A 47262-nucleotide genomic window follows, 5' to 3' on the forward strand; every position below is an offset into this window, starting at 1 on the left:
TACTTTATATATAAATCCTATGTTTATTTTTATTGTTGTTTTAGATGGTGTTTGAAATAGTGTTTAAAAAAGAGTTTGCTGCTGGTTAGGGTTTTTAGAGAGAATAGGGTGTTTTTAGGGTTTGGAAAGTTTAATATATTTGTATGGATTGTATAAATTTAGTTCTTTTAAAAAAGTTGTTTGGGTGATCGGCTACTTGGTTTATTGATAGAATTTTAAATAAAAAATAGAAATTAATATATAAATTCACGATGAAATTGTTAATTTTATTAATTATTAAGTTTAATTAACATAAACTTTATATATAAAAGTTAATATAATTTAAATAAGATAATTTATATCTTAAACTATTTATTTCATAATTATATTATCTTAAAAATTTTATTTATAAGGTGTATCTTATGAAAAAGCTTATTTCTAAGGGAAAGGTTTTAACCCTATTACTTGGGGTGGGATTTGCTTTAAATGTGAGTAGTGCAGAAAATTCAAATGTTCTTATTCAAGGAGAAGCTGCACAAGATGGCGATACTAAACCAAGAACGCTTGAGGGTTATGTGCACCAAGAAGATGCGTTTTTTAAATATCTTAAAGAACATCATCCTATGTTTAAATATGAAAAAGAAGGTCGTATAGTAGGTAAATATGCTATTAGTGATAGGGAAGAAGAATATGTAGAATTTTCTAATGGTCCTACTTTTGCACAGCAAAACAATCTAGCTCATACTTCAGTGACTTATCGTTTAGGAATGGAATCTTTTTTAGATTTTCCAAATAAATTTGTAGGTCCAAAAAAATGTGGTGAATGTCATCCTGCTCAATATAAAGCTTGGGAAAGATCACGTCATGCAAAAACCGTTCGTTTTCCTGATGAGTTTGAAGAAGTAGGAAATGATTTAAAAAAACCTATGTATAACTCACAATCTACTATTTTACCAGATGGAATTTATCCTGATGATGTCTATGCTGTAATTGGAACACCTAGAACAAAATATGGTTTTATTGATAGATGGTTGGTTCGTGGAACTTATCATGTTGAAGATGGAAATCTTAGTAATATGACAGGAAAAATTGTAGCTGGCGGCAATCAATTCTCAAGGCTTTGGAGTGAGTTTTTAACACCTGAAATGACCAAAAAAATAGCAGAATTTTCTCCAGGTTTCCCTACTACTATGGAACAATTTGGAGGTAATGGCTCTCAAGTTTGGGGAACAAATTCTTATGCAGCACAATATCGTAAAAATATGCTTTTTCAGCCTGCAAGTTCTTATTGCGAAACCTGTCATAGTTTTAAATTTGATTTTAAAAGCAAAGAAGAATTTTATAAAGCTTTAGGAAATACTCAAGAGCTTAGAAAACATACAATTTCAAAAGGTATTTCTTGTGAAGAATGTCATGGTGCAGGTGCTCATCTTTATGGTGCTAGAGGTGCAGGTATGCCATCAAACTGCGAAAGATGTCATCAAAGATTTTCTTATAATGAAGAAGATGCTAAGAAAAATCCTAGAAAACCATTTAATGCCTTCTTCAAATCTAGCTGTCCAGCTTGTGGAACTGAAGGTGCGCAAATGTATAGTTCAGCTCACTATGATAAGGGTATGAGATGTTCTACTTGCCACGATCCTCATGAGGTTACTTTCAATGATTGGAAAGATGGATATACTAAAGTAGGGCTTAAAAAAACTTGTACAGATTGTCATGACACACAAGCTAGCTTCTTTAAACAAGGAGGAATTCATTCAAAAGATAATTGTACAGCTTGTCACATGCCAAATATGATGAGTTGTGAAAACTTTGGAGCAGTTCAAAATCCCGATAAAGGTGGATTTGATAATGTTAGAGCTTCTCACATTTGGAAAATAAAAGTTGATAAAACTGCTAAAACTCTTAATCCGCCAGAAGGTAAAGAAAGATCTCCAAAAACTTCAGGATGGACCATCGCTAGAGATGATGATGGAAGATTTTTCCTTGATTTAATGTGGGCTTGTGGACGTACAAGTTTTAGTGATCCAAATTTAATGGGGCCAGGTGCAAGTGGATGTCACAGTGCGGTTCAGTCAAATTTACCTAAAAAACTTCATTTTACAGATCAAGAGACTATCTACGACATTGTTGTAGGTTGGCAAAAACCTGTAAAAGATGGATATGAAAATATTCTTAAAGGCGTGAAAGAAATTGATAAAGCTATGGCTGAAAATCCTAAACTTTCTGTAGAGAAAAAATCTCGTGTTATTACTTTGGCAAATCAAGCAAGGGCTATTGCAGAAAAATTGCAAAAAGATGGTTCTTGGGGTGTGCATGGTCCCGTTTACTCCAAAAAAATAGTAGATGAGGCTTTGGTTTATATACAAGAAGCTAAAAATATTTTAAAATAAAATTTTCGCCCATTTTTTGGGCGAGTTTAAGGAGTAAATTTTGAAACAAAGTTTAATAAAATTTATATTGCTTGCTGTTTTTTGTTTTTCAACCCCTTTTTTACTTGCCGACGGAAAAATTCAAATAGGTATAGTTGAAGGTGTAACTCCTATCAGCATGAAAGATGCTGAAAAACTTTTAGGGCAAAAAAATGTATATTTTGTGGATGTTAATTCCAAGGAAGAAAGAGAAGTTGCAGGTAATATACCTAATGCTGTTTTAGTTGATGCGCAAAATTGGCAAAATTTATTACCTGATGATTTTAATGCAACTTTAATTTTTTATGGGTCGAATCGTTTTACTTTTGATGCTTCTAATATTGCAAATTTAAGCCAAAAATTAGGCTATACCCATGTTTATGTTATGTTAGATGGTATAGAATCTTGGGTGCTTTCTGGAAGAAAAGTTCAAAAAGAACAAATAGAAAAATGGCAAAACGCTAAAAATTTAGATGATTTTAAAGATAGCATTCATTCAAGAATGTATTTTGGAGATGTTCCAAGTTGTAGGGATTGCCACGGAAAAGGCGAAGATAAAAAATCTATTCGCTACAATAATGCTGCAAATTTAGATCTTATCAATAAAAACTGCGCAAGTTGTCATAAAGATGTAGATAAAGAATTTAAACACAGCATTCATCAAAATATCAGCCAAATACAACTTGATAAAGATGGAAAAAAGAAAAAAATTCCAACTTGTACTACTTGTCATGATATCCACAACAACGATCCGTTAATGAATGCAATGACCTTAAAACAAAGAAGTGATTTTAAATGCGGTGAATGTCATCAAGATAAACAAGATCGCTATCATGATACTTTTCATGGTAAGGCTATGGTATTAAATAGTCCTGGTAGTGCTCCAAAAATCGCAGCCTGTTATGATTGTCACGGCAAACACAATATTTTAAAAGTTGAAGATTTAAACTCAACCCTATCGTCTTTAAATCGTGTTCAAACTTGTGCACAATGTCATCCAAATTCTAATGAAAATTTTGCCAATTTTATTGCACATGCTGATCATAGTGATGGAGAAAACTATCCTTTACTTCACGGTGCTTATATCTTTATGACCGCTTTAGTGATAGGAGTTTTTGTATTCTTTGGTTTGCATACTTTACTTTGGAGTATAAGACTGATTTTAGCAAGACTTTCACATCCTATAGAATGGAAAAAAGCAAAAGAAAATGCACACAATGACAAGATTTTAATCAAACGTTTTTCAACCTTCCATAAAATTCAGCATTTCTTTATGGCGGCAAGTTTCTTAGGGTTAGCTTTCTCAGGTTTGCCACAAAAATTTTATACCGCTCCTTGGGCACAAACCATGATAGATCTTATGGGCGGACCAATCGGTGCAACCATAGTGCATCATATTAGTGCTATTGTTATGTTTATAGTCTTTTTCTCTCATATTGGAGAAATCATACTTGTAAACTGGAAAAGAAGAGATTTAGTGCGTGATCCACAAACAGGAAAACTTGATAAAATGAAAATTTTAAAAGCCCTTTTTGGACCTGATTCTTTAATGCCAAATTGGCAGGACTTTAAAGATATGAAAGCACATTTTAAATGGTTCTTTGGCATGGGTGAAAGACCACAATTTGACCGCTGGACTTATTGGGAAAAATTTGACTATCTAGCAGTATTTTGGGGTATGTTTGTTATAGGACTTTCAGGATTGGTTTTATGGTTCCCTACTTTCTTTAGTGCCTTTTTACCAGGTTGGATGATCAATCTTTGTTCTTTAGTGCACTCTGATGAAGCTTTACTTGCAACAGGATTTATCTTTGCAATCCACTTCTTCAATACTCATTTTAGAGCAGATCGCTTCCCTATGGATATGGTAATTTTCTCAGGAACCCAAAGTGAAGCCGAGATTAAACAAGAAAGAAATGCGTATTATCAACGCCTAAAAGAAAGCGGAAGGCTTGAAAGTTTATATGAGAAAAACTCTAAATTTAATTCTTATAAAGGCATTGCTAAATTAGCAGGTTATTTGATGCTGATTACAGGAATGATCTTTTTATTCTTGATGATTTATGCTTTTATAGTGGATTTATTAAAATAATAATTGCCTAGATTTTCTAGGCAATTTTAAATGAAAGGATTTGATGTTAAAAAAACTGATTTTAGGATTTATAATATTGTTATTTTGTGCTTGTAATGATGAAAAAATAGATGAAAATATTCTTTCTAAAGGAACAAAAACTACAGAACAATACAAACAAGATGCAAACAATCTTGATCTCAACTCTTACAAAGAAATCGCAGAATTTTTTAAAGACAATCAAAATATTGTTTTTTCTGACAAACCTGTGCTAATTATTTTTAGTGCAAATAATTGTGTTTATTGCGATAAATTAAAACACGAAATTCAAAATGACAAAGAAGTTCAAAATATCTTAAAAAACACATATAATTCTTATTATATCAATACAAGTTATCATAAAATTCATAATTACGACAATAAAAAAACAAGCACAGAAGAACTTTCAAGAGAATTTAATATAGACGCTACGCCTACTTTGGTATTTTTCACTCCTAAACATAAAACTTTACTGATTTATCCTGGTTTTATGAGTGCTAAACGCCTTGCTTTGACTATGGAAATTTTAAAAGATGAAAAAAATCAAAAGCTTAATGAAGATGAGCTTTTTAAAACACTTTTTCTAGCATACAAGGAAAAAAATGTTTAAGAAAATCTTTTTTTCCTTTTGGATGAGTCTTATTTTGCTTTTTATCTATGCGCTTTCTTGTGCAGTAGCGACTTTTGTCGAAAATGATTTTGGCACAAATGCTGCTAAAGCCTTAGTTTATAATGCTTTATGGTTTGATATCTTACACCTTTTGCTTTTAATCAATCTTATAGGTATTATTTTTATACACAAACTTTTACAAAGAAAAAAATATGCTTCCTTGCTCTTGCATAGTGCTTTTATAGTAATTTTACTTGGCGCTGCAATCACGCGTTATTTTGGCATAGAAGGAGGTATGCACATTAGAGAAGGACAAAGTTCTGATATCATTGTGACAAGAGATGAATTTATAGCCTTAATGCTTTATAATGATGAAGGTAAGGTTGTAGAATATCAATCCTTTGGAGTAGCTTTTAATCCTTTACTCCATAATAGTTTTGAAAAAAAAGTTTCCATGCAGCAAAATAAAACTATAAATTTAAAACTACTTGATTATGAAAAAGCTCCTAATGCAATGAGCAATCCTATCATCAAAATGCAAATTTCTTTTAATAATGAAAGCAAAGAAATTTTACTCACTCCAAATTACAACAATGAAAATGTTTTACCTTTTAGATTAGGAGGTGAAATTTTTGCACTCAACTGGGGTCCTGAAGAGATTAAACTGCCTTTTTCTTTGGCTTTAAAAGATTTTATCCTTGATCGCTACGCAGGTTCTATGAGTCCTTCTTCTTATGCTTCAGATATCGAAGTGATCGATCAAGATAAAAGTTTTGAGTATAAAATTTTTATGAATAATGTTTTAGATTATGGCGGATATAGATTTTTTCAAAGTTCTTATGATCAAGACGAACAAGGCACCATACTTTCAGTCAATAAAGATCCTGGAAAAATTCCAACCTATATAGGCTATACTTTGCTGACTTTAGGTTTTTTATGGATTTTATTTGCTAAAAACTCAAGATTTCAAAAATTATCAAACTATCTTAAAAATCAAAAAAATCTTTTATTAATTCTTTTTTGTCTTTTTGCTTTTAACATAAAAAGTTTTGCCGATGAAAACACCTTAAAGCTTATACAAAATATCAAAGAAAATTCTGCAAAACATTCTATGCTTTTTGGAAGCTTACTTGTGCAAGACTTTGATGGCAGGATAAAACCTATCGATACTTTAGCGATGAATTACATCCATAAAATTACCAAAAAAAATGATTTTTTAGGTTTAAACTATAATCAAATTTTTCTTGGTATGATGATGTATCCACAACATTTTAGACAAATAAAAATGATTAGCGTAAAAACTGCAAAGCTAAAAGAAATTTTAGGCGTGGATAAAAATGAAAAATATCTTGCTTACGATGATGTTTTTGATGGAGATTTTTACAAACTTTCAAACTATATAGAAGAAGCAAATCGCAAAAAACCTGCTCTAAGAGATCAGTTTGATAAAGATATTTTAGCTCTTGATGAAAAAATCAACACCGCTTTTTATATCTATAGCGGAGAAATTTTTAGAATATTTCCTGATCCAAGCCAAAAAACCTATACTTGGTATTCTCCTGCTACACCTATGCCTTTTGATTTAAAGGATATAGAAAATATACAAAGCTTATTGGCAAAATATTTTTTTGATTTTGAACAAGCTCTTAGTACCAAAGATTTTTCTAAAGCCGATGAAAGTTTAGAAAGACTTAAAAATTTCCAAAATTTTTATGGATCAAATCTTATCCCTACACCTACTCAAATTTCTTTAGAGCTTTTTTTAAATCATTATAATATTTTTGACAATCTCACCCCTATTTATCTTTTACTAGGTAGTATGCTTTTTATCTTATTAGTCTATGAAATTTTAAGCCTTAAAAAAGCTCCAAAAATGCTTAAAAATGCCATTTTTATTCTCATTGCTTTAAGTGTTTTGGCTCATGCTTTAGCTTTAATCTTTCGTTGGTATGTAGGAGATCACGCTCCTTGGAGTAATGCTTATGAAAGTATGGTTTATATAGCTTTTGCTTGTGCTTTTGCGGGACTTGTTTTTTATAAAAGATCTTCTTTAGCACTTTGTACTGCAAGTATTATGGCTGGAATTTCTCTTTTTGTAGCACATCTTGGTTTTATGGATCCACAAATTACAAATCTTGCGCCCGTTTTAAAATCCTATTGGCTTAATATCCATGTTTCTATCATCACTGCAAGCTATGGATTTTTAGGACTTTGCTTTTTGCTTGGAGTATTTAGCTTGATTTTATTTATGTTAAGAAATCCAAAAAAAGCTCAAATAGATCAAAGTATTTTAAACTTACATTGTATCAACGAAATGGCGATGATAATAGGACTTGCTTTACTCACTATAGGAAATTTCTTAGGTGGAGTTTGGGCAAACGAAAGCTGGGGAAGATACTGGGGTTGGGATTCTAAAGAAACTTGGGCTTTAATTTCTATTATTGTTTATACTATGATTTTACATCTTAGATTTATCTCAAAATTTAACAATCCTTACGCCTTTGCAAGTGCGAGTGTTATAGGATTTTATTCTATTTTGATGACTTATTTTGGGGTAAATTTCTATCTTTCAGGATTGCATTCTTATGCAACAGGAGATCCTGTGCCTGTGCCTAAATTTTTATATTTTTTCATTGCTTTTACAGTGATTTTAATTTTAGGAGCATTTTTTAAAAGAAAACTTAAAAGTCCTGCATAAATTTACCCTTGAAATTTCAAGGGTAAATAAGAAGTTAGAATTCTTTTCTTGTATCCATAGAGCCTATGATTTTTCCAGTTTTTGGATCGACCATGATAGCATTTACATCACCCATATAAGGTTCTTTTGTGATTTTATAGCCCATTTTTTCAAGATTGTTTTGCACATCTTTGATGATTCCAAAAGGCTCTGTTCTGATTTCATCAGGTAGCCACTGCATGTGAAATCTTGGAGATTCTACCGCTGTTGATATATCCATTTTATGATCGATCACATTTGAAATCACTTGTAAAACTGTCGTGATGATCCTAGAACCACCTGGACTACCTACTACCATAAATACTTTTCCATCTTTTAGTATGATAGTTGGACTCATAGAGCTTAAAGGTCTTTTTTTAGGTTCTATAGCATTAGCTTCTCCGCCTACAAGTCCGTATAAATTTGGCACGCCTGGTTTGATTGAAAAATCATCCATTTCATCATTGAGTAAAAACCCTGCCCCTTCAACCGTAGCACCTGAACCATAACTCGCATTGATCGTATAGGTAATGCTTACAGCATTGCCTTTGCTATCTAGTACAGAATAATGAGTGGTATTATGTCCTTCGTGAATTTGTCCTAAACCAGGTTTTACTTTTGAGCTTGGTAAAGCCTTATCTTTTGGAATTTTTGCATAAATTTCTTTAGCGTATTCTTTGCTTGTAAGTTTATCAAGTGGGATTTTTACAAAATCAGGATCGCCCATGTATTCTGATCTATCCGCATAAGCTTGACGCATAGCTTCAGCCATTATGTGTAAAGTTTTAGAGCTTGCAAAGCCTAAATTTTCTATATTGGCATTTTCCATGATATTTAAAATTTCGATGATATGAGCACCCCCACTGCTAGGTGGCGACATGGAAATGATATCATAACCCCTATAAGTGCCTTCTACAGGTTTTCTCCAAATAGCTTGGTATTGTGCTAGATCTTCTTTAGTGATAATGCCTTTGTTTTTAGCCATATCCGCTGCTATTAAATCAGCGATTTTTCCCTTATAAAAAGCATCAGGACCTTCCTTTGCGATAAGTTTTAAAGTTTTTGCTAGATCTTTTTGGACAAATAAATCCCCGCTTTTATAAGTGCTACCATCTTTTTTAAGGAAATATTTGCTTGAACTAGGAAATTCTTTAAACATATCTTTAGCTTCTAGCATGGTTTGTTCTTGTCTATCATTGATGAGATAACCTTTTTCAGCTAGTTTTATAGCAGGAGCCATCAAGTCTTTTAGTTTCATAGTGCCGTAGCGATCAAGCATAGCACTCATACCTTTAACCGTTCCTGGTACTCCAGCAGCTAGATAACCTATAGTTGAAGCATCTTTTATAATTTCTCCTTTGCTATCAAGATACATATCTCTGCTTGCTTTTAAAGGTGCCATTTCTCTAAAATCAAGCGTGGTATTTTCTCCATTGGCTAGATGAATGACTGCAAAGCCACCACCACCTATGTTTCCTGCTGCAGGATGCACTACAGCCAAAGCATAACCTACTGCTACAGCTGCATCTATGGCATTTCCGCCTTTGTCAAGAACTTCTTTGCCTATTTTATTGGCTAGTTCATGACTTGATAAAACAAGTCCTGTGCCCGTTCTATCTTGTATAGGTGGATTAGCTGCACCAAAACTTAGCGTGATTGAAATCGCAAATATAGCTAAATAACGCATTTTACTCCTTTTTAATGATATATAGAATTATTGTAACAAAACTAGGGGTATTGATAAATTTAAAAAATGATATATTTTTATAAAAATATTTAAAATTTTAAAATTTTGTATCAAATATTCTCATTTTATATAATTATTTTTTTATAAAATTACAAAAAGTAACTTTTAAATTTTATACCAAACTTGAGATTTTTTTGCTAAAATATTTAAAATTTATTGAAAGTGCAATATGAAATTTGAAGCTATAAATGAAAAAGAATTTTTAAATCCCTACCACCGCAAAAAGCCTATCTTAGAAACAGAACTAAACGAATTTATCAAAACTTTAAAAGACTATAAAATAAATTTAGAAAACAATCTCAAAAACAACGAAGATTCCCTTGTGGCAAACGCTCTTAGCAAATTTTTTGAAAATTTATCTTTTCAATGCGAAGTCAAAAGCATACACAAAGGCAACAGCGGTATAGACTTGGCCTTAAAAAAAGATGGTCTTACCCAAGTCATCATCGAAGCAAAATTGCCTAATTCTAGAGAATTTTTTAGCCCAAGCAAACCTAATTGCAAGGCTTTGCATGAGTGCATTTTATACTATCTTCGCGAAAGAAAAGCGTTAAATTCATCGCTTAAGCACATCATCATCACGGATTTTTATAGCTTTTTTATCTTTAAGGCGGATTTGTTTGAAGAGCTTTTTAACAAAAACAAGTATTTTAAAGAAGCTTTTGAAAATTTTGAAAGCAAAAACTCGCTTTTTAAAGGCAATACCGACGAAATTTATAAAGAATTTGAAAAGATTTTAAATGGCGATAGCACTTTAAAAGGGCTTTTTGTGGATTTAAAACCTATCTTAGAACAAGATAAGTTAAGCTTTAGTAAGCTTAAGCCTTTGTTTAAAATTTTTAGCAAAGATTGTTTGCTAGGTGAGTTTAACCCCAACGATGCAAATTCACTCAACAACGCTTTTTACAAAGAACTTTTATATATCTTAGGGCTTTATGAGAGCAAACAAAACTCAAAACTCATCATCACAAAAAGCGAAGAAAGTAAAGAAGAGCAAGGAACTTTCTACACCGCTATAAACTCTAAGCTCAAAGAAGAAAATTTTGAAACCATCTTAAAACTTTTGATCTTATGGCTTAATCGCATTTTGTTTTTAAAGCTTATAGAGTCAAATTTGGTGCGTTTTAATGATGATAAAAATTTGAAATTTTTAAATTTCAAAAAAATCCCTGATTTTGACAAGCTTAGCGAACTTTTCTTTGAAGTTTTAGCCAAAGAAAAAAGCACGAGAAAGAAAAGCGAATTTGCTTATCTGCCTTATCTAAATTCTTCTTTGTTTGAAAAACAAAGCATAGAAAACACACTTGAAATTTCAAGCTTAAGCAATGATTTAAAGCTTTTTTACTATAAAAACACCGTGCTAAAAGATGATAAATGCAAGGCTAAAAAAGGACAAGTGGGGCTTTTGGAATACTTGTTTGAATTTTTGGATAGCTTTGATTTTGGTAGTGATGATGAGCAAAGCGAAATTTTAAGTCAAAAAGAACTCATAAGCTCAAGCGTTTTAGGAAATGTGTTTGAAAAACTCAATGGCTACAAAGAAGGGAGCTTTTACACGCCAAGCTTTATCACTTCTTATATGTGTAAAGAAAGCATCACAAAAGTTGTGCTTGATAAATTCAACGCTCAATTTGATCTTGATGCTAAAGATATAAGCGAGTTAAGAAGATCTTTAAGAAAAGAAGACAAAAAGGCACAAAAAGAGCTTTTAAACTCTATAAAAATTTGCGATCCTGCGGTGGGAAGCGGGCATTTTTTGGTTTCTGCTTTAAATGTTATGTTAAGCATTTATGATGAGCTAAATCTTTTTGATGAAGAATTTTATCTAGAAGTGCAAAACGATGAAATTCTCATCACGGGTAGAAAAGGCGAGTTTATAGAGTATAAACGCCCAAAAACACCTAAAGATAAAGCCCATCTTATCCAACAAGAACTTTTTCACACTAAAAAAGACATCATAGAAAACAATCTTTTTGGTGTCGATATCAACCCAAACTCATGCGAGATTACGAAGCTAAGGCTTTGGATAGAGCTTTTAAAACATAGTTTTTATCAAAGCTTTGATGATGAGACTTATCACGATCTTAAAACCCTGCCAAACATCGATATAAACATAAAATGCGGAAATTCTTTGGTATCTTACTTTGAAACAGGCAAAAGCCTAAACCACTATCCTAACATCAAAGAACGCATGGGCAAATACAAACGCATAGTAAAAGACTATAAAGAAGGCTTTTACACAGATAAAAGCCGCATCAACCAAGAGATAAAAAATCTCAAAATTTCTTTTAAAAATTTCTGCTTTGCGGATAAATTTAAAAAAGAAATGAAAGGCTTTAACGATAAATGTGAAAAATACTCTAAAAAATACGGAAATTTCTTAGCCGTAGATGATGAAAATTTGAAATTCTTTGTTAGTGCGAATTTGACTCTTTTTGACTTTGATGAAAAAGAAGCCACAAAAGAATTTGCAAATCTTAAAAAAGAATACGACAATATCTTCAACCTAGAAAGCAATCATCCTTTTGAATGGCGTTTTGAATTCCCTGAAATTTTGGACGATGATGGAAATTTCAAAGGCTTTGATCTCATCATCGGCAATCCACCTTATATAAGACAAGAGGAGCTTAAAGAACTCAAGCCCCATTTAGCTAAAAATTATAAGGTTTATAAAGGCACGAGCGATATTTATACTTATTTTTATGAACTAGGATTTAATGTTTTAAAAGATAGGGGAGGGGTATTGAGCTATATCACTTCTAACAAATACACGCGTGCAGGATATGGGGAAGCTTTGCGTGAATTTTTGCTTAAAAATGTTAAGTTTTTAGAATACACTGATTTAAACGGCATAAAAGTTTTTGATAGTGCTACAGTAGATACTTCCATACTTTGTTTTGAAAAATCAAAAAGCAAAGATAATAAATTCAAATACCTTGCCCTAAGCAATGAAATTTTAAAAACTTGTGCTTATGACATTGGCTTATATAAGGACTTTGCAGAATTTTCGCAAAATTCTTTAAGTAAAGAAAGCTTCACTTTTAGTGATGAGAATACTAGTGCCTTAAAGGCTAAGATAGAACGCATAGGAACTCCGCTTAAAGAATGGCATGGGCTTAATATATATCGTGGAATTTTAACAGGCTATAATGAAGCCTTTATCATCACCACTGAAAAAAGAAATGAAATTTTAGCAAATTGCAAAGATGAAGCCGAAAAAGAACGCACCGCCAAACTCATACGCAAAATGCTACGCGGACGCGATATAAAAAGATATAGTTATGAGTGGGCGGGACTTTGGGTGATAAATACTCACAATGGTTACAAAAATCAAAATGGAGAAAAAGTAGAAGCGATAAATATAGAGAATTATCCTAGTTTAAAAAAGCATTTTGATGAATTTTATCCACAACTAGAAAAAAGAGCTGATAAAGGCTTGACTCCTTATAATCTTAGAAATTGTGCGTATATCGAAGAATTTGAAAAAGAAAAGATAGTGTATCCGTGTATAATGGCAAAAGAACCTTGTTTTTCTTATGAAACAAGTTTCGCATTTGCAATGGCACCTGCTAATATAATAACTTCAAATTCAGATATTTTAAAATACATACTTGCATTTTTAAATTCTGATTTTATATATTTAATGTTAAGAAAATTCTATATGGGTGGTGGAATAGAAGGAGAGTTAAAAACAAATAATCTAGAAAAACTTCCTATACCAAAAATAAATTCTAAAAATCAAAAATTAGCCGATGAACTTATAAATTTAGTCGATAAAATTTTAAAAGCCAAAGAGCAAGACAAAAACGCAAATACCCAAGAACTAGAAAACAAAATCAATTCTTTGGTTTATAAACTTTACAATCTCACCGAAGAAGAAATAAAAATCATAGAAGGAAAATAGTGGAAAGAAAAATATATAATATTAAGCGAGGCTGGCTTTTTAAAACTAAAAGAGATTTTGCAAAACGATGGAATATAGAGATAGAAGACAGGTTTTATGAGAGATGTATCACTTTAATAGGTGATATTATAAACCCAAAACAATTATCAGAGCTTGAGCAAAAAATATTTTTAATTGTTGGGGAAATTTATAAAGGCGAAAAGAAGTTTTCAGGTGTTATATCTATTTTTAATCATTTTAATGGTTTACATGATTCTTATTTTGCATTTCATGAAACTGCACTTTATAGTTTATTGATGCAACTTAAAGATGTAAAATTTTTAGAGGCATTAGAAAACATAATTAATTTTTGCAAAAAAGATAAAGATGATGAATTTCTTTTAACTTTTAACGATATTGTCCTAATGTCCAATAAGCCTTTTAGATTATATTATAACGATAAGTATGAATTTCATCCTAGCAATATAGAGATTTTTGATCAAGTTTTAATAAATGATGTATTGGAATTTTTAAAAGATTATCCAAAAGCTAAAAAGCAATTATCAGAAGCCTTAAAAATTTTTATAACAAAAGAAAATTATAGAGATGTTGTAGATAAAACAAGATTGTCATTAGAACTTTTTTTAACACAATTGCTTAATAATGAAAAATCACTTGAAAATCAAAAAGATGAAATTTTACGATATTTTGGGAACTTGCTAGATGAAAATTTTAAAAAAATGTTTTTAGAAATTTTAAATTACTATCAGAGATTAAATAATAATAGAGCTAAGCATTGCAAAAGCAATGGTCAAGAATTCAAAGATTATGAGGTTGAGTTTTTGATTTATTTAGTTGGAAATTTTTTACAACTTTTTATGACGTTTAATAAATTTAAAAAATAATTAAAATTAGTGTTATTATAAAAATTATTTTTGAATATAAAAATTTATAATTATAGTTATAGATATATTTGTAAATATGTTTAATATTTTGTTTTTTATTTGAATATTTAAAAAAATGAAAGCTTATAAAATCTTTTGGTTACGATTTATGCTATAATGGTCAGTTTAGTTCTTTTCTCACCAAAAAACCGTACAATTAAATTTTATAGTGTCAAGTAAAAAATTTAAGGTATTGTGATGAAAAATTATAATAAAGTGCTAAAAACCAAAAAAACAGAAAACTTTAGTAACAGTAAAAATTATGAGGAGCAAGTAGTGAATTGGCAACAATACTTTCCAACTTATCATTTTGATTATAAAAAAATAGAGATATTGCTTTAGAGGAATATAAATTTTGTTGCAAAATTCTTGAAAGTGAAGAAAGAATTTTCGATAATTTAATCAAATATATGCTTACATTTGGGACAATTATTATCTCTCTTTTATCAGGTGCAAGTGAAAAAATAAAAGCAATATTTAAAGATGTAACAGAAAATCCAAACTATATTATATGGTTTATTATTGCTTTGGTATTGCTATTTTTTATCTTTATGACAAAAAATTTTGCAGAAAAGCAAAAGTCTATTATTTTTGCAAAACGAAAAATTATCATACTAAGAAGAATGCTCGGAATGGATTATGGAACTCAAGAATTTTTATTTAAAAAAGGTATGCTTGAAGGTGCCAATATGCCTTTTAGCATTAAACTAAGATTCAATTATTTATATCACATTATTCCTATTCTATGTGTTACAGCATTATTGATTATAATACATATGTTTTTAGGATATTCTTTAATGTATGCCATTGTTTTTAATAGCATAATAATCATAGCATTGTATTTATTTTATATTTATTGTATTTTAGATATAAATGAGACAATACTTTTAGTTATTATTAGAATATTATTTTCAAGATTAGGAATAAATTTTGTGGATAATTTTGAACACGTTTTATATAGAGCTAAATTATCAGCTTATGAATGCAAAAGACAAAAAATTGATTTAGATAACCTTAAAAAAATACTAGTTGCGATTGAAGATCAAAAATTTTATCAGCACAAAGGAGTAGATTTTAAAGCATTATGTAGAGCTTTGTTATCTCGCGGTAGAAAAATACCTTTTTTTAATAAAATATCTTTTATTAAAAATATTCCATTTACCGGTGGTTCTACTATTACTCAGCAACTTTTCAGGACTTTGTTTATTGAAAATATGAATAAAAAAAGATATCGAAGAAAGATAGCTGAAATTCTTTTAAGTTATCTTTGGTTTAATAAAATTTTAAGCAAAGAAGAGCAACTTGAAATTTATCTGAGTGCTGTACGCTTCGATAAAAAAATATTTGGAATAATGCAAGCAATACGACATTTTTACGGTGGTGATAAATATATTAAAAATCTTTCAAAGGCTCAATCCTTTTTTCTTATTGAGCGCGTTTCTGTTACGAGTGGAACAATGCTTCCAAAAGTGATTGATACTATCGTAAGACTAGAAAAAGAAAAAATTTTAAACAAAGAGGATATTGAAGATATTATTAAAATATATACTAAAGCTCAACAAGATAATAAAATTACAGTATTTTTTAAGAATAGAAATATTCTAGAAGAATTATCCAAAAAATATAAACATCAAAACTAGTGTTTTATATAGCATTATTCTTTTGCTTTGTATTTTCTCACTCCAAAAAACCGCACGAAAAAATTCCATAGTGCCAAGTTAAAATGATGTAATAAAAAAAATAAAAGGTTAAAAATGACAAATACACAAATCAATGACAAGATTTTAGAACTAGCTAATTATTTAAAAATAGACAATAAATGTGTTGCCCATAATGCTAGATTACAATCCATACAAATCAATGGTGCTGTTATAAAGAATTTTAGTTTTAAATTATTTAATGAGTATAAATTATCATTTTTCAATTGCAAATTTTTATGTGAAATAAACGAAGCTCCTGGTTTTTTCGAGATAGAAAATCCAGTTTATATCTATGGTTGTACTTTTGAAGAAAATGTTATTTCATATAATATCAAATTTAAAAGCAATGTGGTTATAGCTTATTGTCGTTTTAATAAAAATTTTTATTTTGAGGCAAATACATTTTGTAATTCGTCTAATTTTGAAAGAAATTTTTATAATTATGCTAGTTTCAAAAAAAGCCATTTTGAAAAAAATGTAACTTTTTATAATTCTACTTTTAAAGGTTTAGATTTTTCACAAGCAATTTTCAATGAAAATTTAAATATAGTTAATACAAAATTAAATTTTACTTTTTCTAATTTAGAAGAAAAAATTGAACAAGAATATGAAGAGTTTAATAAAAATAAAAAAGAAGAAGATCAAAAATCCTTAGATAAATTTGCAAATGATTTTAGAGATTCTTTTAGGACTTTTAAAAGTGCTTTGATAAAAGATAACAATGCCTTAGATGCTTCAAATTTTCATAAATACGAGCTTTATTGTAAAGAGATAGAGCTAAAACAAAATTGGGATAAAAAAGGTGAGAATGTAAAAAATACGACAGATTTAGAAAAAAATGTTTCGAGAATTCGGGATTTTATGGATTTTTTACTTTTAGGATTTTATAGAAAGCTTTGTGATCATCATACAGACTTTTTAAAGGTTTTTAATAATCTTATATTATTAATTGCTTTGTATGCTTTGTTTGTTTTTGGTTTTACTTGGCTTCACGATGATAAACTAGAAGATACAAGAGCGATTTTAACTTTATTTGGATTTTTTGATAAATTTAGGCTTTATTTTGATATCATAAGCACTATTTTTGTAGTTTTTGGATGTGGTTTTTTTGTTTGTAAATTAGATTCATATGAAAAGAAAAACAATGTTTCAAAAAAACAAAACATAAATTTTATATATATCATTGGTGATTTTTTGAATTTGATTAAAAGCTTATTGTTCGCATCCTTTATCCCTTGTGTTTTTTATGGGTTATTTTCATTATTTGGATTTTTTTTAAATTTAGGTAAAGACTTTGGATATTCATTACTTATAAATACTTTGTTTGTTAGTTTATATATTTGTTTAGTTTATACCAAATCTTTGTTTTTTGGTAGATATGTGGTGCTTATCTTTTCATATATAGTATTTATTATAATGCTCATAAAACAACCTAATGTAATTCACCCTTTAATAGGAAAAATCGCAAACGAATCTGATAAATTTTTTAATTATCCAAGCTTAATAGTGCTAAACATACTATATACCATACTTTTAGCTTTGGTTCTTTTCTCACTCCAAAAAACCGCACGAAAAAATTCCATAGTGCCAAGCTAAGCCTTAAAGCTTAGCTTGAATTTTATCATCAATCTTTTAAGTAGTATTCTATAGTAGAAACCACTCTTATGGTTTTGATGTAAGGGGTATTTTTATCCCTGTTGCTGATGCTAAATTGCCCTTGAGAAGCCTTTTTTATCTTGCCTAGATGGCTGTTTGAATCTTGTGCGAATTTTATCGCTGCATTTCTAGCATTGAGCGTTGCTTCTTCTATCATTTGAGGTTTTATATCATTTAGCTTGGTGTAAAGGTATTCTATGTCATAATTATCGATTTTCGTTACTATGCCAAATTTTGCAAGACTTGAAATGTTTTCTAGTATGCTTTTTCCAAGCTTTACATTTTGCGTGTAGATGAGTAAATTCGCAGTGCCTATGTATCGGTATGTAGCTTGAGTGTCGTTGCCATAAGGATCGCTTAAACGATCTATGATATTTGGCGAGTTGTAGCTGATCTCATCTTCTTTTACGCCTTGTTCTTTTAAAAATTTGATGATATTTTCTTTATCTTGTTCTAGTTCTTCGTATAAATTTGTAAGATTATTGTTTGATCTTGTGAATTTTATAGGAAGTATCAAAGTATCTGCTTCGACTTCTTTTTGGCTTAAACCCTTTACACTTACACTTCTTTCAAGAGTTTTAAAATCACTTAAAGCCTTGTTAAATCCAAAAGCTAGAATCAAACTTGCTAAAACTATGGCTAAAGCCATAAAGATATTATTTGTTTTCATTTTTTTCCTTTATTTTGATTAGAAAATATATCATATTTGCAACCAATACGCAAGCACACATTACAAAAGCAAGGATTATCGGCGTATTTGCGTTAATAGCCCCAACCACAAAAGAAATAAGCCCTGCAAAACCAAATTGCACCGTTCCAAGCACCGCAGAAGCAGTTCCGCTATGTTCTTTAAACCTTGCCATGGCTAAAGTCGTGGTATTAGGTGCGATGAAACCAAGCATAGCGATACTTGTAAAAATGCTAAGTTCAAAAAGCAAGAAATTTGGATGAAAAAAGGCATTTACAAGTAAAATCACGGTCGATATAAACATTATCATCAAAGCTTTTGCCAAAATTTTTTCGCTTTCGTATTTTAAAACCAATCTCGCATTGATATTTGCACAGATGACAAAACCTAAAGCATTTGCCCCAAAAAGCAAAGCAAATTTTTGCTCACTCAAGCCAAAAAACTGCGTAAAAACAAAGCTTGATCCTGTGATATAAGCAAACATCGCCGCCAAAGCAAAAGAAGCACATAGTATATAAACCAAAAAGCGTTTATCGCTTAAAACAAATTTGTAGCTTTTCATCGCTTCATGATGGGAAAATTTTTTGTTTTTAAGATGAGGTGCGGACTCTTTTAAACCAAAAAGTATCATCAAAAAAAGTAAAATTCCCAAAGCAAACAAAGTCGCAAAAATACTATGCCATGAAAAATACTCTAACAAAAATCCCCCAAAAGTTGGTGAAAGCATAGGAGCAAGAGAACTAAAAACCATCATCAAAGCAAAAATCCCTGCAGCTTCTTTGATCTCAAATAAGTCATTGACAATAGCCCTTGCGATAACCACACCTGCACAACCCCCAAGTGCTTCAAAAAATCTCAAAGCGATAAAAGCATAAATATCATCGATAATCACACAAAACAAACTCGAAACGATGAAGAAAAATATCCCTACCAAAGCTGGAATTTTACGCCCAAAAATATCACTTAAAGGCCCATATATAAGCTGTCCTAAGGCAAAAGCGATAAAAAAACTTGCAATACTAAGTTGGGTTAAAAAAGAATTAGTTTGAAAACTTTGCTCCACATGAGAAAGTGCAGGTAGATACATATCTGTAGAAAGTGGTGCTATGCTTGACATCAAAGCAAGGATAACGATGAGTTTAAATTTAGCAAAGCCGTGAATTTTGGTGTGTTTTTGCATTTGTAATCCTAATTATTCTAAAAGAATGATTTTAACAAGTCAATCTTAGAATAATCTTTGTTTTTCTATGTTAAATTTAGAGAAAAATTCTAAGGAAATTTTATGCAAAATTTAAACCAAAATGAACAAATCAAATGCCCAAGTTGTGGAAGTTTTATCGATATCAGCACTGCTTTATATGCTCAAATTTTAGATAAAGCTAAGCAAGAAATGCTAAAACAAAAAAAAGAATTTGATGATGAGGTAAATGCTAAAAGAGCTGAATATACCAAAGCTTTAAATGATTTAAAAACTCAAAAGATAGAACAAGAAAAACTCATAAACGAGCAAGTAAGCCAAAAGCTTCTTTTAGAAAAGCAAAAATTTGAACAAGAACTTCTCGCGCAAAAGCAAAATTTCCAAAAAGAATTCAGCGAGAAATTTAACAAAGAGCATGAAAATGAAATGAAAATCATGCAAGAAGAACTCGAGAAAAAAAGCAAAGAACTTAGCGAGTTTTTAAGCATAAAGGCTGAAAATGAAAGGCTAAAAAGAGAGCAAAAAGAAAATGAAGAAAGATTGAAATTTCAAGCCAAAGAAGAGGCTTTTAAAGAATTTAAAGAACAAGAAAGCAAAAATTTGGAATTTGAAAGAGAAAAAATGCGTCTTGAATTTCAAAAAAGTACTCAAGAGCAAGATCTTAAATACAAAGAACTAGAAACGAATTTTAAAAGTGTAGCTCAAAAGCTAGAAGACGCACAACGCAGGATAGAACAAGGCTCACAGCAACTCCAAGGCGAAGCAGCCGAACTACTCATAGAAGAATACATACAAAGTGAGTATTTAAGCGATGAAGTAAAAGAAGTGCCAAAAGGCGTAAATGGAGCGGATTGTCTGCATATAGTAAAGGATAATTTTGGAAATATTTGCGGAAGTATTTTATATGAGAGCAAACGCACTAAAGAATTTAATAAAGAATGGCTTGATAAGCTTAAGCTAGACAGCATAGCCGCAAAAAGTGATATAGCGGTTTTGATCACAAAGACTATGCCAAAAGATAAAGAAAAAACGCATTTTAAAGAAGGAATTTTGATCTGTACTTTTAATGAATTCAAAGGTGTTTTAGCAGTGCTTAGAGAAAGCATTATAAACGCTTATAAACTCAAAAATGCCTTGCAAAACAAAGATGAAAAAAATCACATTTTATACGAATACTTAAATTCTAAGGAATTTAACACGCAAATCACTTTTATACTCAAAACTTACCAAAATATGAAAGAAGAGTTAGAAGCTGAAAAAAGGGCTTTGCAAAATATATGGAAAAAAAGAGAAAGAGCTATAGAAAATCTAAGTTTTAATTCCACTGCCATAGTGAGTTCTTTAAATGCGATATTTAGTGATTTACAAGGTGGAAATTTGATAGGCGAAGAAGGGATTAAAAGTCTTGAAAATTTAGCAAAAGATGAGGATTAATTTTGGGCTTAGCCCAAAATTAATCATTCTCCTGGGAAGTGATTTGGATTTTTCCAAGGTCCGTATTTTACTTTTATGTATTCTTTAGGGTCTAAATTTTGTTGCGGTGAGGCAAAATACTCAGGTTTTAATGATGGGGATTTGCTATAAGCTGTATCAAGTCCTGCACGATTTTCTGTAGTGGTTATAGGCATTCTTACAAAACCTGTATTGACATAAGCTGCTATATCTAGTACATCTTCATCGCTTAATATAGGATTATCCGCACTCGCACCAAAAGGCATGGCTGATTTTAAAAATCTTGCTAAAAATGGTATCATAGCCATGTGTCCACCATCAGGATAGATAAGTAAAGATGGATATAAATGTCCGCTACCTTGTTCGTAATTATCATTTTTTACCCCAAGTCCTCTTTCGCCATGGCAAGCAACGCAATTTTCTTCAAAGAGTTTTTTTCCACGCACAGGGTCAGCTGGGCGATTTGGAAAATTCATCTTAGCGAAAAAATCTCCTTCAAGCTTTACGCCGTCTTTGATGCCATAAGCTTCTTTTAGCCATTTAAAATAAGCTAAAATTGCTTTCATTTCTTTAGAATCATTAGGAAATCTATGAGAGTCAGTTCCACCCATTCCGCGAATTCTATCTTCAACAGAGATGATTTTCATCGTTTCTATATCAAGTCTTGGATAATTGTTTAGGACATTTAAAAATGGAATAACATATTTTTTTGTCCCTGGTAAACCATTGCCGTCATTGTCCATGTGACAGGAAATACAGTTTACTTCGTTGCTTGTCTTTTTTAGCTTGCTATAGGGTCCTAGAGTACTTTCTGTCTTGCTTAAAAGCTCTATGCCATAACGGATTAAATCCCCTTGCTTGCCTTTTGGAACATCATTGATGCTTAAATTTTTATTTGGTCATTCTTGCACAGGTCTTTTGGAAAGCTCCTTAAAATACTCTACTCCTTCCTTGTCGCTTAATTCTTCTCCTACTTTGTAATCACTCACGCTTTTAGCACTAAGACTCAAACTAAGACATAAGCCAAGCAATAAAATGTGTTTTTTCATGATTTTCCTCCTTTTTATTTGCAGTTCAAATTGATTTTAATGTATTTTTTCTTAAATATTAAGCATAATAAGAATAATTTAAATAAAATTAAATTTTAAAGTGTTACTAAAAGTAATATATCTTTAAAGTATATAATTAATATTTATTAAAATTTTATGATATTAACTTTATATTAATTATTTAAATAATTTATTTTTTATAGAATTTAGATTTTCTTCTAAATCTTTGAAATTGCTTTCTAAATCTTTTTTTATATCTATAAAGAAAGGATTGCTTAAAGTAGCAATAAGATAATGATTTTCTTTAGAAAAAACATGATTTAAAGTGAAATTTTTATCTTGAAGTTTGATATAAATTTGCTCTTCATTTTCAAAGCTAGGATTTTTGTTTGCACTTAAAATTTCGAGCAAAATTCCGCAAAAAAAGCGTTTATTTTCGTCCAAAAACTGAATATCATAAATTTTAAAATCCTTAAATTCAAAGCAGTTTTGACTTTTAAATTCTTTCAAATCCTTTGTAAGTCCTAATTTTAAAAAGTCTTTTTGGCTTAAACTTTGCTTTTTAAATTTTGCCCCAAAACGACGCAAAAATAAATTTAAAGCATTAATTTGTAATTCTTTTTGTGCGAGTTTTAGTTTTTTAGCTGTAAAACGAAAGAAAAAAACACCTACAAAAACAGCTAAAATTACTGCGATTAAGGCATCTCTTATAAAAACAAAGGCTAAAAAACCTACAAGTAAGGCTTCGATAATGCTTAGGAATTTTAAGATTCCTAAGCGTTTAAGTATATAAAGTCTATTATTTTCTAAGCTTTTTAAATCCATTAAGATTTTGCTTTTTCCATTCTTTTTCTTTGAGTTGGGTCAAGATAGCGTTTGCGAACACGCACATTTACAGGTGTAACTTCTACAAGTTCATCTTCTTCTATCCACTCTAAAGCTCTTTCAAGACTTAATTTTCTAGGTGGCACAAGTTTGATTGCATCATCGCTTCCACTTGCTCTTACATTGGTAAGATTCTTTCCTTTGATAGGATTAACATCTAAATCATTTGGACGAGAGTGCTCACCTATAATCATACCGGTATAAACTTTAGTTTGAGGCTCTATGAAAAGTACTCCACGCTCTTGAAGGTTAAACAAAGAATACCCTAAAGCCACGCCATTTTCCATAGAAATTAACGCTCCATTATTACGCTTTTCAACCGCACCGCTAAAAGGACGGAATTCTAAAAAGCTATGATTCATCACGCCTTCGCCTTTGGTATCAGTTAAAAACTGACTTCTAAAACCTATAAGTCCGCGTGCTGGAATTTCAAACTCAAGCCTTGTTTGTCCATCGCCCGTTGGTGCCATGGTTTTCATTTCAGCTTTTCTTTTGCCAAGTTTTTCTATTACCGCACCGCTAAATTCTTCAGGCACATCGATAACTAAATGTTCAAAAGGTTCTGTTTTAACTCCATCTTCAACTTTTACGATAACTTCAGGTCTTCCCATGCAAAACTCAAAACCTTCACGACGCATATTTTCAGCTAAAATAGTGATTTGAAGTTCGCCCCTACCGCTTACTTTAAATTTACCTTCGCCTGTGCTTTCGTATTTCATAGCAATATTAGTTTTCATTTCAGCTTCTAAGCGTTCAGCGATTTTATTTGAAGTTACATGTTTTCCTTCAGTTCCTGCTAATGGTCCATCATTTACAGAAAATACTATGCTTAAAGTCGGCTCTTCAATGTGTAAAGGATCAAGTGGCATAGGATTGTTTGGATCTACAACGCTATCGCCAACATCTAAAGCTTCAAAACCTGCTATAGCTACAATATCTCCACTTCCTGCTTCTTCAATATCCATTTTTTCTAAGCCCATAAAACCAATGAGTTTTGAAATTCTACCATTTACTTTGGTGCCATCAGCTTTTGCAAGCATTACGCTTTGATTTTTCTTAACAACCCCATTGAAAATTCTAGCAATGCCTATTTTACCTACGAAATTATCATACCCTAAAGTGAAAACTTGAAGTTGTAAAGGATTGTCATTTGTACCACTTGGCGCTGGAACGCGTTCAAGTATGGTTTTAAAAAGTGGTTCCATATTATCACTTTCATCGTTTAGATCAAGCTTAGCATAACCATTTTTTGCTGCAGCATAAACTATAGCAAAGTCAAGTTGCTCATCGTTTGCATCTAGGGCTACAAAAAGATCAAAAATTTCATTGATCACTCTTTCAGGATCAGCAGCTGGTTTGTCGATTTTGTTGATTACAACTATAGGTTTAAGCCCTAAAGATAAAGCTTTTTTAACCACGAATTTAGTTTGCGGCATAACGCCTTCTTGAGCATCCACTAAAAGCAAAACTCCATCAATCATTTTTAAAACGCGTTCTACTTCTCCGCCAAAATCAGCATGCCCTGGAGTATCTATGATGTTGATTTTTGTACCTTTGTAATTGATCGCTGTGTTTTTTGAAAGTATGGTAATACCGCGTTCTTTTTCTATATCGTTGCTATCCATAACGCGTTCTGAAATTTGTTCTCTTTCGCTAAAGGTGCCTGATTGTTTTAACAATTCATCTACCATAGTGGTTTTACCATGGTCAACGTGAGCTATAACTGCTATATTTCTAATGTTTTCCAAATTTTCTTCTCCAAAGCTAAATTTTTAAAAGCTTAGATTATACAAAAATTTAACTTAAACTACAAAGCATCAAAACTTGGAACACTTCTTGCTTTAAAGACTTGTGAAATTAAAATTTTAAAAAGGAAGTTAAAATGTCAAAACCATTAAATGAAGAGATTTTTATTGAATTTAAAAGCGATTTAGCTGAGAGAAAAAATGAAGTTTTACTTCAAGTTTTAGAACTTTTAGAAACTTTTAGATCAGATAAAAATGAAAAAATGGCAAGAATTTCAAGTGAGCTTACAGAAATTTTAGAAAATGAAGAAAATTTAGAAAAAATTTTAAATGCTAAAAATTTAGAAGAGCTTTTAAATATTTTAATTGCTTTAAATGAAGATAAGATGATTAAAGTATATGAAGATTCTTATTTGAAAGAAAAATTTCCTAATGTAATGGTAGATAAATTTTTAAAATAATTTTTTTTGAAGGAAAAGTGATGTCAAATTTAGCTCCGCAAAATGATGTTTTAAATCTTACGCCGAGTAAAACTTCTAATACTAGTAGTTCCTTTAGTAAAACGAGTAAAAATAAAGAACATGAAAGTAGCGATAGTAAAAATTCAACTCAAGATGATACGGAAAGTTTTTTAAATTCTTTGCTTAATTCTATTGATGAAACCAATGAATTTTTACCTGATCATATGAAGATCAGTCAAAAAGAAGTTGTTAGTGAAGCGATGAACAGACTTCAAAAAGGAGCTTTTGATGAGAGTGATAAGATAAGCATTTTCGAATCTGCTTCTTTTATGCAAATTCTTTCTTTGTTGGATAAGCTAAAAACAGATACAGCAGATGTTAAACTAGCAAATCTTTCTACTCAACTTTCAAGTCTTATTAAAACAGAGGCTAATTTTAATGCTTTAAAAGGTGCATCAAATCTTAGTGAGCTTTTGGACATAGCTAAAGATCTGGGCTTAAATGTAAAAAATATTAAAGTAGATCGTCTTCTTGATCTTAAAGCAACTTTTCCAAATTTAGATAAGGCTGATTTTTTTAAGGGTGCTGTGGATAATGTTTTTAAAGAAATCATCAATAATAAAATTTCCAATGTGAGTAAAAATTTAAATCACAATTTAGAAAATACAACTCATACTACAAGCACTCATTCTACGCAAAAAACAAATTCTAAAGATAGCGGTTCTTTGCTTTCTCAAACTTTAAAAAATTTAGATTCCATACTTTCATCCAAAGAAAGCAAACACGAAAAAAACGATAAAGTTAAATCAAAAATAGAAGAAGATACCACAGATACTAAAAATACTTTAAAAAATATCAAAAATGATGAGTTTGCAAAAAATTTAACAGAAGAGTTAAATATAAAAGATAAAAAAAACCAAGATAGTTTAAATAAAGATAACAATCTTAAAGATTTAAATAAAGAAAGCAAAGACTTAAACAAAGATTTTAATAAAGAGTTAAATAAAAATCAAGAAAAAAACAATTTAAATCAAGAAAATATACAAGATCAAAATAAAAATTTAAAGAACAATGATCAAAATTTAAATCTTGATAAAAATTTAAATAAAGAAATTGTCAAAGATACTCAGAATTTAGTTTCCAATTTAACACAAAAAGATTTTAATCTAAATAAAGAGCCTAAAAACAACAACAAAGAAAATAAAGATATAAAACAAAATTTCTTTGATCAAAAATTAAATTTTGAAAATTTAAATAAAACTCAAGTAGTTCAAAACAAAGAGAATAATGCAAATTTTAATAATAATACTACTAATAAAGAAACTTTTACTCAAGAGCAAACAAAAACGCACAGTGAAAATGTAGATAAAAATAGCTTAGATGAGTTAAATTCTTTAGTTAAAGATTTAAATAAAGTAACACAAAACAATGCTCGCAATATCACTCCTAAAGAAACTTTGCAGTATTTTTCACAAGATTTAAAAGAGGCTGTGGATCAATACAAAGCGCCTATTACTAAACTTAGTATCACTCTAAATCCTAATAATCTTGGAGAAGTGGAGGTAACTTTGATACAAAGAGGTAATAACCTTCATATCAATTTCAACTCCAATGCCAATGCAATGAATTTGTTTATCCAAAATCAAGCCGAGTTTAAAAATTCTCTTGTAAATATGGGATTTACTGGACTTGAAATGAATTTTAGTGATCAAGGCAAAAGAGAGCAAAATCAAAATCAAGGAAAAAATCGTAGTGGATATGGTTTTAAAGATGCTTTAGATGGAAAAAATGAAAGTGAAAAAGTCAATCTAGAGCTTGTTTTAGCGAAGTATTTCTAAGTTGGAACACTTATTGCTTAAATAATAAAAAACTAAATAAAAAGGAGTTTATAATGATATCATCATCGGATTGGAATTTAAATACTGCTGCTACAACTTCAGGTACTACTTCTTCAGGAAGTATTAGTGGAACAACTAGAACAGATTCAAGCAGTAGCTCAGGAATAGTGAGCAATCCAAACGCTACCTTAGATAAGGATGCGTTTTTAAAACTTCTTTTGATAGAGCTTCAACATCAAGATCCAACAGATCCTATGGATAGCGATAAAATGCTTACTCAAACTTCGCAGCTTAGCGCACTTGAAATGCAGCAAAATACCAATACAACTATGCAAAAAATGGTTGAAACTATGCAAAAGCTTTCTGATTCTTTTAGTACAAGTATGAGTACTTCAGCTTTAGGGGCTATTGGTAAAATGGCAACTGTTTCAGATAATAAAATCAAACTTACAGGTGCAGATGAGCTTATCGCTCTTAAAATGTATTTGCCTGAAGATTCTGATGAAAACGGTGTTACGCTAGAAATTTATGATAGCAATAATAAACTTGTTTTCAGTGAAAAAAGCGATGCTAAATCTATTTCTCAAGGTTTATTTACTATGGAGTGGCCAGGAAGAAATAACGATGGGGTTTATGCAGGTGATGGTGAGTACACTGTTAAAATGGTTTATAATAATAAAAATGGTGAAAAAATCACTGCAAATTACGGAACTTATCCTATCGAAGGTGTTGTTTTTAAAGATGGTGTTGCCTATGCAAAAATGGCTGGACAAGAAGTTCCTTTTGATGCAATACAAGAAATAACAGATTATAAGCTTGGTTCATCTTCATCTACTGGAGGAAGCGGTTCAAGTGGAGACTCAAGTGGTGGTTCAAGCGATGGAGATTCTTCTGGGTCTGGATCTACAGAAGATGGCGACAAAGAGGAAAAGGCATAAGCCATGATGAATTCATTTTATAATGGGATTTCTGGAGTAAAAAGCAATAGCTTTGGTATTGATATCACTGCTAATAACATAGCAAATGTCAATACCACGGGCTTTAAATACTCTGATGCTCAATTTAAAGATATTTTTTATACTACCATAACAACCCAATCAACCAACCCTGCTCAAGGTGGTTATGGTAGCGGTGCAGCATCTTCTCAAGTTGTTTTCGAACAGGGTTCTCCTGTTGCAAGTGATGGCGAATTTGATGTGGCTTTGCAAGGAAAAGGATTTTTTGGGGTTTTAGGGGCTGATGGCAATGCTTACTATACTAGAAATGGATCATTTAGAAGAGATGCCAATGGATATTTGGTAGATTCTTATGGAAATTTTGTTTTAGGAACAATGAATCCTGCTTTTACTGGTATTAACTATAGCGATAGAGTTGCTGGGCTTATGGGGGATTATCTTAACACAGGAACTCCGGTAAATAATGGTTTTACTGTAAATTCAAATAATTCTTTCAGTATAGGCACAACCGCTTCTCAAGGGGCTATTAAAGTACCTGTGAATATGTATTTACCTCCTCAAGTAACTCAAAATGTAAAATGGAGTGGAAGTTTAAATACTAACACAACAACAGAAGTAGTTAAAGTAGATCTTGATCCTAGTAAATTTAACATTACAAAAACTGAAGATGGAAAATATGTAGTTAGTGGTAGTGTTAGCAAAGAAGATGTGTTTAGTGCTAAAGCGGGTGATAGGATTATTTTAAATTTCACTGATGATAATGGCGTAAAAACAAGCTTTGAAGCGACTTTAGATGAAAATCTAAATTTTAAAAGTAACGAGCTTGATTTAAAAGGATTGGATGAAAATAGCATCAAGCTTGATACAGCTCAAATTTCAACAGAGCAACAAAAAGCCAATAAAGATATTTTAGAATCCCCTATTTATAATGCAGATGGAAGTAAAAGCACTTTAAGGGTTACACTTGAAAGAGTTTTACCGCAAGAAGGCGATAATATACAATATAAAGCTATTGCACAAATTTATGATTCTAATGGCAATGCCGTAGGCAATCCGACTGAAGGAAATATGGTTTTTGATAAAAATGGTGCTTTGCTTCAAAACAATATTACAAGCATTGCAAATCCAAATGGTGGAACAATTAATATTGATTTAGGTTCTCCTTATGATGCTAACAAGCCTGGTTCGGGTTATAGTGGGATTTATATTAAAGAAGGCGTCGAAAAAAATGTAGTTACACAACAAGATGGTGTAGCTGAAGGGTTTTTTGAACAATATAATATATCCGATGATGGAAGTATTGTTGCGCAATTTAGCAATGGTAAAAATGCCATAGTTGGAAAGCTTGCTTTATATAATTTTATCAATGAGCAAGGATTAGTTGCTATGGGAGATAATATTTTTGCAGCAACGGCAAATAGCGGTGATGCAAGTTTTATTATGAAAGATGGTCAAGTTGTTAATACAGCTAAATTTAAAGGCGGATTCTTAGAACAATCAAATGTTGATTTAAGCGCAGAGCTTTCAAACCTTATCGTAACTCAAAAAGCCTTTGATGCAAGCTCAAAAAGTATCACTACAAGTGATCAGATGATACAAAAAGCCATTAATATGAAAAGATAATTCTTAGGAATTATCTTTTTCTAATTTTTCAAAAATAATTTTAATTTCTTCTATGTCGCTTTCGCTATAATTATGGCTTGATTTAATATAACTTACTTGCTGTCCTTTTTCAAGATATAAAACCTTTTCATAGTCTTTTAAATTTATATGATGTTTTAGTTCAAGGTTGGTGTTTGTGTTAGGATAAAATTTTAAAAAATTATCTTCTCCGATATTTTCGGCTTTTATGTATATTTTTACATTGTAAACCATTTCATTTAAGAAATTTAATTTCGCATCAATTTGATATTTTAATTTTATAAATTTTTTATACGAAATGCTAAGATGATTGTATTTTTTTATGATATCGTGATAAAGATTTGAAAATTTCATTTCTATGGCGTTAGGATTTTTAGTCTTTTGAAGTTTGATGATTTTGATTTGATTTTTGATTAGATAATCATAGTAATTTTGCATTTTGCTTATGGTGTCATCAAGCTTACTTTTTATTTTAAGGCTTAGATTTTTAAGATTTTCGCATTCTGTATCTGAGTTGTTTTCAATAGAAACTAGTGGTGAAACTACGATATTGTTTTTAAATTTTATATTGTTTGTTATGATTAGATTTTTTCTTGGATATAAAGTATTATCCGTTAGTAAATTGCAAATATAAATATTTTCTGCTTCTATTTTTCCACCCATGCAGTTTTTAACAAATACATTTTTAGCTATAATTGTCCCATTTTCTAAATTTTTTATATATACAGTGTCAGCTTGCAAAGTTCCTTTGTGTGTTGTAATAAAAATATCTTGTGCAAAAATTTCGCTTTTTGCATGAGTTAAGCCTTTGATACTGATATTTTTTCCATAAAGTTTTGTTGCTCCAACATTCCCATTTACTTTTATATTTGAAGCTTGAACATTTACAATACCTGATTTAATAGCATCATCACTTATATCAAAATTAGTGATTTCTAAGTTTATATTTTCATCGATATTTGTTTTGATTGAACCGGTTGTTTTAAGCCCTATTTGTGATAATTTTAAATTATTTGCGATACAATATCCTGCATGATCTTTGTTTAAAAATCCATAATTGGCGCTAAAATATTTAATTCTATCTTCTAATTCTTCTGTGTAAATGCTTTCATCTTTTATGATAAAAGGATTATCAAGAAAGGCTATTGGATTTAAATGAAGTATCTCTCCTCTTAAATTTCGTCCTTCTTTTCCAAGAATTCTATAAATGTATTCAAAAAGTAGCTCATTTTTTTCAATAGGTTTACAGTAGTTTCCTTCATCATAGTTAATATTTTCGTCAAAACATTCTTCGTTAACATCTCTATGATAAATAATTTCATCACTTTTATGTTCAATCTTATCTACACCTTTGGCAATTTCAAGCTCTATTTCTTTAATAGATGGACTTTTTTGTATTGATAAGATAAAATCATCAATCTTGTCAAATAAATTTTTATCAAGTCTTAAGATTAAAAATTTTTGTTTGATCATTATTTTGTAGATATTTTGTAAAATATCAAATTTTAAATTAGGATAATATTTAAAATTTTCTGTAAGGTTGATACTGGCTTTTAGATGGGTTAGGTTGGAGTTGGATCTAAGTTTGACTGTAAAAGGAAAACTTTGGGTTTTTGGGTAAATTTCTATAAGAAATTTTTGCACTATGGTATTGTAGTTTTTTACAAAAAAATCATCTGCATAAAATAAGTCAAAATCCTTTCTTTCATAAGTTTTTGTTTTTGCTGGTTTTACACTAGAACACAGAAGTTTAAAATCTATAACTCTAAAATCAAGAATTTGTTCTGTGTTTGCTTGTTCATGATTTAAACTTTCAAAAGGATTGAAAGTTTCTAAGGTTTTTACTTGAAAATTCATCTATCCCCCCCCCCATATCATTTTTTTGAGTCGTGAAATGGTGATTTTGTAGTGCATCTTCAAAAATAGCATTGAATTTTTCGAAATTTTGATTCAAATCAAAATAATCCAAATGAACTAAAATTTGCCCACATTTTTCGCACTTTAAGGTATTTTCTTTGCTAACAAGCTCTTGATGTATAGTCTGTGGAACTGCATGGATACGCAAAGAACAATTGCAAATATAATCATGAGTTTTTTCAGCTCTTAGGTCTTGTTTGATTGATTTTAGTTTTATGTATTGTTCCAAGGTATAATGGATTTCTTGAAGGTGTAGGGTTTTTTTTGTAAAATTAGCTATCCATAAATCTTCATTAGCAAAATGATCTAAAATCCAATCTTTGGTTAATATGGAAAGTTCTTGAGACATTTTTACAATATTATCTGAATGCTCTAAAAGCTCTTTAGTTTTTTCTACTAATATTTGATGAGATTTTTTATGTTCTTCAATCAAAGGAAAATCAATGCTTTCCATAAATTTTTCTTCATCTTTAAAATGAATTTTGATGTATTGAAATAGTTTTGCAAGAATTTGTTTTAGATCATCTTTATACTGTGTATTGTTTTCTTGAATTTTGAGAGCTAAATCATTTGCAAGATTGGTAATTTCAAAAATTAGTTCATGTTGTTTGTCCAATTGCATATTTTTAATGCTAAAATCTCTACTCCATTTAACTTTCATATTTTTTCCTTGCGATATAAATTATTTTTATATCGTATTTTTAGAGAATAAAATAATAGTTTTTATAAATAAATTTTAAAAAATGTATAAAATTTTAACCAATTTATTATTTATATATTATTTTTTTAGTTTTATAATTCTCAAGGCTTTTTAAGTATATTGTGATATAATTTTAGAGCCTTTTCTTAGACCTGTGCAATGCTATTTTTAAGCACCGCTTCAGGGTGGGAACACAGCAGAGCACTTGATTTTAGTGTGTGCCGCAGTTATCTGGGGAAGGGTTTTATTCATTTTAAAATTCCCATTTTTCAATTAGGCTAGCTTTTTTATAAATTAAAAATTTATTTAAAAATTATAATTTTAAGATTTATTAAAATATTAGTTAACTAGAATTTCATTACCAATATCAAAGGATAAACAATGGATAGAAAGAAAATTCCCTTGTTGGTGCTGCGTATTTTAATTGCAGCTGTGTTTTGGCCTATACCTACTCCTTGTAGGTTTGGAAAATAATTCTTGGCATTTTCTTGGGCTTTTTATTGCTGTGATTATGGCAGTGATTTTACAAGTAATGCCTTTGGGGGCTGTTTGTATGATAGCTATTGCCATAGTAGCTCTTAGTGGCATTACCACTACCCAATTGAAAATCTAAGTAAAATTTACACCAAAGCTACTTCGAAAACTTCTACGCAACAACTTATTGATGAGACTAAAATTTCCTTTAAATGCTTCAGTACTTGATTTTTTATATCAAAAGAGTATAAGATGAAAAGGTAAATACTGCTATATCAAATTTAAAATCTAAAACGGGTATAAAAGACGCTTTAAGTGGTTTTTCAAATTCTCTTATTTAGCTTATAGTTATTCTATTATTGTGGCTCGTGGAGTTATTAAAACAGGACTTGGAGAGCATTTGGCTTATCATTTTATCAGTATTCTTGGTAAAAAAAACCTTAGGTATTGCTTATTCTATAGCTTTTTGTGAAACTATTTTAGCTCCAGTTACTCCTTCAAATACTGCAAGAGCAGGGGCTATCATAAATTCTATAGTTCAAGTTATTGCAAGAAGTTTTAAATCCACTCCTGAAGATGGAACACAAAATAAAATAGGCACTTATCTTTCTTTGGTAAATTATCAAGAGCCAATCCTATTTCATCAGCTATGTTTATTACAGCTACAGCTCCAAATCCTTTGGTGCTTTATTTTCTCTCTCCGCTAGAAATTAAATCCACGCCTAATGCTTCTACTTTTGCTAAAGATAAATTAAAAGAACTTGTAAAAATGAAAAATAGTGAAAAAATCATGCTCAGTGTTTTTGTCTCGCTTTTACTTTTATGGGCTGGAGCTTTGGGCTTGTTTTTTTGGAATTTCTCTTGATGCGACTAGTGTGGCTTTGCTTGGGTTGTCTTTGGTGTTGATTAGTGGAGTTTTAACTTTTGGGGAAGTTTTGGCCGAAAAAGCTGCTTGGAATACTTTAGTATGGTTTTCAGCTCTTGTAATGATGGCAACTTTACTTGGCAAACTTGGCGTTACACAGTTTTTAGCTGAAGCTTAAGGTGAATTTGCTTCTGCTATGGGACTTGGGGAAATTTCTATTATGATATTTTTAAGCCTTGCTTTTTTATATACACACTATTTCTTTGCTTCCATTACAGCTCATATATCAGCAATGTTTTTTGTTTTTTATAGTGCAGGGCTTGCCTTAGGAGCACCACCACTTCTTTATGCTTTTATTATGATAGCTTCAGGTAATGTTATGATGGCATTAACTCACTATGCAACAGGAACAGCTCCTGTTATTTTTGGAACGGGCTATGTAACTCTTAAAAAATGGTGGAGTATAGGTTTTGTGATTTCCATAGTTGATATAGTAGTGATGATAGCTGTTGGGCTTTTTTGGTGGAAAATTTTAGGATTTTATTAATAATTTCTAGGAATTAATTCCTAGAAATTATTCTATAAAACCGCTTGCTATGACTTTATCATGATCATAAAAGACTGCCATTTGTCCGCTAGCAAGTCCATAAACAGGATCTTTTAGAGTGATTTTTGCGCTTTTATCTTCATAAATTTCTACCTTACAAGGTGTAGATTTTGAACGATAGCGGATTTTTACTTCGCAATCAAGCTCTTTAGCGTCTATAAAAAGATTGATATTTTTTAGCTTAAATTCACTGATTTTAAGTTCTTCTTTGGTTCCTACGATGATTTGATTTTGCTTAGGATTGATTTTTAAAACAAAATGTGGTTCATGTGCCCCACGCACTTCAAAGCCCCTTCTTTTGCCTATGGTATAGTGCATATAGCCCTCATGTTTGCCTACCACTTTTCCGCTACTATCTAATACTTCTCCAGGAATTTTTGTATCCATAAACTGATCTAAAACTTGCACATAAGTATCTTCAACAAAGCAAATTTCAGAACTTTCCTTTTGAGTGGCAAAAGATTTTAAAACCTCTATAGTGGAAGCAAATTTTTTCACATCTTCTTTTTTCATTTCGCCTAGCGGAAAAATAAGATATTTTAAAGCTTCTTTATCTGCGCTAGCTAAAAAATAGCTTTGATCCTTGCTTTCATCTACCGCGGTTTTTATTAAGTTGTTTTCAAGTCTTGCATAATGCCCTGTGGCAAGTTTTTCACAACCTAAACTTTTAGCAAATTCTAAAAGTTTTCCAAGTTTGATAAAGCGGTTACATAAAGCGCAAGGATTTGGTGTTTTACCCTCTTTATAAGTATCCACAAAAGGCATGTAAACTTTGTTTTTAAAATCTTTTTGTAAGTCTAAAATATGATAAGGAATTTGCAAAAAGTTTGCAACTTTTTCTACTTTTTTGATATTTTCTTCGTGGTAATTTGGCTTGCCATGAAGCTTCATATAACAACCTATAACTTCATGACCTAAATTTTTAAGTTTATAAGCAGTGACTGTACTATCAACTCCACCGCTCATAGCGACTAGAATTTTCATTAAATTTCCTTTAAAGTATTAATTATAAAATCTAAGTCGTCAGTGATTTTATACTTTAACTCATCTCCTTTAGAAATCACTTCAAGTTTGAGTAAAGAATTTCTGACGAACTCATCAAAACCTCGCCAAAATTCACTCCCAAACAAAATAATAGGAACATCTTTTTTAAATTCTAATTGTTTTAATGTAAGAATTTCACACAATTCATCAAGTGTTCCAAAGCCGCCTGGGAAGATCACAAAAGCTAGACTCTTTTCAATAAGAGCCATTTTGCGTATGGCTAAGCTCTCAAAAGTAATATTATATTCTACAAAATCATTAAGTTTTTGCTCGTGAGGTAAAAATATATTAAACCCTACAGAACTCATTGAATTTGTATTATTTTTTTGTGAAAAAGCACCTTCGTTGGCTGCACGCATAATACCACCACCTCCACCACTTATCACACAAAAACCATTTTGAGCACATTTTTGTGCCAAAATTTTAGCCTGCTGATAATAAAAATTATCTTCTTTAAGTCTTGCTGAACCAAAAAAAGTAATAGCCTTTTCTAGATCGGGTATATTTTCAAATTTTTCAACATCTTTTATGATTTTTGTATCCATCAAATACCTTTTTTGGCAAAACTATAAAAAATCATTATAGCTAATTTTTTTAAATTTATAGAGTAATTTTATCTTAATTGCTCTAATCTTTCTTTTTTAGATCCGATTTCTGTGATTTGAACACCAAAATTACCATCGACAATTACTACTTCGCCATAAGCAATTCTTTTATCTCCGATTAAAATTTCAAGCGGATCGTTTGCAAGTTGATTAAGCTCCACAACTGAACCTATATCCATAGTTAAAACATCTTTTAAAAGCATTTTTTTATTGCCTATACGCACACGCACAGGCAAACGAACATCCATGATAAGATTGATATTTTTAAGTTCTTCGCTAAGCATTATCGCTTTTTCTTCAGCGTTGTGATTAGAATCAGTGCTTGTATTTCCTGTTTCAGCAGGTTTTCCACTTAGAATGTTGTGAAGTGTTTGATCCATGGCTAAAGAAACTTGTTCTTCTAAATCGCCTATTTTTACATCATATAAAAATAATTTTTTAAAATCTTTAAAATCTACGCTTTCAGGCACAAATTCACAAGATTCTATACTAAAATCCATTTTTGGAATGTCTTTTTGAGCTCCTAAAGTTGTAGAAAATGCTGAAATGATATTTTGGATGGCTTCTTTAGCTGCATCCATTTCATCAGGACCTAGTTTATCGTTTTTGGTGATCTCTTCTTCACCCATCATCCATTCACCAATAGCACTCATTAAAACAGCACCGGCTAAAATTCCTATTTTTCCACCATTTGCTATATCAAATATAGCATACACTAAAGGTGCTTTTAAAGTATCGCTTGCATTGACATCAAATTCTTTGTATTCGCTAAATTCAGCACTTTTTCCTGTTAAACCTTCAATGGTGCTGATGCATTCATTTGTAAACATTTTTAAAAAATCATTGATCATATTTCTTCATCCTCCTCTTCAGGCTCATCATAAACACTAGCTTTAGCTTTACGTTCTTCTTCGTATTTTTCCAAAATTTCTTTGATTTCATCTTTATCTGTGCGTATGAGTTCTAAAATTTTAATAGATTTTCTAAAACGATGCAATCCAATTTGCGCTAAGAAAACATCTTTTTTATCGATGCTTACTATAGCTTTATCATCTGCTTCTCTATCAAGTCTTAAGATATCGCCTTGTTTAAGTTCTAGAAATTCATGAACATTAATTAAGGTTTTTCCTAAAATTGCCTCATATACCACTTCAGCACGACCGATTAAAGTTTTAAGTTCTTTGTTGCGTGATTTTTTGGCTGAGGTTTCACCCATCATAATGTCGCGGTTTGCCAAACGGCTTAATATACTTTCTAAATGCACTACAGGATAGCAGATATTTACCATACCGCTTGAATTTCCTATGATGATTTCCATTACTACCATGATAACAATCTCATTTTGAGATACGATTTGCACAACATTTGGACTTGATTCTTTAGCTTCTATACTAGGATAAATTTCAGTTACAGTAGCCCAACTTTCTTTAAGTCTTTGCATAATGATACGCAAAATAGAATCAAGCAAATTAAGCTCAATATCCGTAAGCTCACGCGAAGCTTCATAGCTATCGCCTTGACCACCTAAAAGCCTGTCTATCATAGGAAAAGCTATGCTTGGATTGATTTCTAAAACACAGTTTCCATCTAAAGGTTTGATAGAAAAAACGTTAAAACTTGTTGGGCTTGGCAAAGACATTAAAAACTCTCCATAAGTCATCTGATCGACTGAATGAAGTTTAGTTTCAACAATACTTCTCATCATTGATGAAATTTGAGAGGCTAAATTTCTTGCCAATTTATCATGTATGCCTTTAATCGTCCTAAGTTGTTCTTTTGAAACTCTGTTTGGACGCTTAAAATCGTATACAACGATATTTCTTTCATCTTTTTCATCTTTTGAATTTGAGGCTATGGGTGTGTCGGTGTTATCATCGACAACTTCAAGTAGAGCATCAATTTCTTCTTGGGAAAGTATCTCAGCCATTACACTAGCCTTTCTCTAAGTTTTTTAAGAAGTTTTTTGTGAATTTGTGAAATTCTGCTTTCACTGATTTGTAAAATTTCACTGATTTCTTTTAGGCTTAATTCTTCATAATAATAAAGCTGAATAATTAACTGATCGCGCTCTTTAAGATCATCTAGCACTTCGTGAATTTTTTCTAAAAGTTCTTCTTTTTCAATTTTTTCTAAAGTATTGTCTTCGTTATAAAGTTCGATTTGCTCATCGATGGGCAGGGTATAGCTAATAGCATGAGCTGTTCTTACCTCTTTGATTTTTTCTACATCTAAATCAAGTTTTTTGGCTAGATACTCATCATCAGGTTCACATTCATTCTCAAGGAAATATTCATCCATGATTGCATCAATATCTTTAATAATTTTGCGATTATTGCGACTCATTACATCAAGACTTCTAAGATAATCAAGCATAGAGCCATTAACTCTTTTTCTTGCAAAACCCCAGAAGTTATTATTTTGTTCTTTATCGTAACGGCGTGAAAGCTTTATCATTTCTTCAACGCCTATGCTAATAAGATCATTAACATCTATGCTTGAAGGCAAGCGTTCTTTTAGTCTAAAAGCCATAGCACGTAGAGCTGGCATGTAAGAAAGTACAAGCTCATCTTGCTCTTTCTTTAGCATTTGTGCATAAGCTTTAGGCGGCTCTTTTAGCATTTCTTCGTCTTTCTTTGGATTCATTTTTCTTTAGCTCTTCTCTTTCTTCATTGAGCTTTTCTAAAATTATATCCATTTTCTTTTCACGAATAACTAAATCGTTGATAATATTATTGCTAGTTTTTTCATAATCGTGTTTATTAAAGATTCTGCCACTAATTTTCTTTACATCTATAAAATTCATAATAGCAATATGAACAAAAACATAAAACATAAAAGTAATAAAACAAGTAAAAATCAGTATATCAAAGGCTTCATCTATACTAATAATGCTAAATGCAAGTCCTATAAAAAATCCACAAACAGTGAAAAATGCTACGTAATTTTCTGGCCTCATAATCTCTTCTCTTTATTGCTAAAATCTTTCAATAATTTTTCTAAAAAAACTTGAAAAACTACGATTTGAAACATTATCAAGCACTTTCCGTTCCAATCTATATAAAAGCTTGGAGGCTAGGGCTTTAAGCTCATCACTTGAGGCTGTGTTTTCATCGCTAAATAAAGTTCTTTTTTTAATACTACCACTTACATCTTTAGAAGCGCTTAAATGACCTAAGAATTCTAAATTTAAAGGATTTTTAATGTTTGCATCTGCAACTTTTTTAATATTTTCAAAAACTTTTAAAGCTTCATTTTCATTTTTTACAACATTAAAGAGCATTAGTAAATTTTCTTTTGTCTTAGAAGTTGTTTTTATGGTTGCATACGCATCAGTGATTGCTGCAGGATCAGGAACAGTTACTACTATAACTTCATCAGCCATTTCTAAAAAATTTAAAATATTTCCACCAATACCCGCACCTGTGTCGATAATAAGAAAATCAAGCTCATCTAAAATACTTGCTTGATTTAAAAATCTCTCGTAAATATTTTTATCATTATATTTTAAAATCTCATCTCCACTTTCGCCTGGGATGAGCCATAAATTTGGCTTAACTTCTATTAAAATATCTTCCAAAGAACATTCTCCGCGTAAAACATGCAAGAGATTTTTTTGTATGCGTACATTTAAAATGACATCCAAATTTGCCAAGCCAATATCAGCATCAAAAAGCCCAACTTTATAGCCATTATTTGCTAAAACATTGGCTAGATTTGCGCTAATCGTACTTTTTCCAACGCCACCTTTTCCACTTGTAATAGCTATAAAATGAGTGTTTTGGGATTTTTTGGTTCCATTTTGACTCATGAGATTGCGAAGTTTATTTGCTTGGTTATTCATTATTTTTTCCTTTGTTAAACCCTTCTAAAATACAATGAACTAGAAAATCACTATTGGCTACTTCTAAATCATCTGGCACTTCTTGTCCTGTAGAGAAAAAGCTTAGAGGAATATTTGTTTCATAAATAAGAGAGAAGATATTTCCAAAAACCTTTGTTTCATCAAATTTAGTAATAATCAAAGTATCAATATTTAAGAATGAAAAATTTTTATAAATTTCCATTAAATCTTCATGTTTGGTGTTTGCAGAAACCACTAAATTTACATCAATTTCTGCATTTGAGTGCATTAAAAATTCTTTAGTTTTAGCAAGTTTGCTTTGATCGTATTGTGAATTTCCTATAGTATCAACTAAAATTACTTCGCAATTATTTAAGCTTTTTATCGCTTCATCTAAATCCTTTGGTTCTATGCTATCAATAATAGGAAGTTTCATCATTTTTGCATACTGAAAAAGTTGCTCAACCGCACCGATTCTATAAGTATCAAGCGTAATAATACCTGTTTTATAACGCTTATCTCCATAAGCATAGCGAAAAGCTAACTTAGCTAAGGTTGTTGTTTTTCCGACTCCTGTTGGGCCTACTAGCATCATGATTTTTTGTTTTTTTATATCGCTTTCAACACGACAAGGCAAGATATTTCTTAAAAGTGAGTGAAAATATCTTTGAACCGCATCTTTGTTGGTTTTCATAGCAGCTGGCATATTTTCTATAGTTGCTTTCATAATCGCTTCTAGATGATTTTCAAGCATTCCACTTTCTTTGGCTTGTTTATAAATACTTGCAAATTCAGGAGGTATCATAAGATTTTTTCTAGCTTCAGCTTTATCGTCCCACATCATATCTGCAAGAAGATCTATTTTATCGTTAAGCTTGTTGATTTGTTTTTCAAATTGCTTTTCAAAATTTTCTATTTTTTTATTATAATTTGGATTAGGGGTGTAATTTTCTAAAGGTGTGTTTGTGACTTTAGAAATTTCATTGCTAACTTCACTTAGTTTTTCTTTAAAATCATCAAAGCCTAGAGTCTTATTTTGATGAGGGTTGATTTTGTTTTGTGGAAAATCTTGATAGGTTTTTTTAGTTAAGTCATTGTTTTTTACAGTGTTTAAATTTGTATTTAAGCGAGTGTTTGAGAAATCCAAGACTACATCTTCATCTTCTTGAGGGATTTGAGATCTAATTTTTTCTTCTGCAAGAGAGGTAGAAGATGGTTTTGGCGAGCTTTTTTTTGCAGGTAAAGATTTTCCTTGTTTTTTTAAGTGTTCTTCATAGTCGCTTTCTTCTATGGCTACCATAACCTCATAAAGCGCACTGCGATTTAAGGTTTTAGGACGAATTTGTTTATTTGTTATAATTAAAGCTTTATCTCCGTAATCTTCTTTTACTTTGGGTATAATTTGTTCTGTATCTTCAACAGTAAAAGTATGTATAAGTTGTCCCATTTATATTCCTTATATCATGCCTAAAGGCAAAATTACACTCACTCTTTCTTTAGCCCCTTTATGAGGCACCTCACACCACTTATCACGCTTGACTTTTTGTGAAAAGTATAAAAGATCTAAATCAAGCGTTCTAGGAGCGTTTTTGAAAGTTCTCTTGCGTTTAAATTTTACTTCATAATAAAGTAAAACTTTCAAAAGTGCTCGTGCATGCAAATTAGTTTGTATCAACATAACAGCATTGGTAAAATCTTTTTGCTCTTTAAAACCAAAGGCTTCATTTATCAACATAGGAGATGTGGATAAAATTTTAAATCTTTTATCATCCATCATTACTCGAAAAAGCATATCAAATCTTTTTTTTTCGGGCTCTATATTGCTTCCTAAGCCTATAAGAGCTAAATATTTAAAAGATCGTATATTTTGACTAAAAAAAGGAAAAAAACGACTTTTTTCAAAGTGTTTTACTCCTTGAATTTTTAGCATTATTATTTATTCGTTTGTTGTGCTTGTTGCATCGCGCGCAAATTTTTTATTTGTTCGCAAATTTGAATTATACCCATTAAAGCCAAGTGATAGCCAAAAGGACCAAAACCAACAATAGTTCCAGAACATACAGGCGCTATAAGACTTTTTTGACGAAATTCTTCTCTGCGATAAACATTGCTAATATGTACTTCAATTGTAGGTAAAGCTACTGCTGCAATAGCATCGCGAATAGCTACTGAAGTATGAGTATAGCCTGCTGCATTGATAATAATTCCATCAACTGTTCCAAGGCATTCTTGAATTTTATCTACGATTTCACCTTCAAAATTACTTTGGAAAAAGTCAAGTTCTACATTGTTTTGCGATGCTGCAAGTTTCATTTGCTCATGAATTTCTTCCATTTTCATAGCACCATAAATTCCCACTTCTCTTACGCCAAGCATATTAACATTTGGGCCTTGGATAATCATTATTTTCATGGATTTAACCTTAAAAATTTATTTTTAACCTTTTATTATAACATTTTAAAAATAAATTTTTGCTACAATGTAATTTTTGAAAGGAAAATCGTGTTTATAGCTGCTGCAAGATATCTTTTTTTATGCGATGAAGATTTTACAATACTAGAAAATCAAGCCTTTGTTTTTGAAGATAAAATTTTAGAATTGGGTGAATTGGATAATTTAAGAAAAAAATATCCCAAGGCTAAAATTATCAAAACACCTAAAAATTCGGTTATTTTACCTGCTTTTATAAATCCTCACACACACTTAGAATTTAGTGCAAATTCAACAACTTTACATTTTGGAGAATTTTTAATTTGGCTTAAAAGTGTTATAAATTCTCGTTCCATGTTAAATGCGCAGGCCAAAGAAGAATTAATACTTCAAAGCATTAAAAAAATGCAAAAAAGCGGTATAGGCACTATAGGTGAAATTTCAAGTTTTGGGAGTGATTTAGATCCTTGTTTAAAGGCTAGTCAAAAGGGTATACGTGTAGTATTTTTTAATGAAATTTTGGGTACAAATGAAAATCAAGTTGAAGATAAAAAACAAGAATTTTTAAAAAGATTTGAAAATTCTTTGAAATTTAAAAATGATTTTTTTATCCCAGCAATTTCGATTCATTCTCCTTATTCAACTCATCCTAGTTTGGCTTATTTTGCTCTTGATTTAGCTAAAAAGCAAAATTTACTAGTTAGCACGCATTTTTTAGAAAGCAAGGCTGAAAATATCTGGCTTAGAGAGTCTAAAGGGGGGTTTAAAAAATGGCTTGAAAATTTCACACTTCATCCTAAGCCTCTTTATGCACCAAAGGATTTTGCTAAACTCTTTAAAGGAGTAAGGACTCTTTTTACGCATTGTGTTTATCTAAAAGAATATGAATGGTTGGATAAAAATTTACATTCTATTACACATTGTGCATTTTCAAATCGCCTTTTAAGTCAAAAAAGCTTAGATTTAAAAACAGCTTTAAAAAGTGGATTGAATATCCATTTAGGAACCGATGGACTTAGCTCAAATATTTCATTGTCCTTACTTGATGAAATGCGCGCGAATTTGCTTATACATAAGAATTTTGATTTATTAGAGTTAGCCTCTAAGCTTTTGCAAATGGCAACGCTTTATCCTGCAAGGGCTTTAAATTTAAATTTAGGAGAGCTTAAAAAAGGTAAAATTGCTGATTTTAGCGTATTTGAGCTAGGAGAATGTGATAAAAAGCAAGCTCCTTTGCAGTTTATTTTAAATGCTAAGGAAGTGGATAAATTATTTATAAAAGGAAAAGAATGCAAATTTTAAAATCATTTTTTAAGGCTTTAGGATGCGGTATAAAATTTATCAATACTTATTTTAAAACCTTTGTTTTATTGTTGATTGTTATATGGATTTTAATGCCTAGTGCAAATTCAAGCTCCAATCTTGCAAATTTAGAACGCATTGATTTAAAGGGTGAAATTTTTGATAGCTCTGCGGTTTTGGAAAAAATTATCAATGCTAAAAATGATAGCAATATTAAAGGAGTGCTTTTTGTTGTAGACTCTCCTGGTGGAGCTTTTGCTCCTAGTATGGAACTAGCTCTAGCTATAAAGGATTTAAAAATTAAAAAGCCTGTGCTTGTTTATGCAAGCGGAACTATGGCAAGCGGAAGTTATTTAGCAGGAGTTGGAGCTAATAAAATTTTAGCCAATCCAGCAAGTTTTATAGGCTCTATCGGTGTGATTATGCAAGGAGCTGATTTAAGCGGATTGGCTAATAAACTCGGTATTAAAGAACAAACTATTCAAGCAGGTGAATTTAAAAGTGCTGGAACTTTTGCAAGAGCTTGGAATGAGAATGAAAGAAATTTTTTACAGGGTTTAATTGATCAAAGTTATGATCTTTTTACAGGTTTTGTTGCCAAGGAAAGAGCATTAGATCTTAATAAAAAAGATCAATGGGCAAATGCAAGAGTGTTTTTAGCTGCCAAAGCTAAGGAGCTTGGTCTTATAGATGAGCTTAGTAATTATGAAAATGCTAAAAAGGAGCTTGAAAAACTTGCTAATGTTTCAAATCCTGTTTGGAAAGAAGAAGATAAGATTGATAAATTTCTTAATCGCCTAGAAGGACAAACATCAAGCTTGATAAGTAAAAGCTTAATCGAAATCGCTTATAAGACTAATAGCAGTTTTATAAACGCTAGATAAAATATATAAATATTTTTATTTAATTTTTGTAATATTTTTATGCAATAATTATTTATATCTTAGATAAGGAGTAAAATAATGAAAAAAAATATTGTTTTTTTCGAAGTTAAAGGTGGGAGTGATAAAGGTGAAGATGGTTATAGAAAAGATACTATGCCTATGGTAAATGCCTTAAAAGCTAAGGGTTGGAATGCTGAGGTGATTTTTTTTGAAGTGGGTAAAAAAGATGAAATTTACAAATATGTAAAAGAAAATTTTGATGGTTATGTTTCTCGCATCAATCCTGGCAATCTTAAAGAAGAAAATGAGTATTTTGATATGTTAAGAAAACTTTGTGCCGATAAGCTTGTAGGTATGCCTCATCCTGATGCTATGATAGGTTATGGCGCTAAAGATGCGCTTACAAAATTAGCAGATACTGATCTTGTTCCAAGCGATACTTATGCTTACTATGATATTAAGACTTTTAAAGAAAATTTTCCAAAAAGTTTGGCTAAAGGTGAAAGGGTTTTAAAACAAAATCGTGGCTCTACAGGAGAGGGAATTTGGCGTGTGAGTGTAGAGGGTAATGTTAGTGGAGATAGTTTGCCTTTAAACACAAAAATCAAATGCACAGAAGCTAAGGATAATCATGTAGAACATAGAGAACTTGGAGAATTTATGGATTTTTGTGAGCAATATATCATAGGTGATAATGGTATGCTTGTGGATATGACTTTTTTACCGCGCATTAAAGAAGGTGAAATCAGACTTTTAATGCTTTATAACACCCCTGTAAATGTAGTGCATAAAAAACCAGCTGAAGATGCTGATGCTTTTTCTGCTACGCTTTTTAGTGGGGCAAAATATCGCTATGATAAGCCAGAAGATTGGAAAACTTTGGTGGATATGTTTTTAGGCGAGCTTCCTAAGGTAAGGGAAAAATTAGGCAATTACGACTTACCATTGATTTGGACGGCTGATTTTATTTTAGATACTGATGAAAAGGGCAATGATAAATATGTTTTAGGCGAGATTAATTGTTCTTGTGTAGGCTTTACTTCCCATTTAGAACTTGCTGATGAAGTAGCTTCAAATATTATTAATATTGTAAGTAAAACTAAGGCTTAGTCTTTAAGTTTAATGTCCATTTTATTATTGCAAAATGGACATTCTTTTTCTATTGTTTTTAAGTTTGAGCTATATTCTATCGGGAAAAAATTTTCACAAAATGAGCATTTTGTATCTTTGGTTAGTATAGGATAGGAATAGTCAAATTTATCCAAAATAAAATATTTTATTTTTTTATCCATTAAATTTCCTTCTTTGTCTAACTTATACTTTATTTATTATTTTAACGCATAAATAGTTAATTAGAAATTTTCTGAATATTTTTTATAAAACTGTATGGCTTCTTTACATTTTTTACATTTAAATTTTACACCCTTAAGTTGAATTTTTTGATGAATTCCAAAAGGTACATCATGCATTTGTCCTACGCATTCACATGTATAAAGATAAACTGCATTTTCATCATCTTTTTCTTCTTTGACTTCTTCAAAGCTTACTTCCCCATCATCTTCAGAAGCTAAAGAAGATCTTCTGTATTGTTCAACTTTCATATCTTCATAGAGTATATGTTCTAAAAGCCATTTTTTAGAAACTGTGTAAAGCTTCTCTTTTAAATCATTAGTGGACTTTATATTTTTAATAAGATCTATCATGGATTGAATGATTTCTTTATGAATTCTTTTATGTTCTTCTAAATCAGGATATCCTATAAGTTTCATATATTTTTCTTCATCATTAAAATGATCTTTCATGTAGTTAAAAAATTCAGCCAATAAAGCTTTTACATCATCCTTGTAAACAGGTTTATCAAACATAAACTCTACTTTACCTGCAAGTTCAAAAAGTTTTTTGTGCTGTTCATCTATTTTTGCATTATGAACGCTATAGCTATCATCCCATTTTGGAAACATTTTTAATCCTTTAACTCACTTTTAACGTAGAATAAATTTTTTTGACATTTTTTACATCTTAATTGTTTTTTATGACAGAGAATGTCAAGGTGTTCTGTATATGAAAGTATATGATTTGTTCTGCAAGGGCAAGAATAGATAAATTCATATTCTTTATGTTTTACCTGTTTGGCGGTAGGAGTTGTTGGAGTGTTTTCGTATAATATTTCTTCATTGATTTTTTCAAGCTCTTCTTCTTGTTTGCTTAAAATTTGATCCGAAAGCCAATTTCCTATCATAACATCATGATGTAATATATGTTCTAAAAGCCACTCTGACATTATAGTATAAAGTTTTTCTTTTAAATCATTAGTGGTTTTTATGTTTTGTATAAGATAAGACATATCATGAATGATATTTTTATGCATGATTTTGTGTTCATTTAAATAAGGATAATGAATTTCTTGCATATAATCTTCTTCATTACTAAAATGTTCTTTCATATAGTTAAAAAGTTCTGTTAAAATTTCTTTTAACTCATCTCTTTGAACAAATTTATAAACCGCATTTTCTATTTTTGCTGCAAGTTCAAAAAGTTTTTGATGTTGAGCATCTATTTTCTCATCATTGATACTATATTTTTCATCCCAAACAGGAATTAATTTATCCAAGATCTTTACTTCCAAAACAAAAGTTTAATATATATTATTAATGATATATTACACATTTTAAATTTAAAATAAAATAAAAACTTAATATTTTTAAATAAGATATAAATAGTATTAAATATAAAAAGTTTCTATTTTTTATATATTAATGGCTTTTTTAATTAATAAAATTTAGTTGAAATATTTTTTAAAACCCTTCCGAATAAACCTTATAAAATTCTAAAGCTTCTCTACATTTTTTACATTTGAATTTCTTACCTTGTAATTTGATTTTTTCATGAATTCCAAAAGGCACATCATGGATAGCACCTGCTTA

General features: G+C 30.5%; 39 protein-coding genes, 1 other RNA gene and 5 pseudogenes. 23 read left to right on the forward strand and 22 right to left on the reverse strand.

All coding sequences use genetic code 11. From position 1 onward, the window contains the following. Positions 1-401 precede the first annotated feature (401 nt). From SR63_RS02100 to ccsA, 4 genes are read left to right on the forward strand one after another with little or no spacing between them, the layout of a single operon-like run. Entirely contained in the window at positions 402-2372 is a 1971-nt protein-coding gene (locus tag SR63_RS02100; protein WP_002866306.1) for a cytochrome c3 family protein, read from the forward strand. 40 nt (positions 2373-2412) lie between these two features. Beyond that, the gene (locus SR63_RS02105) at positions 2413-4482 is read left to right on the forward strand and encodes a rhodanese-like domain-containing protein (protein ID WP_002866307.1); all 2070 of its coding nucleotides are present in this window, start codon (positions 2413-2415) and stop codon (positions 4480-4482) included. Between the two features lie 43 nt (positions 4483-4525). Continuing rightward, the gene (locus SR63_RS02110; RefSeq protein ID WP_002866308.1) at positions 4526-5110 is read left to right on the forward strand and encodes a SoxW family protein; all 585 of its coding nucleotides are present in this window, start codon (positions 4526-4528) and stop codon (positions 5108-5110) included. Continuing rightward, the gene (gene ccsA, locus SR63_RS02115; RefSeq protein WP_147498341.1) at positions 5103-7808 is read left to right on the forward strand and encodes a cytochrome c biogenesis protein CcsA; all 2706 of its coding nucleotides are present in this window, start codon (positions 5103-5105) and stop codon (positions 7806-7808) included. Before SR63_RS02110 ends, ccsA begins: the two co-directional genes overlap by 8 nt. A 34-nt stretch (positions 7809-7842) precedes the next feature. On the opposite strand, the gene ggt is transcribed toward ccsA, so the two are convergent. Beyond that, complete coding sequence (ggt, locus tag SR63_RS02120; RefSeq protein ID WP_002866311.1) at positions 7843-9513, reverse strand: gamma-glutamyltransferase; 1671 nt, start codon at positions 9511-9513, stop codon at positions 7843-7845. 229 nt (positions 9514-9742) lie between these two features. Here ggt and SR63_RS02125 point away from each other — a divergent pair, with 229 nt between their 5' ends. From SR63_RS02125 to SR63_RS02140, 6 genes and pseudogenes are all read left to right on the forward strand, one after another. After that, positions 9743-13477: a class I SAM-dependent DNA methyltransferase gene (locus SR63_RS02125; RefSeq protein ID WP_002868968.1), complete on the forward strand. Its 3735-nt coding sequence runs from the start codon at positions 9743-9745 to the stop codon at positions 13475-13477. Beyond that, positions 13477-14361, forward strand: coding sequence for a hypothetical protein (locus SR63_RS02130; RefSeq protein WP_002868969.1), 885 nt, complete (start codon positions 13477-13479; stop codon positions 14359-14361). The genes SR63_RS02125 and SR63_RS02130 overlap by 1 nt, the downstream gene beginning before the upstream one ends. A gap of 237 nt (positions 14362-14598) precedes the next feature. Further along, a complete protein-coding gene (locus SR63_RS08605) occupies positions 14599-14742 on the forward strand; it encodes a hypothetical protein (RefSeq protein ID WP_002870328.1) in 144 nt (47 codons plus the stop codon). A 68-nt stretch (positions 14743-14810) separates the two neighbouring features. Beyond that, positions 14811-16040, forward strand: coding sequence for a biosynthetic peptidoglycan transglycosylase (locus tag SR63_RS02135; protein ID WP_002870329.1), 1230 nt, complete (start codon positions 14811-14813; stop codon positions 16038-16040). Beyond that, positions 16036-16122: pseudogene (locus tag SR63_RS08740) on the forward strand (hypothetical protein); the annotation flags it as partial. The gene SR63_RS02135 and the pseudogene SR63_RS08740, both read left to right, overlap by 5 nt. Positions 16123-16154: 32 nt before the next feature. Next, positions 16155-17696 (forward strand): pentapeptide repeat-containing protein, encoded by a 1542-nt coding sequence (locus SR63_RS02140; protein ID WP_009881536.1) that lies wholly within the window; start codon positions 16155-16157, stop codon positions 17694-17696. A 28-nt stretch (positions 17697-17724) separates the two neighbouring features. Here the strand turns inward: SR63_RS02140 and SR63_RS02145 are convergent, their stop codons facing one another. Both SR63_RS02145 and SR63_RS02150 read right to left on the reverse strand, forming a co-directional pair. Next, positions 17725-18426: an SIMPL domain-containing protein gene (locus SR63_RS02145; RefSeq protein WP_002868973.1), complete on the reverse strand. Its 702-nt coding sequence runs from the start codon at positions 18424-18426 to the stop codon at positions 17725-17727. Further along, on the reverse strand, positions 18413-19624 hold the full coding sequence (locus SR63_RS02150) for a multidrug effflux MFS transporter (RefSeq protein ID WP_009881539.1): 1212 nt from the start codon (positions 19622-19624) through the stop codon (positions 18413-18415). Before SR63_RS02150 ends, SR63_RS02145 begins: the two co-directional genes overlap by 14 nt. A 102-nt stretch (positions 19625-19726) precedes the next feature. Between SR63_RS02150 and SR63_RS02155 the strand changes: the two genes are divergently transcribed. Then, positions 19727-21076 carry a DUF2130 domain-containing protein gene (locus SR63_RS02155; RefSeq protein WP_002868975.1) on the forward strand — a complete coding sequence of 450 codons (1350 nt, stop codon included), beginning with the start codon at positions 19727-19729 and terminating at the stop codon, positions 21074-21076. A gap of 23 nt (positions 21077-21099) precedes the next feature. Here SR63_RS02155 and SR63_RS02160 read toward each other — a convergent pair. The 3 genes and pseudogenes from SR63_RS02160 to typA all read right to left on the reverse strand — a co-directional run bounded on the left by SR63_RS02160 (position 21100) and on the right by typA (position 24776). Beyond that, positions 21100-22143 (reverse strand): annotated as a pseudogene (locus tag SR63_RS02160) (c-type cytochrome). A gap of 177 nt (positions 22144-22320) precedes the next feature. Beyond that, positions 22321-22968, reverse strand: coding sequence for a hypothetical protein (locus SR63_RS02165; protein WP_002866317.1), 648 nt, complete (start codon positions 22966-22968; stop codon positions 22321-22323). Then, positions 22968-24776 (reverse strand): translational GTPase TypA, encoded by a 1809-nt coding sequence (gene typA / locus SR63_RS02170; protein ID WP_002799607.1) that lies wholly within the window; start codon positions 24774-24776, stop codon positions 22968-22970. The genes SR63_RS02165 and typA overlap by 1 nt, the downstream gene beginning before the upstream one ends. Before the next feature lie 134 nt (positions 24777-24910). Here typA and SR63_RS02175 point away from each other — a divergent pair, with 134 nt between their 5' ends. Genes SR63_RS02175 through SR63_RS02190 form a run of 4 tightly spaced genes read left to right on the forward strand, consistent with a single transcriptional unit; the run spans position 24911 to position 29651 of the window. Further along, a complete protein-coding gene (locus SR63_RS02175; RefSeq protein ID WP_002824650.1) occupies positions 24911-25234 on the forward strand; it encodes a hypothetical protein in 324 nt (107 codons plus the stop codon). Positions 25235-25251: 17 nt separating this feature from the next. Continuing rightward, the gene (locus SR63_RS02180) at positions 25252-27072 is read left to right on the forward strand and encodes a flagellar hook-length control protein FliK (RefSeq protein ID WP_072238625.1); all 1821 of its coding nucleotides are present in this window, start codon (positions 25252-25254) and stop codon (positions 27070-27072) included. 53 nt (positions 27073-27125) lie between these two features. Continuing rightward, positions 27126-28010, forward strand: a complete 885-nt coding sequence (locus SR63_RS02185) for a flagellar basal body rod modification protein (RefSeq protein ID WP_147498342.1) — start codon at positions 27126-27128, stop codon at positions 28008-28010. Between the two features lie 3 nt (positions 28011-28013). Beyond that, on the forward strand, positions 28014-29651 hold the full coding sequence (locus SR63_RS02190) for a flagellar hook protein FlgE (RefSeq protein WP_002866624.1): 1638 nt from the start codon (positions 28014-28016) through the stop codon (positions 29649-29651). A gap of 3 nt (positions 29652-29654) precedes the next feature. Here the strand turns inward: SR63_RS02190 and SR63_RS02195 are convergent, their stop codons facing one another. Together SR63_RS02195 and SR63_RS02200 are read right to left on the reverse strand one after the other, a co-directional pair. Next, the gene (locus tag SR63_RS02195) at positions 29655-31526 is read right to left on the reverse strand and encodes a flagellar assembly protein A (RefSeq protein WP_147498343.1); all 1872 of its coding nucleotides are present in this window, start codon (positions 31524-31526) and stop codon (positions 29655-29657) included. After that, positions 31483-32247 carry a hemerythrin family protein gene (locus SR63_RS02200; RefSeq protein ID WP_002866622.1) on the reverse strand — a complete coding sequence of 255 codons (765 nt, stop codon included), beginning with the start codon at positions 32245-32247 and terminating at the stop codon, positions 31483-31485. The genes SR63_RS02195 and SR63_RS02200 overlap by 44 nt, the downstream gene beginning before the upstream one ends. A gap of 182 nt (positions 32248-32429) precedes the next feature. Between SR63_RS02200 and ffs the strand changes: the two genes are divergently transcribed. The 5 genes and pseudogenes from ffs (at position 32430) to SR63_RS08610 (ending at position 34172) form a co-directional block, all read left to right on the forward strand. Then, an RNA gene (ffs, locus tag SR63_RS02205) (signal recognition particle sRNA small type) lies at positions 32430-32527 on the forward strand. A 222-nt stretch (positions 32528-32749) separates the two neighbouring features. Continuing rightward, positions 32750-32899: an anion permease gene (locus SR63_RS02210; RefSeq protein ID WP_002866621.1), complete on the forward strand. Its 150-nt coding sequence runs from the start codon at positions 32750-32752 to the stop codon at positions 32897-32899. A 222-nt stretch (positions 32900-33121) separates the two neighbouring features. Beyond that, positions 33122-33467: pseudogene (locus tag SR63_RS02215) on the forward strand (anion permease). Beyond that, a complete protein-coding gene (locus tag SR63_RS02220) occupies positions 33410-33625 on the forward strand; it encodes an anion permease (RefSeq protein ID WP_002868356.1) in 216 nt (71 codons plus the stop codon). Before SR63_RS02215 ends, SR63_RS02220 begins: the two are co-directional and overlap by 58 nt. Before the next feature lie 10 nt (positions 33626-33635). Next, a pseudogene (locus SR63_RS08610) lies at positions 33636-34172 on the forward strand (anion permease). A 27-nt stretch (positions 34173-34199) separates the two neighbouring features. Here SR63_RS08610 and mnmA read toward each other — a convergent pair. The 10 genes from mnmA to aroQ form a co-directional block, all read right to left on the reverse strand. Next, positions 34200-35216: a tRNA 2-thiouridine(34) synthase MnmA gene (mnmA, locus tag SR63_RS02235; protein ID WP_002876927.1), complete on the reverse strand. Its 1017-nt coding sequence runs from the start codon at positions 35214-35216 to the stop codon at positions 34200-34202. Next, on the reverse strand, positions 35216-35821 hold the full coding sequence (locus tag SR63_RS02240; protein ID WP_002866619.1) for a TIGR00730 family Rossman fold protein: 606 nt from the start codon (positions 35819-35821) through the stop codon (positions 35216-35218). The genes mnmA and SR63_RS02240 overlap by 1 nt, the downstream gene beginning before the upstream one ends. A gap of 68 nt (positions 35822-35889) precedes the next feature. Beyond that, positions 35890-36732, reverse strand: a complete 843-nt coding sequence (fliY, locus tag SR63_RS02245) for a flagellar motor switch protein FliY (RefSeq protein WP_002860902.1) — start codon at positions 36730-36732, stop codon at positions 35890-35892. Continuing rightward, positions 36729-37808 (reverse strand): flagellar motor switch protein FliM, encoded by a 1080-nt coding sequence (gene fliM / locus SR63_RS02250; protein ID WP_002851710.1) that lies wholly within the window; start codon positions 37806-37808, stop codon positions 36729-36731. The genes fliY and fliM overlap by 4 nt, the downstream gene beginning before the upstream one ends. Next, positions 37808-38500 (reverse strand): RNA polymerase sigma factor FliA, encoded by a 693-nt coding sequence (locus tag SR63_RS02255; RefSeq protein WP_002876929.1) that lies wholly within the window; start codon positions 38498-38500, stop codon positions 37808-37810. The genes fliM and SR63_RS02255 overlap by 1 nt, the downstream gene beginning before the upstream one ends. Next, positions 38481-38837 (reverse strand): hypothetical protein, encoded by a 357-nt coding sequence (locus tag SR63_RS02260; protein ID WP_002854547.1) that lies wholly within the window; start codon positions 38835-38837, stop codon positions 38481-38483. Before SR63_RS02260 ends, SR63_RS02255 begins: the two co-directional genes overlap by 20 nt. Positions 38838-38855: 18 nt before the next feature. Beyond that, entirely contained in the window at positions 38856-39722 is an 867-nt protein-coding gene (gene flhG, locus SR63_RS02265) for a flagella biosynthesis ATPase FlhG (protein ID WP_002854691.1), read from the reverse strand. After that, positions 39715-41169: a flagellar biosynthesis protein FlhF gene (gene flhF, locus SR63_RS02270; RefSeq protein ID WP_002854264.1), complete on the reverse strand. Its 1455-nt coding sequence runs from the start codon at positions 41167-41169 to the stop codon at positions 39715-39717. Before flhF ends, flhG begins: the two co-directional genes overlap by 8 nt. A 9-nt stretch (positions 41170-41178) precedes the next feature. Then, positions 41179-41652 (reverse strand): 2-amino-4-hydroxy-6-hydroxymethyldihydropteridine diphosphokinase, encoded by a 474-nt coding sequence (gene folK, locus SR63_RS02275; RefSeq protein WP_002851803.1) that lies wholly within the window; start codon positions 41650-41652, stop codon positions 41179-41181. A gap of 2 nt (positions 41653-41654) precedes the next feature. After that, positions 41655-42134 (reverse strand): type II 3-dehydroquinate dehydratase, encoded by a 480-nt coding sequence (gene aroQ / locus SR63_RS02280; protein WP_002852001.1) that lies wholly within the window; start codon positions 42132-42134, stop codon positions 41655-41657. Between the two features lie 90 nt (positions 42135-42224). Between aroQ and SR63_RS02285 the strand changes: the two genes are divergently transcribed. The 3 genes from SR63_RS02285 (at position 42225) to SR63_RS02295 (ending at position 45448) form a co-directional block, all read left to right on the forward strand. Next, positions 42225-43454, forward strand: coding sequence for a metal-dependent hydrolase (locus SR63_RS02285; RefSeq protein WP_002867098.1), 1230 nt, complete (start codon positions 42225-42227; stop codon positions 43452-43454). Further along, positions 43442-44338, forward strand: coding sequence for a signal peptide peptidase SppA (gene sppA, locus SR63_RS02290; protein ID WP_002854721.1), 897 nt, complete (start codon positions 43442-43444; stop codon positions 44336-44338). Before SR63_RS02285 ends, sppA begins: the two co-directional genes overlap by 13 nt. 78 nt (positions 44339-44416) lie before the next feature. After that, positions 44417-45448, forward strand: a complete 1032-nt coding sequence (locus SR63_RS02295) for a Cj0069 family protein (protein WP_002851763.1) — start codon at positions 44417-44419, stop codon at positions 45446-45448. On the opposite strand, the gene SR63_RS02300 is transcribed toward SR63_RS02295, so the two are convergent. The 4 genes and pseudogenes from SR63_RS02300 to SR63_RS08615 all read right to left on the reverse strand — a co-directional run. Beyond that, positions 45445-45630, reverse strand: coding sequence for a hypothetical protein (locus tag SR63_RS02300; protein WP_002867099.1), 186 nt, complete (start codon positions 45628-45630; stop codon positions 45445-45447). The genes SR63_RS02295 and SR63_RS02300 overlap by 4 nt on opposite strands. Positions 45631-45690: 60 nt before the next feature. After that, positions 45691-46299 (reverse strand): bacteriohemerythrin, encoded by a 609-nt coding sequence (locus SR63_RS02305; protein WP_002854639.1) that lies wholly within the window; start codon positions 46297-46299, stop codon positions 45691-45693. Positions 46300-46301: 2 nt separating this feature from the next. Then, positions 46302-46949 (reverse strand): hemerythrin family protein, encoded by a 648-nt coding sequence (locus tag SR63_RS02310; protein WP_002871084.1) that lies wholly within the window; start codon positions 46947-46949, stop codon positions 46302-46304. Positions 46950-47133: 184 nt separating this feature from the next. Beyond that, positions 47134-47256 (reverse strand): annotated as a pseudogene (locus tag SR63_RS08615) (hemerythrin family non-heme iron protein); the annotation flags it as partial. Positions 47257-47262: the final 6 nt, after the last annotated feature.

It is taken from the genome of Campylobacter sp. 2014D-0259 (assembly GCF_008000505.1).
Lineage (GTDB): Bacteria > Campylobacterota > Campylobacteria > Campylobacterales > Campylobacteraceae > Campylobacter_D > Campylobacter_D jejuni.

Excerpts from the sequence above, each read along its gene's own strand:
- SR63_RS02150 (WP_009881539.1), bottom strand. The coding sequence starts at position 19,624 with ATGCAAAAACACACCAAAATTCACGGCTTTGCTAAATTTAAACTCATC.
- mnmA (WP_002876927.1), bottom strand. The coding sequence starts at position 35,216 with ATGAAAATTCTAGTCGCTATGAGCGGTGGAGTTGATAGTACAGTCACT.
- SR63_RS02305 (WP_002854639.1), bottom strand. The coding sequence starts at position 46,299 with ATGTTTCCAAAATGGGATGATAGCTATAGCGTTCATAATGCAAAAATA.
- SR63_RS02125 (WP_002868968.1), top strand. The coding sequence starts at position 9,743 with ATGAAATTTGAAGCTATAAATGAAAAAGAATTTTTAAATCCCTACCAC.
- SR63_RS02110 (WP_002866308.1), top strand. The coding sequence starts at position 4,526 with ATGTTAAAAAAACTGATTTTAGGATTTATAATATTGTTATTTTGTGCT.
- SR63_RS08605 (WP_002870328.1), top strand. The coding sequence starts at position 14,599 with ATGAAAAATTATAATAAAGTGCTAAAAACCAAAAAAACAGAAAACTTT.
- aroQ (WP_002852001.1), bottom strand. The coding sequence starts at position 42,134 with ATGAAAATAATGATTATCCAAGGCCCAAATGTTAATATGCTTGGCGTA.
- SR63_RS02175 (WP_002824650.1), top strand. The coding sequence starts at position 24,911 with ATGTCAAAACCATTAAATGAAGAGATTTTTATTGAATTTAAAAGCGAT.
- SR63_RS02190 (WP_002866624.1), top strand. The coding sequence starts at position 28,014 with ATGATGAATTCATTTTATAATGGGATTTCTGGAGTAAAAAGCAATAGC.
- fliM (WP_002851710.1), bottom strand. The coding sequence starts at position 37,808 with ATGGCTGAGATACTTTCCCAAGAAGAAATTGATGCTCTACTTGAAGTT.
- folK (WP_002851803.1), bottom strand. The coding sequence starts at position 41,652 with ATGCTAAAAATTCAAGGAGTAAAACACTTTGAAAAAAGTCGTTTTTTT.
- flhG (WP_002854691.1), bottom strand. The coding sequence starts at position 39,722 with ATGAATAACCAAGCAAATAAACTTCGCAATCTCATGAGTCAAAATGGA.
- SR63_RS02155 (WP_002868975.1), top strand. The coding sequence starts at position 19,727 with ATGCAAAATTTAAACCAAAATGAACAAATCAAATGCCCAAGTTGTGGA.
- SR63_RS02260 (WP_002854547.1), bottom strand. The coding sequence starts at position 38,837 with ATGAGGCCAGAAAATTACGTAGCATTTTTCACTGTTTGTGGATTTTTT.
- SR63_RS02165 (WP_002866317.1), bottom strand. The coding sequence starts at position 22,968 with ATGGATTTAAAAAGCTTAGAAAATAATAGACTTTATATACTTAAACGC.
- fliY (WP_002860902.1), bottom strand. The coding sequence starts at position 36,732 with ATGATCAATGATTTTTTAAAAATGTTTACAAATGAATGCATCAGCACC.
- SR63_RS02100 (WP_002866306.1), top strand. The coding sequence starts at position 402 with ATGAAAAAGCTTATTTCTAAGGGAAAGGTTTTAACCCTATTACTTGGG.
- SR63_RS02300 (WP_002867099.1), bottom strand. The coding sequence starts at position 45,630 with ATGGATAAAAAAATAAAATATTTTATTTTGGATAAATTTGACTATTCC.
- SR63_RS02200 (WP_002866622.1), bottom strand. The coding sequence starts at position 32,247 with ATGAAAGTTAAATGGAGTAGAGATTTTAGCATTAAAAATATGCAATTG.
- SR63_RS02255 (WP_002876929.1), bottom strand. The coding sequence starts at position 38,500 with ATGCTAAAAGAGCCGCCTAAAGCTTATGCACAAATGCTAAAGAAAGAG.
- SR63_RS02195 (WP_147498343.1), bottom strand. The coding sequence starts at position 31,526 with ATGAATTTTCAAGTAAAAACCTTAGAAACTTTCAATCCTTTTGAAAGT.
- ggt (WP_002866311.1), bottom strand. The coding sequence starts at position 9,513 with ATGCGTTATTTAGCTATATTTGCGATTTCAATCACGCTAAGTTTTGGT.
- SR63_RS02240 (WP_002866619.1), bottom strand. The coding sequence starts at position 35,821 with ATGGATACAAAAATCATAAAAGATGTTGAAAAATTTGAAAATATACCC.
- SR63_RS02185 (WP_147498342.1), top strand. The coding sequence starts at position 27,126 with ATGATATCATCATCGGATTGGAATTTAAATACTGCTGCTACAACTTCA.
- SR63_RS02135 (WP_002870329.1), top strand. The coding sequence starts at position 14,811 with ATGCTTACATTTGGGACAATTATTATCTCTCTTTTATCAGGTGCAAGT.
- ccsA (WP_147498341.1), top strand. The coding sequence starts at position 5,103 with ATGTTTAAGAAAATCTTTTTTTCCTTTTGGATGAGTCTTATTTTGCTT.
- sppA (WP_002854721.1), top strand. The coding sequence starts at position 43,442 with ATGCAAATTTTAAAATCATTTTTTAAGGCTTTAGGATGCGGTATAAAA.
- SR63_RS02220 (WP_002868356.1), top strand. The coding sequence starts at position 33,410 with ATGTTTATTACAGCTACAGCTCCAAATCCTTTGGTGCTTTATTTTCTC.
- SR63_RS02140 (WP_009881536.1), top strand. The coding sequence starts at position 16,155 with ATGACAAATACACAAATCAATGACAAGATTTTAGAACTAGCTAATTAT.
- flhF (WP_002854264.1), bottom strand. The coding sequence starts at position 41,169 with ATGGGACAACTTATACATACTTTTACTGTTGAAGATACAGAACAAATT.
- SR63_RS02145 (WP_002868973.1), bottom strand. The coding sequence starts at position 18,426 with ATGAAAACAAATAATATCTTTATGGCTTTAGCCATAGTTTTAGCAAGT.
- SR63_RS02295 (WP_002851763.1), top strand. The coding sequence starts at position 44,417 with ATGAAAAAAAATATTGTTTTTTTCGAAGTTAAAGGTGGGAGTGATAAA.